Raw genomic sequence first — 57,671 nt, forward strand, 5'->3', positions numbered from 1 at the left:
TTTAAATTCATTCTCAATTTCTTTCTTAATTAAAATACATAATTTACCAACCACCACCACCTCCGCCACCGCCTCCTCCTCCAGATCTTCCCTGTCCATTTGATCCAGAAGCTTTTCCTGGTGCTGTTGAAGATGCACTTATTGCTCTTGAAAATCCTTGTGTGAAATTAGAACCAAAGTGATTTGCTTTAAACATTCTTCCACGATACCAAACCGGCATATAATTTGCTTCACCTTGCTTTCCAATTTTTTTAAATAAGCTTGAAAACTGAGCTGTCCATTGTTTTTCAATTCCAAGAGCAATTGCGTAAGGTAAATATTTTTCATATAATTCAGGCGTTCTTATTGGTGGAGTTCCAATAAGATTTATACGTTCAACTTCAGAAACCATGAGATATTGTTTAAAACCATCAATTGCATCTTGTTTTTTTCTTCCTGCAGCAGTATAAATTTTAAATGGACCGTCAGTGAAAATTTTAAAAAAGAACATAAGCACAATTGTTGGGACTATGTCTTCTACCAAGCTCATCGAATCATAGAAAAATAAAAAAACAATTCCCACTAAGGCTAAGCAGGTCAATACAGATCTCCATGAAATAACAGTAAGCGTTGTAATATATGCATTATGATGCGGAGCTATATTTTTTTGGCATACCTTTAAAGCTTTTGCAATTTTAGGATTATATTCTTTTGATATAATTAATTTTTCTTTTTTACCAAACAATGCTACAAGCAATGACAAGTGATATGTATTTATTTTTGTAGAAACACGCAAATTATCTAAAGATTCTTTACGTTTTAACGTATAAGTTCCGCTTGCAAATAATTTGGGTGCATTATAGGTAATCGTAATAAAATTATGAACCGCTAAATCAATAATATCAGCAGATAGCAATAAAGGATTAAACTTCATGTTAGTCATAAAACCAATACTACTAGGTGTCATGTCTACAGGAGGATAGTAGAGTGGAATGACTAAACCCGGCTTATTTTTATGTTTTAATGTAATAACTGCTAGAAGCAAAAGGTACAACAAAAAAAGTAATAATATCCCTATTACTAACAAGATAATATTATCACTCAGCATCCAATATATTTTTTGATTCCATGACGGCTCTTTAACAAATCCTTTAGGAAATGTAACAACAATCGTTAATCCTTGAAATGGATGTAGTCCATTTATCGTAGAAAAATCAATAGAATTACCTTGGATACGATAATCATAATTTTCACCTTGCTGCCCATCATATCCAGTATATGCTTGAACGCTTATGGTGTCAGCTAAAATATTATAAGGTAAAAATACAGTTGCTTGTGCTTTATCTATTGGCAAGCGCCATCCACAACCAGTCACATTCCAATACAACTCATCATGATTCATAAAAAAACCAAGCTGACGAGCTGTTTTGTAGGTAATAACGTACGTATGCCTACCCATCGGTATTTTTATATTTTTATCTCCAATATATATCTTTACACCATTTAAAATTCGCTCTGTAGTATATGTAGTCAAATAACCATTATGCGTAATTGATTGTATATTAAAATCAACATTATGCTTGATTCCATATGAGTCATAATATTTTGTAGGAAATTCTCGCACCAGCCCATGGACAATTTTTTCATTTTCACTGATACATTCTATACATTCTTGTACGGTTAAAGTTGCATCATCATGAACAATAATATCACTTTTAAATGAAGTAATACGCTCAATAGCATCTACAAATGTACAAGTTACTAGAAACAAAATTAAAGCGCGGCATGATAACATTTAAAATCCTTACTAAAATTTTATATGAGGAGAGTTACGCTCTTCTGTTTGCATAACTTCAAAGTAAGAAAGAGGCTCAAATTTAAAAATACCTGCAATTATATTTGAAGGAAACTGAACTCTTGCAATACTATAATTGCGAACTGCTCCATTGTAATAACGACGAGCTAATTGTAATTCATCTTCAACGCTACTTACATCTTTTTGCAATGCCAAAAAATTTTCATTTGCTTTAAGATTTGGATACTGTTCAGCTAACGCAAATAATTTTGTAAGAGAAGCTGTAAGAGCTCCCTCAGCTTTTTCTTTTTGATCAATTTTCATTGCACCCATACAAGCTGCCCGAGCCGTAACAATATCATTAATAATATTTTTTTCATGTATTGTATACTCTTTAACAACTGCTACTAAATTTGAAATCAAATCATAACGACGCTTAAGTTGTACATCAATCCCACTCCATGCTTCTTCAGCTAATGATTTGCTAGAAGTTAATCGATTAAAACTTGTAACAACCCAAACTAATAAAACAAATGAAACCGCACCCAAACCAATTAAATACACCATGCTTAATCCTTTGATTTATACAAATAGATACTTTTAGTGTACATAATAACAGCTCTCATAGAATATTTGTAAGATTTTTATAAATATAATCCGATTGTACCATACACTTTTAAAACAACTTGAAGATCCAATCATCTCAAGCTATAATTGCGCCATTGCTTTAAAAACTATATTTAAAATGAGAATATATATGATCCCTTTCTTCCTAAATGCTTTTGCTGTATTTTTACTTTGCTGCTCATCAATACTATTTGCTGAAAAATCGCCTGCTTATCTTTCTAATTTTTGGTCTGGTGAAAAAGAACATTCCCGCATGTCGGTCCGACACATCGAATCGGGTGGTATAGGTTATGATAATGGTTATACAAGTCTAGAAGCATTTATTGCTCCAGTACCAAACCCAGTCACCTTAATGCCATTTTTAGATGTACGAGGTCATGGCTTTGATAACGGAGATGTTGCTGCAAACATCGGGGTTGGGCTTAGAAAAATTTCAAAATGCAGAGTATTTGGATTTCATGCTTACTATGATTACCGAAATAATGAAAACAAAAATTATAGCCAAATGGCGTTTGGTGTTGAATCACTTGGAAAACGCTGGGATTTTAGAGTCAATGCTTACCTGCCAACTGAACGAGAAATTAGCCCTGTTGGAGAATTTCAATTGAGTGGATTTTCTGGTAATAACATGATGCTTTCTCAAAGCTATCAATTTGCGATGAAAGGTGCTAATGCCAACTTTGGTCTGCACTTTGGGCGCAATAAGGTATGTGATTTTTATGCATGTGCAGGTACTTATTTTTATGCAGGCAAAATAGGACCTCATATCTGGGGTGGAAAAGCTTCTCTTATGGTCAGATTTAATAAATATGTAACCTTAGAAATCAGCAACTCATACGATAAAATGTTCTTAAATCGATTCCAAGTCGGTATTGGTTTTACTATTCCTTTTGGCAAATGTGCAGATCAACCACTTGTTGATGATTATAGATCTTGCGACTCTGATGATCTTTTATTATCAAGAATGACACAACCTATACAGCGACAAGAAATTATTGTAATAGGACAAACACCCGTAGATACCGTTGCTATTAACCCTGCAACTGGTGTACCTTTTACTTTTGTTTTTGTCGACAACATGAGTAACTCACTTGGCACCTACGAAAGCCCTTACCATTCACTACGACAAGCACAAAATAATTCTCAACCTGGTGATATCATCTATGTGTATCCTGGCGATGGAACAACAAAAGGTATGGATGCAGGTATTACCTTACAAGAAAATCAGAAATTTTGGGGTTCTGGCATAAACCACACGCTACAAACAACGCAGGGAACCTTTACGATCCCTGCTCAAAGTACAACAGCTCCTACCATAACTAATATCGATATTGATACGCTTGGTGATGCGATCACTTTGAGTTCTGTGAACAACGTGAGTGGTTTTACTATTATAAATGCTTATAACAATGCTATCTTGGGTAGCAATGTTGAAAATCTTACAGTTGATCATTGTACGTTTCAAGGCACTGGTCTCTATTGCATAAACAGCACATCTCCAGGACAAGCTCATATAAGCGTAACAAACAACACCATGACAGATAACACCAACGGTAGCATATTTGATTTTGGTGGCCCTTCAAATCTAGTAATATCTGACAATACGATGAGTTCAACCACTTCTATAAGTTCATTTCCTATAGCTCTAGCTGCTGATACAAGTTCTTTAAATGCAACTATTACCAATAATAATATCAGTAATAATGAAATTGGTGCTGTACAGCTTGTGCTTAATGATACAAGTTTAGCTACATTAACAATACGTGGTAATACAATAACAAATAATAATGCAGGGTCAGCAGCTCAATTAGGATCAGCTATTGTTATAAATCCTTTAAGTTCAACTACAGGAAACTGCCATATATCACTGACAGATAATATTTTATCGGATAATCAAGGATCTGCACTTTATTGCCATACCAGCGGTGGATTTAATGATTTTCAGGCAACCATAACAAGTAATACATGTACGAATAATGGTGGAGGTTTAAGCTTTGCAAACAACTGTACTACATTAATGCTAACAGCAACCGACAATATTATTTCAAATAATAGCGATAATGGAATTGCTGTAATCGGAACAACGGTAACGACAGGAAATATCACCATATCTGACAACCAAATTACACAACATACAGGTTCTGGATGTGGAATTACTTTTGCTCACTCAGGCACTGAGTTGAATGCAATAATAACAGGTAATAATATCAGTGATAATAGAGGATCTGGAATCTTACTCTATTCTTCAACTGGTATTGAAAATGTAAGCTTGAATATTGAAAATAATATGGTCAACAACAATCAAAATATAGGATCAAATGCTACTGGTGGTATAGATATTGAACAATACACAAATTTATCTATGTTCTTGACCAACAATAATTTATCAAGTAATAATACAAGTGGATTATATGTAGGTTCTACACTGTCTACTCCATTTGTTGACTTACAAATGAAAGGCAACTCAAGTGATAATGGGTATACCTTATCAAATCCTGGTGATGGAGAGTTTAACTTGGCACCATGCAACGTTGAGATCGTCAATAGTGGTATAATTACGACAAGTGGAACTATAACACCAGTTCAATCGTGTCCTGATGATCAACCATGCACTTAAAAAATTACCACGAAAGGATTACTTGATTATTGAACAAGTAATCCTTTCGTAATAAAAACTACATAACCAAAATTTAAAGTAATAGCCCTTGACGTTAGTCCAGGGCTTTAAAAAATGAAAACGGCCATGTATCAAGTGGCTTGAAAGACCCAAGTTTTTCTGACCTGGGTAATAATTCTATCGAATTATAAAATCTTAATTATTTGATGCGGCACTCATTAATAATGCATAATCCCAAACATATTTAACGCTCGATACGATAACATCAGGATTTTCTAATGGCACACGATGAGAACAGCCAGATGGGGTCCATAATTCTTTAAAAGAACAAGATGATCGGCTCAACTGCTGTTCTTTATGTTTTTTACAAGTATCAATAAATAAATTTTGCGTTGCTTTATCAAAGTCATGCAAGTTGCCACATCCATATGCACTGACATCTTCAAAATTGTCCGCAATAATTACTATAAGAGGAATATTTCCAAAGAAACGACAGCTATTTTTTACTTGATTTAAACTTTCATATACATTTTCAATCTCATTATATAATGTTAAAAAATATGATTGCCTAAAAATATTATGAAGTCGCTCATCAATAAAATCTATTGGATAACTTATTTCATTTTTTAATTTATTTCTTTCTGTTTCTTGTCCAATCTTTGCTAGTATCTGAACGGGAATATAACGTACTAAGGATAATTTATACCTTTGCCATTCCCATGATTCTATCATTTTTTTTGGCATATCGATTAACATGTCTTCATGAACAGATTCAATTAAAACCATGCCCACAACTTGCTCTGGATACGTTGCGCAATATAACTGCGTACAAAGCCCTCCAAAAGAATGACCTACAAGAATATATGGACCTGGAATGTTAGCTGTTTTTAATAATAAATGCAAATCTTTGACAATGTTTGCAGCAGTCCTTGGCGCTAAGCTTCTTGAACTAAAACCTAACCCAGCTCTGTCATAGCTACAGCTATATATTTCATGCTCAATTAATTTTTTTTGAATAATATTCCAATATGAACTCTCGCAGTGAAGACCATGTTCAAAAATAACAGTAGGTCCTTTTCCTTTAAATTTTTCCCCAATAGGCCTATAATGCAATCTTGATGAACCAATATCTACCATGGTAATATTTGGATCATACTGTTCTGCACAAATAAGTAATTGCCAATGCATTGCTATAACTATTATTTTCGCTATACACAACAATTTTAATCTCATATACATTTCCTATGCATGCAATTATTTTTTATCTTTATAAATGGAGTCAAAAAAGTATTTTAGCTAAGCTGGGTGAACCAAATTTACATGTGTACAAAAACCTACGATATCGCTTTGCTCATCTTGGCAAACAGTTGCGGCAAAAGAAAAGCTGTAGAACAATGCTATGTTTCCATACCATTATCCTACAGCTTCATTAAAATACATGCACTATAAAATTTCTAGATAGAAAATTTATCATCCGAAATAAAAATGCTACTAAACTCTTTTGCAACATCTTTGAGCATCGCTATATTTTCTGCTGAAATATCTTTTGTTGTTCTTATCTGTGTATAAATAGTTTCATAAACAGATTCTACATAACTTACAAATTGACGAATGAAAAGTTGAACATCTTTTAATGCAATTCTTTTCAAAAAGCCTTCTTTTAATAAAAACAAGATTAATGATTCATCAATAAATGAATAATGAACAAATTGACCTTGCTTTAAAATTTCAACCGCTAAAGCACCCTGCTTTAAATACATCTGAGAAACTTCATCTAACTCAGTTCCAAACTGAGCAAAACTCAAGAGTTCATGATACTGCGCAAGTTCTAAACGTAATTGACTCGTCATTTTTTTAACAGCTTTTGTTTGCGCTGCTCCACCAACACGAGAAACTGATAATTCTACGTTAACCGCAGGACGAATTCCACTGTTAAAAAGTTGTGTGTCTAAGAAAATTTGCCCATCAGTAATCGAAATTAAGTTTGTTGGAATGTAAGCAGTGATATCATCACTTTGAATCTGAATGATTGGCAATGCAGTCATAGAACCACCACTTAACAATCTACCAGATCGTTCTAACAAACGAGAATGTAAATAGAATACGTCACCAGGATACGCTTCACGACCTGGAGCTCGACGCATTAACAATGACATTTCACGATATGCAATAGCATGATTACTTAAATCATCATAAATAATTAAAACATCTTTACCTTGTTGCATAAAATATTCACCAATAGCTGTTCCTGAATAAGGAACAAGATATTGATTTAATACCGCTTCACTTGAATCTGCGTTAACAACAACGGTATATTCAAGCGCACCTTGTTCTTCAAGTAAACGTACTAAACGAGCAATGTTTCCTTGACGTTGGCCAATAGAAACATATACACAAATAACATCTTTACCTTTTTGATTTAAAATAGCATCAATTGCAACGGCTGTTTTACCAGTACTTCTATTACCAATAATAAGTTCTCGTTGCCCTTTTCCTATAGGAAACAATGCATCAATAACCATAATTCCAGTTGGCATCGATTCTGTAATAGGAGTTCGATCAATAATTGATGGAATTTGTGCTTCTACGGGCATATATGCATCTGGTGTAATATCGCCAAGAGCATCAATTGGCTCTCCTAATGCGTTAACAACACGTCCAAGCATTTGATTTCCTGCAGGAATACTTACAACATGTCCTGCACGAGTTGCAACTTCTTGCTCAACAACAGCAATACTTGTTTTAAATAAAAAGACGATAACAAAATCTTCATTTAAATTTAAAACAATACCTTCGTTGCCGCCTTCAAATTTTATGAGTTCTCCGTACACAGCATTTGTTAAGCCAAAAATAGTACAAATACCATCACCAACTTGCACAACAATACCAATTTCTTCAAGATTGTGTTGAGGCCCTTGTTGAAGAGTTTTTTCAAACAAAGAAATTAAATTTATATCTTTAGATTTCATACTGCCTTTCAAGCAATTAATTCTTGTTTAAGTTTTCGTAACTGTTGCGCAATCGAATATTCCCATAAATAATTTTCTGTTTGAAGCCTAATTCCCGCAATAAGTGCTGGATTAACATGATGCCGAACATGCACATGCTGACCAGAAAGCTGCGTGAAAAAATATTTAATTTCTTCAATTTGGTTTTCTGATAAATCATCTGCTGAAATAACTTTCAAATCAACTATGTTATGTTGCATTTTATACAATGCATAAATATCACGTAATGTGTCTGCTGCTAAATTAATATGTTTATTTTTTAACAGAAGATAAAAAAGCTCTTTTAATGAAGGAAATAGATGAAATTTTTCAAAAAAAAGATCAATAAATCTTTTTTTATCAACTTCATCAATAATTGATAATGATAAATAAGAAAGGAGACTTTGATGCTCTGATAAAAATTGAGCAGCTCTCCACATACTACAAAATTCTTCGTAGGTATGTTGTTTGCCACAAACATTTAAATAGGCCTGAGCATATTTTTTAGCAATATCTGACCGAGAAAAACCAATCATAATTGCTCTTTCATACCATCAATTAAATCTTGGGTATATTTTTTTTGAAACTCAGCTGCCTGATACTTTAGCTGTAACTGCTCAGTTACTTGAGCTAAAATATACGGTAACTGTTCTTTGATTGCAAGTTCATTCATAATCACTTGTGATCGTATTATAAAACGGTCTTGTAATGATTGTTCAATCTTTTTTTGTTCAGCTAATCGTTGAGATCGATCTTGTTGGCATTTTTTTTCCCATGCCAAAAATTTGTCTTGCATCAGCTCAAATTGCTGTTCTTGCGTATCAATTTCTTTTAAAATTACCTGGTAATCAGCTATAACTTCTTGACGATCATGCTTAAGTGATTGAATAAAAATATCATATAGCTCTATCATTTTTACAACTGCAGGTATAATTAAACGCTGAATTGCATAATAAAATACGGTAATAAGAACAAAAAAATTAAGAACTTGAAATATAAAATTTAAAAAGATCATTTACGTACCTGTGATAAATTTTCAACTAAAAAAGTTTCAGTTTGCTCTCTATTGTTTTTTGATATTTCAATGTGATCGACATGATACAATATTGATTGACCCTTAAGTTTATGTAAATGAGTCTCTACTGCATCTGCAGGAACCATATTCATCAACGACTCTTTCATCATAAGCTGCCGTTGACGATACGTTTTTTCTAAAGAAACTTTTACGCCTTGCTCTTGCTCTAAATCTTTATACAGTTTTTTTTCAAACAGCTCTTGTTCATCTAATATTTTATAAGCAGGAGCAAATAAATATCTATATAAAAAAAAGTATGCAATACCAAATTGCCCTATTTGAAAAAAAAGCATGATATTAATATCCATAGAACAAGAATCCTTTAAATCTTAAGCGAACTTAGCTACGTTTATGCTCCAAATGAAGTACCAGCACTCCATAAAAGAATTGCAATAATTAATGCGTAAATAGCTGATGTTTCAACCATCGACATCGCAATAATAAGCATCATACGAACTTTTGTATAGCTTTCTGGATTTTTTCCTACTGCATCACATGCAGCTTTTCCAATCATGCCTTGACCAAGTGCTGGTCCAAAACTGCCCACACCCATTACAATGGCTGCTCCAAGGAATGCTGCTGCTTGAGCATAAGTATTATAATTAGCGTCCATAATGTTCCTCTATGTTACTTAGGTTATAACTTACAAAGTCAATGATAAATCTTTATGTATTGGTAGATCAAGATTACAGTCAAAAGCAAAGAAATCAACAATCTGTTGTGCATATTTTTTACAAAGCTCAGGATTATCTTCAAAATCTTGCGTACAATCCAGAATTAATACTGGCACGTTTGCAATATAATCATCAACGCCTTGCTTATGAATAAGCCAATTTTCATGTTTATCGTGCAGTGAACTTAAATAATTTAAGGGTACTGCAGACTCTTCTGATCGAGCTCGTTTTAAAAGTCGTTTATAACAAACTTCTGGTGGCGTTTGTAAATAGATGAAACCTGAAGGTTTTTTTGTATAATGCGTTACAAACCATGCCCACCAATCTTTATATAACTTCCATTCAAGTGAAGTCATAGTTCCCATCTCAAATGCATTCTTTGCAAAACAGTATCGATCTGAATAAACAGATCGTTCTAAAATTTGTAATGGCGTTGTTGTTGTTTTATCAGCTTGCTCTTGCGCCATAATGCGCGTGATAAATGCATATGATTGAAATGTATAAGCCCAGCGATTACTATCTTTATAAAAAGAATCTAATAAATTTTCACCGCCAACATTTTGCCATTGCTCATGTGGCTCATAGACAACTTGAACATCTAGTAAATCATTAATCAAACGTAAAAACGTTGATTTACCTGCTCCAATATTGCCTTCGACGATAATTGCTTTTGATTCTCTTACCATAAAGTGCCCAAGGTTTATGTATCTTACAAAATATAATAATTTTATAAGCTTTATTCTTCTAATTTTTTATTTATTATACTACTTATAGAAATAAAAAAAATCAAAATTTCAAATTTAATTTCAATTCAATATAATGGCTTGGTTATCATATAAATTCAGCTGTTTTGAGTAATATCAAATTATAGAGTATACTTGAAGCTTGAATATTGACTCAATGAACTTTTTTAAGCAATTCTTACGAAAGATTATAAAAAAAATTATGAAAAAAATATCAGTTATATTGGCTATTGGCTTCATATTTTACAGCCCTTCTATATATCTTACAGCAAATGTAGATACTAACAGTTTTTATTTTAACGACGATGATGACTTTGATTTTGATGATTTTGGAAGCAGCAGCGATCTTAATATCAGCAAAGATGACCTGCTTAAATATATTCCTCCCGTACAAAAACGCTCAATTACAAGCAATACTAACGATTGGGCAAATGCTCTTCTTGCTTTACAACTTTCTGGTAATGAGATTATTTTAAACCAATCATTATACCAACGAACGAATCCAATACGAACTCGAACAATTTTAGATTATCCTTTTGCATTAACCTATGGATTTGATGCGCAAGGTAAAAATATAGCCTCACTTGATTTATATGCTAACATTGCATGGCCTAAAAACTTTACACAATCATCACAATTTCTGAGCAGTTATTTAAATACAGAAAATCAAGATATTCTGGATATATTAGACAACATCACTGAACAATTCATGATAGAAAATGCACTTGATTTTGGAGAAACATTTGCTCTTTTATCACCAGGTAAAGTTGTTGAAATTCGTGCTGGTGGTCTATTACAAACTCATTTTTCTCGTGATAAATGGAATATAAACCTTCAGTTACCAGTTCAATATGTAGCACGCGCTTTTTATCTGACTCCAGCAGAAAAAGATCTTTTAATGAATAGCCCACTTGCTTCATCATTTGAAACTGAAAACAATATTTCAGAATCTCAATTTTATTACGAAAATTTCTTTGTTGATCAGCTGGGTATTGGTGATTTTAAAATTAAAGCAATGTACCAAGTCCAACAATCGCCTCATTTTGATGTCAACATTGGTGGATTCATCATCCTTCCTGTTGCAACTGCTATTCAAAAAGGAGTTATTGGCACATGGCTTGAGCAAAATAATAACCGTGCTTATTTAGATTTGCGAACAATCAATCCTGATGGATCAGTTCCATTAACAGGAAAAAATCAAGATGACATTACGAACTTTTTTATGGGTGCAATTAACAAGCTTAACTCAAATATTTTATACCCTCTTCTTGGAAACAATGGTCACGTTGTAACAGCTTTTAGTTGTAATACTGACTGGTACTTTGCTCAAAACTGGAAATTTTGTGGAGATTATTCATTTGAAATCCCATTACGCGCTCATGAACAACGCTTCTATAAAGCTGTACAATCAAATACTGATTTTGAAAATCAATTTAATACACTTGCAAATAACTATAACACTAGTTTTGATGATTCTGATGCAAATGCCCTTGTGCTTTTTGCGAATCAAAAAATTCAAGATATGTTCTTTCCATTTGTATATAACACACTTGTATGGCCTGGCCTTATTGTTAATAGCACCAATCAGTTTGTTGTAAGCCATGATTATTGGGGCGTTCAATTTGGAAGTAATTTTTGGTACCAGGCAAAAGAACAAATCACTGCTCCAATTGCTCCTAGAAACTACGATATTTCTGTTGTTCCTGCATCAAGTGCAGCTCAAGGAAAAGTCTTTGGTAAATTTAATTATAACTTTGATTGTCAAAACAATTCCTGGTCATTATCAGCATATACTGATATAACTGTATGGAATTCTGGCATTGGAAATGATTACACTATTTGCATCAGCTTAGACTGTAAATTTTAAAAAAATATTTAGGAAATAAAAACATGAAAAAAGTTTCTATTCTTGCTTGCCTTCTTTTTTTACACTCGAGTTACACTCATACAGAAATAAAATTAAATAGCCCTATGCTTCGTATTGCTGACAACTCTGGTAGATTTAATGCTTATATTGTTGATATTTTACTGACTCGATCAGATATTATAGCTCTTATTCATGGTAAAAAAGAATGGAACGGTTCAGTTATTAAATTTGCAATGCATGAAAACAAAAAAATCAGCTTAGATGTTTATTTACGTCGTCCTGAAATTATTTTTGGTGCAACTTTTGTTACAATTTCACCAGACCATGAATCACTCCCATCTTTTATTACTTCTGATCAAAAAAAATTAGTCGATAACTATCTAGCAACCGTAAAAAATAAATCTTTATATGAACGACAAATGAATTCAACACTTGAAGGTGTTTTTACAGGTTCTCATGTCATCAATCCTGTAAGTAAAGAACTTTTGCCTGTCTATATCTCTGATTATGCAATTGAATGTTTTGATAGTCGCCATAGTAAAACACGCATCGGCATCCCAGCACACAATAGTAAAGACTTTGATTTTGCTAAGTTTCATAAACTTCCTATAAAAATTGTAGTTGCACCTCCAGCAAAAGAAAGTGACTCTACAACGACAACAAATCTTGCTGACAAAGCAAATTCATTAAAAGAAGCATACCTTGGTGAATATAGAGAATGCACTATTGTTAATAGCGGTCAATTAGACACTTTATCGTTAAAAGATGCTGCAAATAAAGTTATTGAATATATAGAAGCTAACAATTTAGGCAAAGCTCATAAAGAATTTTTAAAATATTTTTATAATAACCAATATTACTCAATTAAAGATATTGTAAAAATTGAATCAGCTTTACATAAAAATCCAACTCAATCACAAGCTATTATTGATCAAAAAAATATTTTACGAACTATATTAGTTTCTGCTCAAGCTGATTTTTTAGAGATCGTAGAAAAATTTATAGTTAACATAAAAAATATAAAGTCTTTAATGATAGCTTTAATCGAAGAATCATGCACATTGCGAAACAATCCTGATTGCTACCTTTTAAGATGGTGTCATTTTACCAGCGATGAAAGCGAAAAAGATATTTTCCGTCGTGATATTACAAGCGTAAAACATCTTGCTATTTTTTGTCATGATCTTGTAAATTTTTTAGATGATTTAGCTCATAGTTGTCCAAATGCATTACATAACATTTACCAATAATTTATGACTGAAGATGAAATATTTGGTCTGATAGACCGTTTCGTATATCAAAACGCTGAAACAGGTTTTGCTATCTTAATTTTAAAAACAAAAGAAAAGTTGCCGGTGACTGTTACCGGCAACTTTGTTAATATTCACGAAGGCCAAGAACTGTACGTTAAAGGTGCATGGGTTTATAATCAAAAATTTGGCAAACAGTTTCAATCTACTAGTTACTATTCAAAACTTCCCAACAACATTGCAGGTCTTAAAAAATATCTGGGCTCTGGCCTGATTAAAGGTATTGGAAAGAGCTATGCAGATAAAATCGTTAATCACTTTAAAGAAAAAACTTTAATGATTATTGATTCGATGCCTCATAGACTTTCTGAAATTCCAGGAATTGGTAGTAAGCGAGTTGAACAGATTACTCAATCATGGTCAGATCAAAAATATATTGCAGAGATTATGATCTTCTTGCAAGACAAAGGTGTTACGACAACCTACGCAACAAAAATTTATAAAAAATACAAAAATAACTCAATTCCTCTTTTAACTGAAGACCCATACCGCCTCATTTATGATATTTGGGGCATTGGTTTTAAAACAGCAGATATGATAGCGCAAAATCTTGGTTTTGAATTATCATCAGTTAAACGAGTTAAAGCTGGAATTCTTTTTAATCTTCATGAAGCTACAAAACAAGGCCACTTGTATCAAGAGCTTTCTACACTGAAAAATAGCACGTTTCATCTTTTAGATTTACATGCTGATCTCCATGCAGCTCAGATGAAACACGCACTGCATCAACTCCATGATGAAGAAAAAATTAAATTAATTACCTATAATAATGAACATTTTTTAACAACAACTGCTTTTTATTTTTCAGAGAAAAGTCTTGCAACCAAGATTCAAGCAATTGTTGAATATCCATCTCCTCATACTTTCAACATGAACACGTTGTATAAAAAATTACAAGAACATCAACATATTCAACTCAATGAACAACAACAACTTGGGGTACTTGGAACTTTTCAACATAAAATATCAGTAATTACTGGTGGGCCTGGAACAGGTAAAACAACCGTAATAAAAGCGCTTTTAACGTTACTTGAACAAGAGAACATGCGCTATAAATTGGCAGCTCCGACAGGCCGTGCAGCAAAAAAAATGATGGAAGGAACTGGCAGACCTGCGACGACTATTCATCGTCTTTTAGAAGTTGACCCTGCAAATATGCAGTTTAAGCATAATGATCAAAATGCGCTTGAAGTTGATTTTTTAATTATTGATGAAGCGTCGATGATCGATATTTTTTTAGCTCTAGCAATTATTAAAGCAACTCCACTGCCTGCACATATTATTTTTATTGGTGACATTCATCAATTACCATCAGTTGGGCCAGGAAACTTTTTACATGATTTAATTGCAAGCAAGAAAGCTCCAACAACAACGCTCTCACAAATTTTCCGCCAAGCTCAAAACAGCATGATTATCACCAATGCATATAAAATCAATCAAGGGGAAATGCCTTCAACTGATTTACCTGATTGCAAAAAAGATTTTTATTTTATTAAAGAAGATAATCCAGAAAATGTTATGGGCCACATCAAAACAATATTACTTGAAAAGCTTCCTCGCCATCATATTAACAGCTCTCAAGCAATTATTTTATCACCTATGCATAAAGGTGCAGTTGGAACGCAGCAACTTAATCATGACTTGCAACTGCTATTAAATCCTGAACAAAAAGCATCGTTAACCTATGCTGGAACAACATTTAAACTTCATGATAGAGTCATGCAGATAAAAAATAATTATGATAAGAAAGTTTTTAATGGCGATGTTGGCGTTATTGATACAATTGATCCAGAAGAAAAAATAGTTTCAATTTCTTTTGATTACACCAATGCGGTATATTCTTTTGATGAACTTAATGAACTATCACTTGCGTATGCTTTAACAATTCACAAAAGCCAAGGTTCAGAATACGAAGCAGTTATTATACCAATTTTCATGCAACATTTTACACTCTTACAACGCAATCTTATTTATACTGCAATAACACGTGCTAAGAAATTATGTTTCTTTATTGGGCAACCAAAAGCTGTCGCTATGGCAGTTAAAAATAATAAAACAATTGAACGTCTCAGCTTTTTAAATCGTTTTTTAACTGAAGATATAGCATGTCGATAAAAAAAATAATACAGTATGTATGCCTTGCGGTCATAGCAATGCAGTCACCTATACTGGTAAGTAAACAAAATCTATTTACGATTATGATAGACCCTGCTGGAGATGCAAAACATACTGGCCGATTAATTCAAGATACACTTGAACGTGGCATATCATTACAATGCGCAGAAGAACTTAAAAAAGTGATTATGCAAAGAAATAGTAACATTCGTGTGATTTTAACACGAGTTCCTGGAGAGACAATACAACCATTACAAAATGCATCATTTGCTAATAGGTTACAAGTCGATTTTTATATGAGTATATATTTTTATGAAGAACAAAACACCCCTGCCTATATTACACTGTACCACTATCTTGAAAACCCAATAAACGACTATTGGTACAAACCACTCCAACTTTGTTTTTATCAAACAAATCAAGCACATCTCATGCATCTTGCAACAACAAAAAAATGGGGTATTGCGATGCTGGATGTTTTACAAAACAAACAGTCACAAAAATACTTTCAGCCTCTTGGGTTTTTTGGCATTCCATTTCAGCCACTTGTTGGAGTTCAAGCGCCAGCAATTGCAGTTGAAATTGGATTAAAAAACAAACAAGATTGGCGCCATGTTATTGAGCCATTAGTTCAAGCGATAGAAAGAATCATACAATGAAATATTTTACAACTGCTTGCCTTGTTATAGTTTCATGTATTGCTGGAGTTATTCTCTATGCATATCAAAAAGAATGGATCATTATAGTACCTCCATATCAGACAGCTGTTTACCAGCCTGAAGATACTGATGAACATCTCGAGCACCGCACGATTTCATTATTTTTCTTTAAACATCATCAATGGTCTAAAGAAGATATCACAATTATCTGGTCATCAGATGCATCATACAATGTAAAAACTATTTTAAATAGTTGGTTTATGCTCCTGGAAGACGAAAAAATTATCGATAAAGATATCCAAGTCGTATCAGCAATTATATCACCTGCAAAAGAACTTTTTATATCACTCAGCAAAGAACCTTTTAATAAACAAGATGCAACCTATATAAAGCTAATGATTGTACAAGGTTTACTTAAAACACTGTATGAAAATAAAGTGCCCGTACAATCTGTACGTTTTTTAATTCATCACCAGCCGCTTCTTGATGATCATTTAAATTTTTCAATTTCATGGCCGTTATCTGGCTTTTTATAAAAAAAGGTGTTTATGTAGACTTTTACAAGTTACCTAAACACCCCATTACATCACTGTATGTTAATTTGATTGTTTATTGTTAAGTAGATGTTGTAATTCTATAGATGATATGATTCCTTTTTTGCGCAATAAATCGACAATACAGATAATATCTGACTTGTTCTCTGAAATATAAATGAACGTTTTTATATAACAATCTTTTAATATAAGTTCAATTTGTTGATGTATTACATTTTCATCAAGTTCATCTTGATCCTTAATTAAAAGCCTTGCTGCTGTGCGAGCTTGCTCTAAATCACTAAAAGCTCCATTTCGCTCTAATAAATCTAAAAATCCAGCATCCATATCATCAAATATTATTTGTGTAGGAAATCCAAATACTTGCTCACTAACTCCTCCCGCTAAATACATCATAATATCATGCTCTAATTGAAGATCATTTTGAGTTATATCTTTGTAATGTTCTTGCATAGAAACCATTCCATTATAAAAAATTCTTGGTAGAACTGTAACATATGAAACTGATCTTCCTGTATCTTTTTTCATTGCAAGTAATGTATGCCCAGCCTCATGATACATAGTTAATTCATTGTCTCTATATACTAATTTTTTTAAGTTTAAAATCCATTGAAAATCATTTTTTTTGTGAGCCAATGCCTGATACAGATGTTTTAAATCTATAGAATCTGAATTATCTTTCAATGCAATATGCTGAGCATTGTGTATAAAATCTATATAATTGACTAATGAAAAAGGTTGCTCACTATAAAATTCAAGCATTAAATTATATACCATAGAAGCATCTATATGATCTGCAAATTTTATATGCTGAAAAACATTTTCAAGATATTTTTTAGTATCATCATCACTCAAATCAGCTTCATTTTTTAATAAATACATTTGATTTTTGTCATCATTACTTACGTTAAACGCATCAACAAGTCGTTCATCCAGGAAAATTATATGTCCTGATTCTTGTAAATGCTGAATTTTTTGTAAAAAGTAATTTTGCAATAGAATTTGTTCAGACTCCAAAGTAGCTCCATCATTCATGGTATCTGACATAATAAGACAAGGTGTAATCGACTGTGCTTTTTCAAAAACTTTATCTATTCGCTTTTTTCTATTATCAAAAAAAATTCCTTTATCTATTAATTTTGCTGTTTGCACACGAATAATAGAACAATTTATATCATTCTGTAATAATGGATTAAAAAATCGTTGCTCTGCAACTGGAGATGTTTTTTTACTTGTATTTTTATGATAATTTGTAACAGAATGAGAAACTGTATAAACATCTGTTTTCATATTATCGGTTAACTGCAACGTACCTATTACTCCTAAATATGCGCATGCCGAGAATGCTACTTTATTAAAAGCTCCTGCTTGCACTTGGTCACATGGATAACCAAAAAATCTAATTAATAGCAATATTATAAAGCATTGATAAATCTTCATATATTTTTAACCTTCACTGAAACATTTAAATAGGTGTTTTATATAACGAGGTTGTTTCAACCAAATTTTAACTCTAAAGATTTATCCTACATTTTCTACGAAAACTCCGGGAATTTGCTGACCAGTTAACCTCATGCACTATTTTTTAAACTAAAAAAGCGTAAAGTGGCCACCGCCACTCCTATTTTCGGAGAGGAGCGAAGCTATATCGTAGGTTTTTATCAACATGTAAATTTGGTTCACACAGCATAATAGTAACATATCTAATTTTTATATTAAAAAGGTGAATCATTTTTTAAATTACATTCTTAATTTTTAATATAATTTTTTCTACAAAATGTATTCAATTAATCATTGATTTTATATTTTATTTTTTAGTATTGTTAGAAATATAGAAAAAGGAATATATATGTTTCATAATCGATTAACGTACCAACAATTATCAGATTTTTTTCATTTGACCACTTTTATAGGGTTAGTAAACCTTTTATGTAAAGTGCTGCAAATTTATTACGTTCCTGATGCTACAAGGCTGAGCATTATCATTGATAATATAAGCAATGCTACCTTCTTTACGACAACGATTATTATTGTTGGGCTTGCTCTTAAATTTTTTCTCAAAGATTATAAAAGCTTTACAAAAAAACATAAAATTCTTGCCTTAAGTATTATGGCATGCATTGTTACGTTTATTGTATGGATTGTCATAACAAATAAAATCTTGAAATTTTACTTGTTTGCCATCAAAGATATGCATGATAAAAAAGCTGTATATCTTTTTGCTTTTATTATATGCATGCTCATTTTTGATAGTTATTATGCTTATAAAGACCATAGCAAAATAGGCGAGGCTGCTCTTATTAAAAGTATATTTAAAAGTTTTAGACTTTTACTCTATAAATATTTAGTAATAGGTCTTTCGTATGCAGGGCTTTTGCACATGACAGAATTACATAGATTTGCAGAAACAAGTGTCCCTATTATACAATATACAACGCTGTGGTTTGCATCTGTTTTAGGATTACTACTCGTATCAATTTGGACCATATATTTTTTATATTATGTGCTAAAAAATATATTATATCATCAAGACAAATAATAAATTACCTAGATTGAGTGAATCAAATTTTTACAAGAGAGTTTTCCCCTCCCTTTTCTGTGAAAACTCCGCGAATTTGCTTGCCAGTGTGCCTGATGCACTATTTTTTAAACTAAAAAAGCGTAAAGTTGCAGTCGCTGCTATGCTTGCAAAGATAAGCGTAGCGATATCGCAGGCTTGTATTTTAATTTTTAAGTTTGCTTTACACAGCCTAAATAATTAATGTTACTATAAAAAAGGAAAGTTATATGTTTCAAAATTCAATAAAAAATATGAGTAATGAATCTAAAGGAATGCTTGCTTCTATTTTAGGACTGATTTTAATTTTAGGTACCCTTGGAAAATTACAAATACTGCAAAGTATCTTAAACTCAATTATGTTGCTCACTGGTCTTGCTCTTCTCTTTTGGGGGATTAACGTCAGCAACAGTTATAAAAAAATAACAACGTATCTTCATAAGAAAAAATAAACTTTATCAATTTATAAAAAAGGCGCTCTTGATTATGAACAATCAAGAGCGCCTTTTTTATCTCAAAATAATACTATTTCATCGTAATTTGCATAACAGGCTGAGCAACAGAAATTCCATGTGCTTTTAAGTGTATGACAATCGCTAGACGAATATCACTTGCAATTTTCCATTGATTAAGAGTATTTGTAGAACTAATATAGCCTCGCACCATAAAGGTATATCCCTTATCGTTAAAATCATCTAAACGAATTAGTGGTTCAGGTACTTTTAATACATCATGATTTTCATCAAGCACTTGGTGTAAAATATTCTTAACTTGCTCTGGATCGCTATCAAACGGCACAGAAAAAACAATATCATCAAAAGCAATATACCCGCGAGTATAATTCCAATTATAAATAGGTGATTTTAAGATTTGTGAGTTAGGAACTACAATTGTTACTGAATTTTTTCTGCGTAAAATTACAGCACGTGGTCCGATTTTTTTTACAACACCCAAAACATGGTCATCAATTTTAATAAAATCACCTACTTTAACTTGTCGTTGCACTAATATAAAAAAGTAAGCTACAACGTCGGCAAATAGATCTTTAAACGTCCAACCAAAAGTTACTAACCCGATCCCTAAAATATAGCCTACTAAAAAGCCTAAGCCCTCTAATTCAAGCATAATAAAAATAGTTGCGCTCATAATAACATAACGAGAGATTGTCATAACCGTATCTTGCACACCAGGATCTACATACTGAATGTCAAATACTCTTTGTAGCACATACCGTCTAAATAAAAATGCTAAAAAAGCACCAATTATTGGAGAAAATAATAATCGAATACAACCTGCAACTCGAATAAATTCTAATTTAGAGCCTGCAGAACCATAATAAATATGATAATTTAAAAATTTATCTATTTGATCTAAGGCTATTGGGTAACCCCAAATTTGAGCGATTAAAAGAATTGTTAACGCTATAAATAAAAAGAATAAAATAACAACAAATATTGCATACCATGTTTTAGCGTAATCAAATCGTTCTTTTTTGACAAATTCACCAGTATCTTTAAAAAATATCAGTGACGATATTGTTTTAATTGCATTGTGAATCAAATACATGGTTGCAAGTAAAATAAGAGTCATGGTGATATTTAAAATCATGTACCACATTAAATGACCGTAACCTCCAAGATATGGGTCACTTAAAATCAACATAACAATGCAAAATAGTGATAAAATATAATAGTATCTATCAACTAATTTTGAAAACTCTTCAAAATATATATTTGTTTTTGGAATTAAATTTAACAGTTCATCTTTTTCGATTGAAAAAACAACTGAAATAAAAATCACGACATGGTATAACCGAAGCAAAATAATAGGAAACTCTGACTGCTGATACATCATGACGAGCATGAACATTTTTCTAAAAAATAAAATTGTAATAGTCGAAATTGAAAAAAATGAAAATATCCATCGAAATCGATTTTGAAACGATTCGCCCAAAAGTAAATATCCAATAGATTTATTAAAATCTAATAGATAAACCAAAAATGATCGTGATAAATAGGTTAAAAGGACAATAGAAAATGCATAAAACATCAAAACAAAGACGATCGAGTAATGACAAATACTCAATGACATAAAGAGTAAAATCCATATATAAATCAACCCTAAATATTCTTGTATAAATCCACACAGAACAGCGAACATTCTACTCAATAAAAAAATGTTATGCATGTCTGGACTGATCTGCATAAATGAATTATATAAAGCAGGAAGCATAATTAAAAGACACAAATAAATAATATAGAGAAAGATACCAAGTAATATATAGGTAAAAAACTGTGATGTAGAGGTTGTAATAAAATTATAAGCATCATCAAAGAAATTGAAATGAATGATATAATCTTGCACCATTCCGTAAATATTATGAACAAAGGTAATGAGATTTGGAATAATTTCTTTAATCCCATTGAGCGTAACTGCACGGTTTGATCGATGCCAAACGCCAATTAAATCAAGCTCTTGTAGCATAAAATTCGTCAGGATCAGCGATTCTTCTTTCAACTCAATTAACGATGCATACTGCTCACTTAATTTAAGATAGACATCTGCCTGGCGCTCAACAGCTTTTAATGATTTTGTTAGTAAAGTTATACTTTCATTATACTTTCTTTGATTTTCAGCAATATCATTTGATGGATACGACTTTAATCGTTCTTGATATTTTTTTATATTTTGTAATTTTTTATGCTGAGATTTTATTAACATATGCAATTCGCCTGTGCGATCTTGATATGATTTAATCATATTTTGTATAGAATTTTTCGTATCTTTATAATGATTACGTAAGGTTTCTAAATGATCATTATCATGAAATTTAGATTGAGTAATTGCATACAAAGACTGGACTGCATCTTCTAATGCTTGCGCATGAAATATTTTTGCATCTTGCATCAACAATTCAATACGAATTTTTTCAATTTTTTGATCAATAAAAGCTACATTTAAATATGCTAATGAAACAGAAATTGCTTGGAAGTCTTCTTGAATTGTATCAAATGAAACATCCCAATCTTCTACTTGACGAATGTTGGATAATGAAATTTTATAACGATCACTTAATTTTTCAAGCTCTTCTTGCATGTAAGATTTTTGATTTGCTAGATCAGTTCGATCTTTCATTAAATTAATTTTACTTGCTTGAACTTCTGACTTTATTTCATTATTTTTTTGCTGATAAAATAACACATCCTGTTTATCAACTTTCATGCGACGTCGAACTTGCACTAAACTTGCTTCTAGTTTAATTTTTTTCTGCGCAGTAACAAACATCTGGGATGTTATAAATTCAACGCTTCTGACATGCTCTTCAACACGTAAAGCATCTAATTCACGTTCTTGCATCAGCACTTCTTTTTCAAGATTGTATAATGCTACCTGATTTTTGACATCAGCATGATTTGATTTTTTTAATGATTCTATGTAATCATTAATAGCTTTTATTTCTTTATCTTTTGTTGTAATAAAATTTTCAGAACGAGCAACAACCGATTCTTCATTTTCTTTTTTAATTTGTAAACGAGATAAAGCTTCTTGCTCAAGCATAATTTTATGAGTTAAAATCTGTAAATCAGAAAATGCATATAAAGATTTTTCTTCTATCTCATCATTTGGCTCATCAAGAGATTGAAAATATTTATCAAGATATTCAATGTGCTGTTTCATATATTCAGCTATTTGCTGACGAGTTTCACGAACATCAGGAAGAAGTTGATATTTATTATTTAATAAATTAAGTTTTTTTGATAAATATTCATTATTCCCATTGGCAGGAGTTGTCTTTAAATTATCTATCTCTTTTTTTACCAAAATCATCTGCTTTTCGATTGCATCTGATTGTAACTTTGATTTTTCAAGTAATGCTTTATATTCAACTTTTAACGTTTCAAGCATATTTTGTTTTTGGGCTGCATCTTCACCAATAAAAAACTTTAGGCCAGTATTTGGCATAACTGAATCTTTTAAAGCATCAAAACCAACAGGTTGCAAATGAAGTGCAAATCCAGAAACAGAACTCATCAACAAACAGAATAATGCTTTATGCATATATTTTTTCATAACAATCCTTACTCACTACTCTTCAATTTTTTTATGTATAATGAACAACAACTATAACGAGCATACTATGATGCTTCATGCGATGCATGGTATTTATTGTCATAGCGTATCTTGCTACTATAATACAAGAATTATTATGGTAAATAATACATATATTTACCATAAGTTGCGACCTTAATATTTTAAATTTTAACAGACGCTTTATACATGAGCTTGTGCGAATTAAATTTTATAGAGATTGTTCTGGCCTACGTTTTTATATTTGATCACTCGACCAGCAATAATGAAGTGCTTTATAAAGAATTTGATCAATATTATCAATATCAACTCGATAACCTTGCACAACAATTTGATACAGTAATCTGTCTTCAGGAAATATTCCTAAATACAAAAAGAGCTTTAATAGATGTATTTTTTTTTGCTCACTAGTAACTGATTCTAAATTTTGATAAATCTCAAGAATTAAAGTGAAAATATCTTGCATCATAATTTGCCATGGTGCAAAATTTAAACATATTTTTAAAATGTCATGCACAAAATAAAGGTCATAGGTATCAGGATTAAATGGAATAAAATAAACATCAAGAAAATCGCACTGATAGGATGATTCTTTCTTTTTTATATCACAAAAAATTAATGATCCATTACAAAGTTTTGATGCTTCATGTTTTTCCGTAATAAATAAATTTATTTTTCCAAACTGCTCGTGCAAAATCGTAACTTTATTTTTCTTGGGAAACCAGTTTTTTAAAACAATTGCATGACTGATCAAAAAATGCTCCATGATAAAAATATTTGTTGTTATGATTGTACAATTTTAGCATAATCGGTACTATTACAAAAATATAATTTTAAAATTAAAATAATCACACTGTATGGAAGGTAAATTGGTATGAAATTTTTATACGTTATTGCTTGCTGCATGTTATTTTTTTTACCTAATTTGTGCCATGCATCTGAAATTGAAACAAAAAATTCAATCTCAGATTCTGATTGGCTTATTGCTGATAAAGAAGGCAATTCAGAAGAAGTAGAAAAACCTGCCCCAGCAGTCCATGAAGATCAAGAATTTAACCCAGATGCGCACATTATTGCAGAAGTTGATGCAATAGCAAAGTCTATGTGTGATGATGCTCTTGCAATCTGGAGCTCTGTTCTATCTTTATTTACCGATGATGATAATCTATAAAACTTTACAATAGTTAATTTTGTAAAAGCTTTTGTCAAAAATCTCTGGCACCATTTCTATAATTGAAAAGTTTTGAATATAATAAATTTACAAACATCACTATTAATTCATTTCGATAGCAAATAATAGATTTTAATTAGTAAAATAGGTATTCTAAAAGAAACATAATTTTTTAGAGTACCTAGAATTTTTATCAAATAAGGAAAACTTAGACGATGGATCAATCAAAGATACGTAACGTTGCTATTATAGCACACGTTGATCACGGTAAAACAACTATGGTTGACGAAATATTCAAGCAAAGTGATTCTATGCAAGCGCATCATGTTATTGAAGAGCGTTTGATGGATTCAATTGATCTTGAAAAAGAGCGTGGAATTACCATTAAATCAAAAAATGGTTCTTGCATGTACAAAGACTATTTTATTAACATCATCGACACACCTGGTCACGCTGACTTTGGTGGAGAAGTTGAACGCGTGCTTAAAATGGCTGACGGTGTTCTTTTCCTTGTTGATGCTGCAGAAGGCCCAATGCCTCAGTCTTTCTTCGTATTGAAAAAAGCTGTTGCATTAAACTTACCTGTAGTTGTTGTTGTAAACAAAATCGACAAAGAAACAGCTCGTATTGAATGGGTTATTGACCAAGTTTTCGATCTTCTTGTAGGTCTTAATGCTCCTGATGAAATCTTAGATTTCAAAGTTGTATACGCATCAGCAAGAAACGGTTGGGCAACAACTGACTATAACGTTAAAACTGATAACATCAAAGCTATTTTTGAAGCGATTGTAAACTACATCCCTGCACCTAAAGGTGACCCAAACGGTCCTTTCCAAATGCTTGTAAGTTCAATTGATCATTCAGCTTTCATGGGTCGTTTAGCAATTGGTAAAGTTACTTCTGGTTCAATAGCTTTAGCTAACAGCGTAGTTGCTGCATCAGAAAACTTTATGAGTCAGCCTATCCGTGTAACAAAATTATACAGATTTGAACGTAATAAACATATGGAAATCGAAACAGCTTCAGTTGGTGAAATCATCGCTGTTGCAGGTTTTAAAGATATTTTAGTAGGTCAAACTGTTACGAGTGCATCAAACCCAATTCCACTACCTTCATTCAAAATTGATCCACCAACAGTTGCTATTAAATTCTTACCAAACGACTCTCCATTGTCAGGTCAAGAAGGCGATTTCATTACAAGTCGTCAATTGCATGATCGTTTACACCGTGAACCACTTTCAGACATTGCTATGCAAGTTGAAGATGATGGTATCGGATTTAAAGTTTCTGGCCGTGGCGAATTACATCTTTCAATCTTTATTGAAAAATTACGTCGTGAAGGTTATGAATTCCAAGTATCTCGTCCTGAAGTAGTTTTCCAAGTTATTGATGGCAAAAAAATGGAACCGTACGAAACGGTAACTATCGACGTTGCAACTCAATACATTGGTAAAATTATTGAAGCTATGGGTACACGTAAAGGTCAAATGACTGATATGAGAGAAGATGGTCCTATGACTCGTCTTATCTATGAAATCCCAACTCGTGGTATTTTAGGATACCAAGCTGACTTCATGATGGATACTAAAGGTATGGGTATCATGAGTTCTGCTTTTGACAAATACGGTCCATACATTGGTGAAATCAGACTTCGTCAAAATGGTGTGATGATTGCTATGGAAAGTGGCAAAACAACTTCATACGCACTTGAAGGTCTTGAAGACCGTGGTGTATTGATTATGGGTTCTGGCCAAACTGTGTACGAAGGTCAAATCGTTGGTAAACATTCACGCGATAACGACTTAACAGTTAATGCTTGTAAAGGCAAAAAACTAACGAACATGCGTGCATCTGGTTCTGATGATTCAACAGCATTACAACCGCATCTACAAATGACGTTAGAACAATGTCTATCGTTCATTATGGATGATGAGTTGATCGAATTCACTCCAAAATCAATTCGCTTAAGAAAAATGATTTTAAACGAAGGTGAACGTAAACGTAGTGGTAAAAAAAGCTAAACTTTACCGTTTAATTTTTGATCAAATACAAAAGAAGGGAATCTTTACAGATTCCCTTCTTGCTTTTATATAGTAAATATACACATAAAAAATTATGCGCATGAGCCAACTCCATGAGCAGCCTATACTTCATTCTAGATCGAATTTTTTATTCACCGCTAAAATCATATACTTTTTATTTTCTGGCCATTGATTCTGCTAAATCGGCATCACTTGTAGCAGCAAGTTCAGCTAAAATATTTTCATTTGCGCCATTACTCATTAACAAGAATTTTTTCATAGCACTCAATTCCAACTTATCTCTTTTTGTAATATCACTACCATCAATTAATTTATTTAATACGATAATAATTGATGGTATAATTTTATCATTTATATCATCGCGCATAGAATTTACCTTAGAGTTTAATGACTTAAAATCTTGTGGTACTTGAGATCCTTGCATTGTATGACTGATTGCTAAAAGCATCATCGGTAAAACTATAAATTTAAACTGTTTCATAATCACTCTCCTTTTTATTTTATAAATCACAACAAAAAAACTGTAGCAAAAAGATAGTTTAAAAGTCAATAAAATTTCAATTTGAATATAAAAAAGCCGAGAGATTGCTCTACATTCGCATAAAAAATTATTCGCATGTACCATTTTCATGGTCGTCTTTATTGCATTTTCAACAAGATTCTTGCTCATTTGGCCTATCCTGTACAAAAACATTAACTTTATTCTTTGGGTAATCAAACAGTTAATGCTTGTAAAGGCAAAAAACTAACGAACATGCGTGCATCTGGTTCTAATGATTCAACAGCATTGCAACCGCATCTACAAATGACGTTAGAACAATGTCTATCGTTCATTATGGATGATGAGTTGATCGAATTCACTCCAAAATCAATTCGCTTAAGAAAAATGATTCTTAACGAAGGTGAACGTAAACGTAGTGGTAAAAAAAGCTAAACTTTACCGTTTAATTTTTGATCAAATACAAAAGAAGGGAATCTGTAAAGATTCCCTTCTTCATTACTATAGATACAAATATTTATTACGCAGGTTTATCTTGGCATGTTTTATTGTTACCGGTTGAACAATATCCTGATTGACAATCATTATTATTTCCTTTGCAGGGATGCCCGTTTTTTATTTTAGTGCTCCCCTTTTGAACCACAACCCCACTTTGATCAGAATTTTGAGCATACCAACAAACAGCCAAATATGCTCCCGCAATCAGAACAATTGCACTCAAAATAATTTTTAAATTTTTATTCAACATTGTACATTTCCCTTTTTATTTTTTTAGACTCATCTATATCTGACGTTACTACATCAAATATCTAAAAATGAAGTCTTTTTCAATAAACAGAGAAACCTGCAATATTACTATGCTCATTTCATGTTTTACACTAATTCTACCGCGTTATAATTTTAATAATGCTTCTGCTCAATACAAACTATTGGGATAGGTATTGCCTTAAACGTAAAAACAAAGTCAGCCTTTTGCGTGAATGAACGATACAATGTATGCTTACAAAAGATAAAAAATAGATAGAGCTTAAACTCTGCTCTGGTATGATTAATAGTATAAATATATAAAAACAGTTTTACCCTCCGCTTGGATTTTAAATATGAACAAACAATCTGCACGTAATCTTATGCTCATAATAAGTATGATTGCATCAATTGACCACCTGCTTGCAGCTCCAAAAAAGCCAAATAAAAATTCGAATCAAAATCAACCTCCAGTAAAAAAACCTATTAAAATTGATACCGAATTACCTTTGCAAATTTTTTATCCTGGCGATATCAAAACTAAATTTACTGACATAGCAGGTCTTGATATTGCAAAATCTTGCATGCTCGATATTATTTCGTACCTGAAAGATTCTTCAAAATATGATGCTATTGGGGCAAAAATAACCAAAGGTATTTTATTTGACGGAAGCACGGGAAATGGAAAGACGATGCTTGCTCGAGCTTTTGCAGGTGAAGTTAATTGCCCATTTATTAGTATGAATGGAGCATCATTTGTAGAAATGTATGTTGGTGTTGGGCCATCTCGAGTACGAGAACTTTTTTTAATTGCTCGCAAGCTGGCTCCTTGCATTGTTTTTATTGACGAAATTGATGCATTACTTGCAGCACGCGGATCAGATAAAGAGTATAGCAATACGGTCAATGCATTTTTAACAGAAATGGATGGTTTATTTAACGATAACACGACAATAATTATTATTGGTGCTACCAATAGAATTAATGCACTTGATGAAGCTGCAATTCGACCAGGAAGATTTGATCGTAAAATATATATTACCAAGCCAACACTTGAAGCTCGTGTGCAACTTTTAGAAAATCAATTTAAAAAAGTGAAGCATGCACCAGGTTTAGATATTTATTACATTGCGCAAATGACGACTGGTTTTTCATGTGCAGAATTAACAAATCTAGTCAATGAAGCTGCAATTATTGCCGTTAACACCAATTCTTTATGGGTTGAAATGACGCACATTCGACAAGCATTTGATAGAATGAGAAATCATAGAAGTTAAAAAAATCAGCTTTTAAATTCTTATCATCATAAGGACGTTATGCAAATACATAACGTCCTTATTTAAAAAAAGGCATCATGTTCTCTCGTAAAAAATTTTTTATACTTCTTATCATATTTACCCATATAAACTTATTAGCACAAAGATCAAAAAAAGATCATACGATAACGGTATTTGTCCATGAAACATTTCCTATGCGCAGGCTTTTGCACCATACCCCAGCAAAATCACTTCTGTATACAGAGCAAGGGCTTTGCTTGGCAAAAAATCTTCCAAATCATTACCATTTTTATAAAATAGCTCAGGGATGCATAAAACTTAATAGCCATGATTATGGCTGGGATAGATTTTACATCTTTGGGTGGAAATCTGAAAAAATATTAAATAGCTCCAGAAAAAATGCTGCCAAAGATTTAGTTACTGCTCTTGCACAAGTTGTTGATAGTTATTACATCCAACATGGAGTTCACCCTTCTATTCGACTTATTGGCTTTTCACATGGTGGCAATGTTGTTTTACACACAGCAAATTACTTACCTTTAGTGCATAATACAATACCAATAGATGTCCAAGCATGGATTTTTGGGACTCCTATACAGCAAGCTAACCACGATTGCGTTAATCAAGGAAAATTTACACAATGTTATTCATTTTATTCAGAAAAAGATTGGATTCAACGAATTGATCCTCAAGGTCTTTGTAATAAAAAAATAAGAAAAGATCATTTTTGGTCTGATAGAACTTTTGATAAAGATGCATCATGCATTCAAGTGAAATTTACCGTCAATGATAAATCGATCAGTCACATCTATTATCGCAGTGTATTTAAATATTTTCCGATTATTGAACAGATCACTCAATCACAATCAGATGGTTTACAATCAGGTATGATAGCAGTTGATGTAAAAATTTAAAAAACAAGGTTGAGCGGTTGCCCAAAACATACAACATGCTAATCTCATATTGTATTAAAATTGAAAGCAAGGAAGTTTGAACGTTACACATATAAAATAAAATAAAGGTGTTACTATGCAAAAAAAATTATTATTCATTTGCCTATTATTAAGTTCACCATGCATGATGTTTGGACAAAAAGATTATAAAAAAGATAGTTACTACCAAAATCTTACCGATCTTAAAAAACTTAATTATGCAATTGAAGAATCAGATATTCCAACTATTACCACATTACTTACAAAAGTAGATATAAACTCTCAAGATACAAGTGGCAGCACGCCATTACATAATGCTATTGCAGATGGAAATTTAAAAATTATACAATTGCTCGTTAATTCAGGTGCAAATATTAATGCGAAAGATAAAAAAGGATACACGCCTTTATATGAAGTTTTTAATTCACTTATTGAATCAATTGTCATGATTTATTGTGATAGCATTGAAACAGACCAATCAATATTACAAGACATAATAGATGGATATGCTTTAAAATATATTACAATAGCTCAATATTTAGTTACTTCAGGTGCAGATACTACATTACAATACGATACTGATGATAATTGGTATGAAATAATTCCTCAAAATAAATATCTAACACTTTTAGATATTATCACTGAAGTACAATCAGCTTTTACTGAAGAATTAACAAAAAATAATTATGATGCAACAGCGTTAAAAGCATGTATCAAACATTTTGATACATTTAAATCAATTTTACAGCGTCAATAAATAACTAACATAGAACAACCCCGAATAAACATTCGGGGTTGTTCTATACTTCATGAAAGGTAATCATCTCATAATGAAAAAATATTTTGTCATATTACTATCATGTATTTTCAATATCTCTCTATCAGCTTTGCAACAAACAACAGCTGATCATGCTATTACGGTTTTTGTCCATGGCACGTACCCAATTCCTAAAATTTTACGCAATTCTCCTTTTCGTAAATTAATGTATTGCCCACAAGGCCTCTCACTAGCAAAAAAACTGCCTGCAGATTATCATTTCCATACCATTGCACAAGGATGCGTTGATCTTAATCCTTCATTGTATTCACTTGATCAATTTTATGTTTTTGGATGGCCTTCAGAAAAAATTTATGACAGCGTTAGACAACAAGCAGCATCTGACCTTGCCAACGCTCTGAAAACAACTGTTACAAACTACTATGCTCAACATGGAATACAACCAAAAATACGATTAATTGGATTTTCTCATGGAGGAAATGTGGTCTTAAATACTGCAAATTTCTTAACTCAATTAGTACAAGAACAAAAAATCACCACTGAAATTTGGATTTTTGGAACACCGGTACAACAGATTAACCATAATTTGATACAGAGTAAGAATTTTCATAAAGTGTACTCAATTTTTTCTCAAACTGATTGGCTTCAACGAATGGATCCGCAAGGATTATATAACAAAGATATACGACATGAATATTTTTGGTCTGACCGAATGTTTGATAAAGATGCATCGTGCATTCAAATAAATTTCACGGTCAATAACAAATCAATTAGCCATAGTTATTACCGCCATATTTTTAAATATTTTCCTATAATTCAAAAATCTATTGAAAATCAATCTCAAGATTTGCAATCAGGCATAATAAGCGTAGATTTAAAAATCTAAAAATTAAAAGGGAATCTATCACGATTCCCTTTTTTATGATTTCTCAAAAATATTTTACGACTGCAATGAATCTATCAAAGCTTTTTTAGTTACCGTAGAGCCAAGCAATAATTCAACCAACTTTTGCGGATCTTGACTACCACCATGACACAACAAAGCTTGATACAATTTTTGGCCTACTTCATTGTCAGTAATGCCATGTTTTGTTATGTATTCAAAGAGTCCTGCTGCCAAAACTTTTGACCAGACATATCCGTAATAATGTGAACCGTAAGCTATCAGATGTTCAAATCCAGTTTCAAAATGATCTTGTGGGCAGTACTCAACATCAGTTCTTACTTGTCTATAGAGCTTTTCAACAATATCATGAGGTTGAATTTTTTCAGCATCTTTTCCAAATTCAAGTGATATCAATGACAATAAACATTGTCGAGATAACAAACTTGCTCGGCCAAATTTTTCTGCAGCAACTATTTTTTGTACCATTGCATCAGATAACTTTTCTTGAGTGATGTAATGCTGACTAAACTGCTTGATCATAGAAGGATTATCCATCCACATTTCAAACAATTGCGACGGCACCTCTAAAAAGTCACGTGGTCCATGAGAGCCTGCAATATCAACAAAATCAGTAGCCCCAAAAAGTTCTTGTAAAGCATGGCCAAATTCATGGAACAATGTTTTAACATCATGAAACTCAAGCAATGTTTTTTTACCATCTTGAGCTTTATTAAAATTCGTAATAATTGTTGAAAGACCGCTACATGCAAAACTACAATCATCTTGAATTGTAGGAATGACACTCATCTGGCATGCTTGTTCAGATTTTCCAGGGCGAGCATAAAGGTCAAAAACAAGATACCCAAGAATTTCATTTGTTTTTAAAAGCCTTACCTGAAAACAGATAAGATCTTTATGCCATAATCCATGACAAGGAACCTGGTCAAATGATAATGCAAAAAATTGTCCAAATTGTTTAGTTAATTGATTGATAACATTATCAATAGGAAAATATTGCGCAAGAGCAGTTGCATCAATATCAAAATGACTTTTTCTATAGGTAGATCGCACAAAAGCTTCATCAAAAGGTTGTAATTTACCTGTCAAAGATAAAACAACTGATTCAGGTAAATTTTTTGTTAATTGCACAAATTCTTCATCAACAATGGTATTTGTTGATGCTACAATTTCCATAATAAAATCTTGTGCACGTTGAACGCTTCCAACCATTTGCAATGCACACTCATACTCTGCAAAATTTTTATACCCAACTAAGCGAGCATACTCATTACGTTTATAAATAAGTTTTTTAAGCACATCTTCATTTTTTGGATACACTCGTCGATTAAACTCTAAAAATATTTTTTTACGAGTTGCAGCTATGGTACAATTTTCTAAAATCGTAAAAAATGCATCATAGGTTAAAGGGATAGTATAACCGCGTTTTGTTTGATGCAAGTTTGTAAGGTATAAAGCAGGAACTCCAACAAGTTCATCTTTGGTACAAACAATGGATTTAGCATGATTTACTATATAAGAACCAAATTCAGCTTCTAATTTTTTGATGTCTTTTGATAATTTATTTAATCGAGTAAGAATTGCTGAGGATAGATGAGCTCCTTCATGCTCTAATTTATTAATCGATTTTTGTAAAAAAGTTCGAACAGAGATTGTTTTGCTTGGATCATCATGACCGTATTGAGCATAATCTTGAAATGCATGTAACAATATTGGGTTACGCACTAACTTGTCTGCTTGGTACTGTTGAAGTTCTGTAACCGCATGATTTGCACAAGAACGAAGTGAGGGATCACTATCTAGCATAGATACAGTTGAGAGTATCTGTAAATTCATAATAAATTTAAATTTTGCATTATCATACAAACGAATGCTGTTATAAAAATTTCTATGTTGTGGCTCTTGAGACTCTAATGTTTTTAACATAGTATCAATTACTGCAATAGCTTTGTGCTTCATTGCTCCTATTTGTTGTTCATTTTTTGGAAACATCGTAACAATTGATTGCCAATCAAGTCTGCTACATAAGCGCATTTCAGGACTTTTAACATAGTGACACCCTGAAAAAATCAGTAGTAATAATAATCCGTACAAGCGCTTCATTTTTTTATCCTTACTATTAAAACATACATTCTAGCAATTCGATATCATATATATTTTTAAAAATACAGCTTAAAAACTAATAAAAGTCTTTATTTTTGCTTTAAAAATATTAGGCACAGCGTATCATAACTCCATTGATTATCTCAATAATTTTCAAACTCGATTTCTAAAATTTCAAACTGGATTAATATATAAATCTCATCATGTCTTTGCGCAAGAGAACAATATCAATGATTTTATAATTTTTCTTGCAATATTACCCAAAATAAAAATATTATAATAATAAGAAAAAAGAATACAAAGTAATAAGGAAAATCTATATGAAAACCAAAATTATTTTGTATACAAGTTGAATTAAAATCACTAAAAAAGAGGATATAAGGGGCACGCAATGACAATCAAATTAACACTACTCATAAAACTATTATTAACTACATCAATCTGCTATGTCATTGAAAAACAGTTTCATGAGAGCCCCCAAGAAAAAACTCTTCATCAAATTCAAAAAAAGCTATCTGCATAGGTTATGTTGATTTTTAATGTAACTTTAAAATCATTTTCGATTCACCTCCTGAATCGTCATGACAGCGGGAACTATTCGTTTTTTAAAAAAATTAAGCGATTGACCCCCACTGGGGTCTCATTTTCCTGAGTTTTGTAAAAAACGTAGGATGTTGTAACTTTTTTCAAAAACTCAAGGGAACCTCATCTGCAAGCTTTTAAAATATTCTCTATTTTCTTGCATTTATATGTCTCTACAATTTATGATGCAACTATATTATTTTCTTAAAAAAGGAATGTTGTTATGAAAAATATGAAAATTTTATTTCTACTTTTTATAAGCTATTCACAGATGAAAGCATCAGAAGAATCAGCTGAATTTGTAGTTAATGCAGCAGATAGCATACAAACTTCAAAAGCTTTACAAAAAATTGCCGATGCACAACCAAAAAAATCTACTACCTATGGAAGTTCATTTGTAGCTTTCTTTAATCCAAACTCATGGTCAAAGCAAGCTGATCAAAATAATCCAGCGGTACAATATCTAAATAAAATAGAAGCCGCAATTCAAGATTACTATGACAATAGTAAATGGTTTAATAAATCAACAGGAAATACTAAAAAACAAAATGATGCAAAAACTGAAATAGAAAGCCTTGTAGCTGAATATCGTAGAAAGCTTAATGGAAAAGATGAAGATTTTGTAGCATACAAAGCAACATTTGAAGATCTTATACAAAATGCTCAAGATCAATTTAGTCATCTTCAACTAAAAGAAGAAAATGAACCACTATTTAAAGATTTCTCAGATTTGCTTCGTCAATTAAATCCATTTAGCAGCAAGCAAGAATCAACTGAATTGAATAATCCAGCATCAAAGCTGATGGACGAGATGGAAGAAGCGCTTTCAATGTATTATAAAAATACAACCCATCCAATCCAATATTTGTACCAAGCAAAAGACGTGACTGAAGCAAAAAATAAAAACAAAGCAGAAGCTCTAGCTAAATTTAAACAATTAGCAGAACAATACCAAGCACATAAAGATGATAAAGATTTTGCTCCAAGACATGATGAATTTAAAGAATTATTTGCTCGAGCTGAAGATGAATTTAGCAATGAAAATAGTTCTAGTAAAAAGCAAAATTCACCAGAACCAGATTCAATGTACTCTCAACTATCTAAATATATGAATAGTTTTTTTGCTCCTCATGAAAAAAAAGAAGAAGAAAAATCTTTTGGGCCTTCAAATGAAGATGAATCAAAAGCTCAGGATGCTCAAGCATTATTAACAAAAATGGAACAAAATATTAAAGATCTCCAAGATAAAAAGCCTCAACTTGATAACCCTAAAAATGGGTTCAATCAATTTAAAAAAGAAAAAATGACCAATGAAGTTTTAAGTATTAAAGAAGAACTTATTGCAAATGTGCAACAATACATAAAGAATAATGGTTTATTATTGGAATCTCAAAAAAACCTATTGGGTGGCTATAAAATAGAGCAAATTATTACAAGCAAAGATAAAAACAAAGTAATTGCTAATGATAGTCAACTACGGACAGTATTAAATAATGCTTATAAATTATTTGGTGATGATATAAAGATAAAATTACCTTTAACAAAAATTGATGGCTCCCAATCAAGCTTTGAAGGTACTTTCGATGCAATATCAGAAAGAGTAAAAGAAGACACTCAAGAAGAAACAAACTAAACATTAATCTTTTTCTAAAAAATAAGCCGCTATATTTTCATAGCGGCTTATTTTTATTTATTCTCGATACAACTGATCAGATCTTATCTCTCATAAAATAGAGCTTTTTTATCCATACTTTTTTGATAAATATACCTTTTTGTTTTCTATGTTTCACATTATAATATTTACAATATTACTATTCGTTTCAAACCAAAAAGGATTCCTCTGTGAAAACTATCAAAAATCTTCTTATGATTGCGTGTTTAGCATCTGTGCACATGTCATACACAGCACAAGATTCTAACAACGATTACGGTATTATCTTAACCGACAAAGAAACTCAATTAATCAAAACAAATAGAGTTCTTGAAAAATTAAGCTCAATTTTAAAGTCTGTAGAAAAAGCTAAAGATTGGTCAGCTCGTAACGAAGCGACAACTCCAAGTAAATCACAAGCTATCCAAATCGCAGCTCCGTTATTTGTTCAAGCTTTAGAAGAAATCATTGCTCAATACGCTACATGTTACGATGCTACTGTAACTGCAGCTTTTGGTTTATCAACTATGCAAGAATTTCATATCGTAGATAACAAAGCTTCAGATATAAAAATTATCAGCAATGCTCAATTCATGAACTTGTTAGAAAAAGCTATTAAGTTTTTTGAAAAAGAAACAGTTTCAGCACCTTTTGTAGAGTATTCAGCTAAGTTTTTAGTGGAAGTATCTCCATCAAAAAAACTTACTTTACATGAAGTTAAAGATGCTATTGTAAGAGCAATTGCGTAATTTCTAACATAAATTTTATGTTTTTAGGGGCGTACAACTTGAATGTTGTACGCCGCTTTTTTTATAATGCTAGCTAAACTGGGTAAACCAAATTTTAAAATTAAAATAAAAGCCTTCGATATCGCTGCGCTCATCTCCGGAAACAGTGGTGGCGGCGGCCACTATACGCTTTTTTAATTCAAAAAAAGAGTGCATCAGGCCCATGGGCATCCAGATCTCCAAAGTTTTTATAAAAAACATAGGGTTATGAAAAAGACCTGATCTACTATTTTTTATAATTTAGATTTAAGTAATTGCCACTGCTGACGCAAGGCAATTGCCGTTTCAAAATCTAATTTTTGAGCTGCTTGCTGCATTGCAATTTCAAGCTCAACAATCTGATACTGCATTTCTTGTGCCGTTAACTTAATCTCTTTTTTAGCCTGTTTTTGTAAATACTTTGATGACTTAGCAATATCTGCAGATAATGACGAAATCGAAGTTGTTACATCACGAATAACTGTTGTCGGTATAATTCCATGTTCTTGGTTATATGTATCTTGAATTTCGCGTCGACGCGCTGTCTCTTTGATTGCAAAATCCATCGATGGCGTAACTTTATCTGCGTATAGGCGAACAATACTTTCGGTGTTTCGCGCTGCTCGACCTATAATCTGAATCAATGATCGACGATCTCGCAAGAAGCCTTCTATGTCAGCATCCATAACAGCAACAAAAGCTACTTCTGGTAAATCTAAACCTTCCCGTAATAAATTAACACCCACAAGGCAGTCAAAAATGCCAAGTCGAAGTTTTTGTAGCAAATCAGTTCTCTGCGGAGTTTTTAAATCACAATGCAAATAACAAACTTTAATCTGCTTTTCTTCAAGAAAAAATGCTAACTCTTCAGCCATTTTTTTGGTTAACACCGTAACAAGTGTTCGAAAACCTTTGGCGCTTGTTGCATTAATTTGCTCAACCAAGTTTTGTATCTGATTGGTTCGTGAATGCAAATCTATAATTGGATCAAGCAAACCAGTTGGACGAATAATTTGTTCAACAATTTGAGCACTATGCTCAGCTTCATATTTACCAGGGGTTGCAGAAACATAGATAACATTTTTTAAAAAACGTTCAGATTCTTCAAACTTTAAAGGCCTATTATCATACGCCGATGGTAAACGAAAGCCAAAATCAATTAATGATTTTTTACGAGCTTTATCACCCTTGTACATTGCGCCCATTTGGGGTATAGCAATATGAGATTCATCAATAACTAATAAAAATCCATCTTCATTAAAGAAATCAAATAAACAGTACGGTGCTTGACCAGATACTCGACCATCAAAATGGGTTGAATAATTTTCAATACCCGGACATGTACCTGTCTGCTCAAGCATCTCGATATCATAAGCAACACGCTGCTGTATGCGGTCGGCATACTGTTGATTTTCTAAGGTTGCAACATACTCTTGTAATTCTTGTTTGATTGACGTAATTGCTGTTCGTTTTTTAGCTTCTGTGGTAACAAAGTTTTTTGCAGGAAAAATAACTTCTTGGTCGACAAGATTCAAAACATTATTATTAATTTTATCAATCCAAGAAATAGATTCTATTTCATCACCAAAAAGCTCAATTCGTAACTTTTTTTTCTTTTGATACGGAACATGAATCTCGATGCTATTGCCATACACCTGAAATGTCCCACTTCGTTTATCAACTTCGTTCCGAGTGTAAAGGATTGATAACAATTTATTGATAAGCTCTTTGCGACCTATTTTAACACCCACCGATAAAGATATTGCCATTTCTTTAAAATCTTGAGGATTACCTAAAGAATAAATACAAGAAATTGATGCAATAATAATAACATCTTTTCTTTGCATAATACTTGCTGCAGCTTCAACACGAAGACGTTCTATCTCGTCATTAATTTTTGTTTCTTTAGCTATATAAATGTCTTGCGCAGGGAGATATGACTCTGGTTGATAATAATCATAATAACTGACAAAATAACAAACTTTATTTTCTGGAAAAAACAGAGAAAATTCTTCATACAATTGCCCTGCAAGCGTTTTATTTGGTGATAAAACAATCACAGGTTTATCTTGCGCGGCAATCACGTTTGCAATGGTAAAAGTTTTACCTGACCCGGTTACTCCAAGTAATGTTGATGGTTTACCAAGTCCTTGTTGTAATTTTTCAATAGCTGCTGGTTGATCGCCTGATGGTTGAAATGGAAGATGCAATTTAAAAACACTCATACAAAAATCCTATTTTAAATTTCGCTTTATACATGCTGTAACTAGATGTCATCATATTTTTTCACATCATAGCTTATATCAATTTTTATAGAGCAAAGTTATGAAAATCCAATGTAAAAGCTTCCTACAAAACTTTAATTATATACCTTTATAAAATTTATCATGAAGTTTTCTTCTCAAATAAAATGTGTATAGATCTATGAACACCAGCTAAGATTCTTTGTAATTTCTCGCGCTCTTTTTTTTCTTCTTCTGGATTAAACATTCCATACATACGTAGATCAGCTGTGGTATACTTTTTACGATAAGTCAAAATTGGCTTATAAAAATTCAAATCCCAATCATCAGAAGAATTACGCTGCATTTTTTCAGGAACAAGAACATCTCTATACGAATAAATAGCTACACCTGTCCAATCAACAACTTTAAAATCTAAAGGGTCTTGTGAATAAGAATCAGTTGTATGATCCGCGCATGAATCATTAGTTGCAATGCTTCTGACGGTATAACCAGCATCTAAATTTGATACTTTTTTATGAAGAGCTACAACAGGAACTTTAACATGTATTTTATTTTCATGCATGCTAACGACATACATATGCAAAAATACAAGGCTACAAAAAATTATTTTTTTCATTTTCCATCCTTACCTAAAAGTTATTAATTCCTTACCAGAAATAATAACGATTATTCTTTTACTATATTTCATATCGTTATCACTTTGCTTTTTATCTGATAACATAGGTAACTATTTTATTTTTTACGACGTCTTTGACGACGAGTTTTTTGAGTAGGCTTAGAATCTTTAACTGACTGATCCCATCGCACAGACTTACTGGAATTGCTATGCGCTGAAATATCAGAATTATTTCGACATTCTATTGCTCTTGCCAATCTTTGAACAAGTTTCTTTTTTTCATATTCTAAATTTTTATCTATAGCAATTAACTCATTATTTAATTTTGCAATAGTACTGGAATAGCGATATTCAGATGACAAAAATATAAGCTTATCTACAACATCTAAACTCATACCTTCATGAAAAGTAAATTTATTAACAAAAGAAGGAATAACTGAAGAACATAAAGCACTTGCTGGTACACTTTCTTTTGATCTATCAGATAGATCTATTTCTTGATGTACCATCAAACCTTCATCAATAAAATAATTTTGCAAATCAGCCAATAATTTTGAAGTCATATCATTGTTATCAGAATCATCTTCAAATGCATCTGATTGATCATCAAGCTTAAAAGGTGGTAGGAGTTGATTACATTCTGGATATAATGTATTACGATTTCTTCTATCAGTTCTATCTTGCAGCAACTTCCAATACAACTGACCTGCTTGTTGATTATTTTTATTAAATGGATTGAGATATAAAAGAATATTTTTTTTACGCAGTATATATTTTTGACGATCTTCATCTAATGCTTTTTGTAATTTGCCATTTTTACAATCTAAAAGTTTTTCTTGTTGCAATATCATTGCTACTGATGCATAGGCAAATTCTTCTTTATTTCCCACCGCATGATGTAATGCGCTCACGGCAGATACTTGTTTACCAGAAGTTACAACTTCAACTAAATATTCTAAATCTTGTGTAGAAAATCGATCATACAAAAGCTCTTGAAATAGTTTTCCAGTTTTATCAAAATTTTTGGCCGTACAAGCATGCTGCTGTAAGTTTTCAATAAGATTTTCTGGAGGACAAACTGCAAACGTATAATCTAAGAGTAAAGGCCGTTGCAATTCCATTGAACACATCAAAGCAGGCGAACAAATCAAAATATAAAATAGTATTTTTTTCATATAACAATAACTTTATTTACGATAACCACTGTAACTATTATATGATGCATGATTTTTATATACATCTTGTTGCATAATATCAAGTTGGTTATGAGATTTTTTAGTAGATTTATGATTATCATCAAGTATGATTTCGTGATAATTTTTACGCTTGCAACTATACGCCGATGTTACCATAACTGCTTCTCTGTTACTTGTAACATGCATAGTATCTTTATGTTCAGTATCTTTTTTAAAACTTGGAACAGTCAATTTTTTTCTGTCTGCTATTTCTTCTAATGTTATTCCCAAACCTGAAGAGCCACGTAAACTTAACTGCGATGAACTTGTTTGCTTGCTACCTAATAACTCAAAAGACATGCTTTCATCAAAATACAATCCAAGCTCATGAGCTGATGAATCAGAATCATAATTCACATTTTCAAAAGATACCGATGATAGCTCTGCTGCAAAGCTTATGTTTGATGAAAAAATAACTATCAACAAAAGAATCATTTTACAAACCACCATATGCACAACCTTATAATAATCTATTTGAAATATTGAGAAAACATGAGACTGCTTGCAACAAATTTAAAATAAGCATACTAATCTAGAATACAGCTCTGCTTATGTTTAAAAACAGCGCAGCGGCTATTCTAAAAATTTACCCTACGTTTTCTACAAAAACTCAGGGAATTTGCTGGCCGGTGGGCCTCATGCACTATTTATTTACATAAAAAAAGCGTAACGTGGCCGCCGCCACCACTGTTTCCGGAGATGAGCGAAGCGATATCGTAGGTTTTTGTGCACATGTAAATTTGGTTTACATAGCATAGGGTAACCTGCTTGCAAACCCCAAGACTTTTTATAAAAAACGCAGGACTAAGTTTCATAATACAAATTTAGTTTACATAGTCAAAATAAGCGATTTTTTAATAATGCGATATATATAATTATAACAGAATAAGAACAAATAGAAAATGACACACAGATAATTTGCACATCAAAAAGCGCCTAGAAAAGTTAATTCCTAGGCGCTTATACATGACATGTGCTATAAATTTTATCTTACAACAAAACTAATCATTTTATGCTGTATATAAATAATTTTAACAATTTCTTTATCTTCAAACCACTTAGCTTGCTGATCGCGTGCAGCTTGCTCAATATCAACCTGATTCATCTGTAAGTCAACATGCAAAGTGCCTCGCATTTTGCCATTAATCTGGATCGCTATAGTAGCATTTTCAACTTCAATAAGACTTTCATCCGCGACAGGCCACACACAATTTTCAAGCTTTACCTGCAATAATGATTCTAATAATTCAGAACCCATGTGCGGTGCAACTGTGGAAAACAGTACTAAAATCTGTTCCATGGAAGATCGACTCAAACGCATATTTTGCTTAGTTGCATCATTCAACCATTCCATGAATGCTGCAATCATCGTATTTGGCTTAAATAAATCTAAACGATTCTGTACCGTTTTAATTAACTGATGTAAACGCTTAGTAACATCTTTATCTTCTAATGTAGCATTATCAAGCATTGTTGTAGGATTTGTCAGGTACGTATACAATCTGTGCACAAATCTATTAATACCTTCAATACCAGCATCTTGCCACTCACAATCTAATTCAGGTGGTCCCATAAATAAAATGTACATACGCAAGACATCTGATCCGTACTTTGCAATAATATCATCTGGATTAACAACATTACCTTTTGATTTTGACATTTTTTCTACTGCGCCAGAAATCTCTGATCGCTTACACACCATCCCTTGATTAAACAAATTGGTGAATGGTTCATCAAAATTAATAAACCCTGCTTGATGTAAAAACTTAACATAAAAGCGTGCATACAATAAATGCAAGATCGCATGCTCAACACCACCAACATACAAGTCAACCGGCATCCAATAGGCCATGTCTTTATCATCAAAGGGTTTATCAGATACGTTTGGATTTGGATATCGTAAGAAATACCAACATGACCCTGCCCATTGAGGCATCGTATTTGTTTCACGCTTTGCAGGACCATGACACGTTGGGCATGTCGTGTTTACAAATGAATCAATACCAGCTAATGGAGACTCCCCTGTACCAGTTGGTTCGTACGATTCAACATCAGGCAGAAGTACCGGCAACTGATCTTGCGGAACTGCAACCACGCCACATGAACCACAATGAATCAATGGAATTGGCTCACCCCAATAACGTTGACGAGAGAAAACCCAATCACGTAAACGGTAGGTAGTTTTTTCTTCTGCTAAACCTTTTTCAACAAGATAATCGATCATTGCTTGGCGAGAATCTGCAGCATTTTTGCCTGCAAACTGTGATGGGTGTAACAAAATTCCATGTTTTGCATCGGTAAAACAAACTTGCTGTGATAATACGTGTTCTTCCAGGTCTGGATTACCAAACGGTACCATGCCAACTTTTAACGGAATGTTATATTTTTTTGCAAATGCAAAATCACGCTCATCATGAGCTGAACATTTTACAATGCCGGTGCCATAATTTGCAAGAGCAAAACTTGCAATCCAAATTGGTAAATCACCATTTCCAAGTGGATCGACCGTATAACGGCCAGTAAATATACCTTCAACTTCTTTATCATCTTTTCTATCAGCAGAACGTTTTGCAACCATAGCAGCTGCTTGTTGTAAAATTTCTTCTTTGTTTGCAAGCCCATCAAGCAATGTTGGTAATAATTGGTGATCTGGAGCAATAACAACAAATGTGTCGGCATAACAAGCTTCAAAATGAGCTGAAAAAGTTTGAATTGTCAGGTTGGTATCTTTAACCGGTGATGTAAAAATTAAACCTTTGCTTTTTCCAATCCAGTTGCGTTGCATTAATTTAACTTTTTCTGGCCAATCAAGTGTATCAAGGCCGTCAAGAAGCTGTTCTGCATAATCAGTAATTTTTAAAATCCATTGACGAACTTTGCGTTGTTCAACTTTTGTACCACAACGGTCACAACCATCATGAACAACTTCTTCATTTGCAAGACCTGTTAAACATGACGGGCACCAGTTAATCGCAGTCATCGCTTCGTACGCAAGACCACGATTAAACATTTCTACAAAAATCCATTGCGTCCATTTGTAATAGTCAGGATCAGTGGTATTAACTTCTTTTGACCAATCATACACCGCACCAATTTGTTTTAACTGATCTTTGAAAATTGCGACATTTTTTGCAGTGTTAATCGCAGGGTGCTTACCTTCTTTGATTGCAGCGTTTTCTGCAGGTAAACCAAAAGCATCCCATCCCATTGGATGTAAAACATTATAACCTTGTAAGAGTTTGACTCGAGCATACACATCAGATAGAACATATCCTCTCCAGTGCCCTACGTGTAAACCAGATGCTGAAGGATACGGGAACATATCTAAACAGTAATATTTTTTTCCATTACCTGTGTCTTTAGCTTTTCCATATGGATTTTGCTCCCATATATTTTGCCACTTGTGCTCAACGGCTTTAAAGTCGTAGCTCATAATCAACCTCTCATGATAAAAACTAATCTTAGTCATAAAAATATACCATAAGATCACTATTTTACTAAAAATTTATACAGCATAGGTCGTAAAAAAAGGCCTATGACGAGCATAAACCTTTACAATGATTACATAACAAGAACTCTATATATTATTTTTTTGCAGCATAATACGCTAATCCGCCAGTTATAAGACCCATCGCAAGAGGCCTTAGATCAACTAGAAGAGCTGCACCAACTTCTTCTGAACCATTGTCATGATGTTGTTTTGCAAAGGAATTTATCAATACTATAGGGGTTTTAAATGTGCATACTTTTTTGTTTGTAAATCGAGCAATATCATAAAAACCATTATCGCAATCTGATAATTTTTGTTGTGCATATTTTTCATATATATATGCGCAAGCACCCATACTTTGTACTCCGAGCAGATCAAACTTTTCTCCATTTTCTTCTTGAGTAAAATGTACTAATGGATTTACATTACACCCACTTAAAACCTGATACCCAAGGTTTCCAACAACATACCCTATAACCGCATGCGTTACAGGACTCTGAATTATAGTTTCTGACAAAGTTGATGCTTGAATATTGATACTGGATAATGCAATCAAAAAAATTGCTAACAAATTTTTCTTCATGATAAAATTTTTTATTTAAAAAATATACATAGGTAATCTCATTAACAAAATACCAACTACAATAAAAAAATCAAAAAAAATCCCACCTTTTGCAAGATGGGATTTAAAAATTCAAATTTTAAACTTGAGTTTTATAGAACGTTGATTACCAACGACGGCTGCTGCCAGCTCCGCCAGTGTTACCACCGCGAGAGAAACCACCTGTGTTACCAGCTGGACGTTCTGTGCGTGGACGAGCTTCGTTAACTGTCAATTTACGACCGTTAAATTCAGCGCCGTTCAAAGCTGTCATAGCTGCTTCAGCTGTTGATTTGCTCAACATTTCTACAAAAGCGAAACCTTTAGATCTGCCTGTATCTCTATCTGTAATGATATTTACAGAAGCAACGTCTCCGAACTCTTCAAATCTTGCTCTTAAATCGCCTTCTGATGTGTCAAAGCTCAAGTTGCCAACGTACATTTTCATACTGTTCTTCCTCATCCATTATTAAAATAACATCTTAAGTTTTTTAAGATTTAATTACTTTAATAACTAAAATTAATTAATATATCTCCATCATCATATCAAAAAGATTTTATGATAGCAATCTATCTTCAATGCTTTTTTACAATTTTCTTAAAATAAATTAAGACAATAAAATATATTTATCGTAAAACCAGCTAAGGCAAACAATTCCCAAAAAAAACCTGTTCTCAAAGATATTTTTTACAAACACAACTTGATCAGTCACATCATAAAACGTATGCTTCTAAAAAAATAAATTTTTATTTTCCAAGGAAATATAATGAACGCTGCTCCTCATCAACCAGTACTTTTAACCGAATCAATTTTAGTTGTTAAGCAAGATACTTTATTTAAAGAGTTTCCAGCATGGCATGGCATCTCTCTTGATGCACTTCACCCACTTCTTACTGCAATCGTACAACATCAAGAGTCTTTGCCTCGACACCTTGCTGAAAAAGATGCTTCATACAAACAAATTATTTCATACATGATATTTACCTTTGATAGCAAAATATTTGTTATGCAAAGAAAAAATAAATTAAACGAACAGAATCTTGCAAACAAGTTATCAGTTGGTATTGGTGGACACATGACTCAAGAAGATATTCAAGGCGAAACTTTATTCGATTGGATTAGTCGTGAATTTGAGGAAGAAGTTTCTTATGAAGGCAACCTTGCAATGCATACGCTTGGTTTTTTAAACGATGACAGCAATGAAGTTGGTAAAAAACATATTGGACTTGTTGTGCTTTTAAAAGGTGATAACGGCAACATTACCATTAAAGGCGATGAGCATAAAAGCGGTCAATTAATGTCGATGGAAGAATGTTTTGATACATTTGAGCAATTTGAAAGTTGGAGTCAATTAATTTTAAAGGCGCTTGTTGAATAAATAAGCTGGTAATCAATACCAGGTAAATAAAAAAGGATGTATTTTGTACATCCTTTTTTTATGACTAACTTTAAAAGTCTTAAAAACGAGCTTGTTTTACTGACCACCAACAACCATTAAATTCTAATCTATCTAACCCAGTAATTGCTGCTTGAGCTTCAATATCATTTGGCATATCAACAATTGCATACCCTTGAGATTTTCCGCCACTTTTGATGATTTTAACAGAAACAACTTGTCCAAAACGCTCAAATTTTCTAATTAATGCTGATTCCATAGTATCAGCTGTTAAATTTCCAACATATATTTTCATATTTTATTCCTTAGGGTATATACAAGAACATCAAGAATCATTGCTATTCGCAGTTTCAATTTGATATTATTAACATTGATAAATATAGCAAAATTTTCTAAAAAAGGAGATAAAAAATGAAATATCTACGACAAATCGGTATGCTTATGCTGATGTTTATTCTTGGCGCTGCAGGTTATATGGCTGCACAGCGTTATTGTGCTCATCAAGAAGATGTTAAAGTTCAACTTTTAGATAATATGTTTGGTGGCGATCGCTCAGATAGTGATCACAATCATCGCCGTCGTAACGCAAGTTATAACGAAGGTTATCAAGACGGTTTACATGATGGCCAAAAAAATTGTCACCGTGATAGATCATAATCACAAATTGCAATAGATAAAAAATGGAGTGCTATATGCACTCCATTTTTTATACGTAATTCTTACTTTTGTTTTTCATCAATATTTTTAAATAATTCTTTCATTGATGCCAATGAGCCCATTAACGCTGATGATTCGTACGGCACTACAATTAATTTATTATTCTGCCCTTCCATCATCTGTGGTAATGTCTGCATGTACTTCATTGCGATTAAATATTGTGCTGGATCAGTATTTGGCATAGCTGATTGCAACATTTCAAAAGCTTTTGCTTCTGCTGCTGCAACTTTTAATCGAGCTTGTGCTTGTCCTTCTGCCTCAATAATAGCTGCATCTGCTTGACCTTTTGCACGCAACACTTGTGACTGCTGTACCCCTTCAGCATCAAGAATCATAGCAAATTTACTACCTTCAGCTTCTAAGATCGTTGCACGACGAGAGCGTTCAGCACGCATTTGTTTTTCCATAGCTGCACGAATATCATGCGGTGGATTAACTTCTTGTAATTCAACTCGATTTATCTTAACACCCCATTTATCAGTTGCTTCATCTAAAATAAGACGAAGGCGTTCGTTGATAACATCTCGTGAAGTTAATGATGTATCAAGATCCATTGACCCAATAACGTTTCTCAATGTTGTTTGTGTTAATTTTTCAATCGCTTCTGGTAAATTTGAAACTTCGTACATTGCAGCTTTTACATCAGTAATTTGATAATACAATAATGCGTTAATTTCCATGGTCACGTTATCTTTGGTAATAACATTTTGTTTAGGAAAATCGTACAATGCTTCACGCAAATCAATTCGGTATAATGTTTTAGATATTCTCACATAATCATGATTATGATCAACAAATACAAACGTCCAAATAGCACTACGTTTTTGATCTATAAAAGGAACAATTGCATGCAACCCTGGTCCTAAAATTCTATGAAATCGGCCAAGCCTTTCAATAACAATCGTTTCTGCTTGATGAACTAAAATAACACTTGATAACAAAAAGCTTATCAAAAATAGTATTGGTACTAAGAAAAATGCGTACATCATTACCATGTTGTCAATCATAGGATGACCTTTCTTTTTTATATAATTAAACTAATCTCTCTACTCGTAAATGACAACCTTGCACACCACGAATAATAACGAATTGACCATCTACAAAAGATTCATTTCGTAGATTCTTAACGACCCACACCTGACCGTATATTTTTGCAAGCCATACATCGTGATGCTCACTAGCTTTATAAATCATCACCTTTTGACCAATTAAAGCATCATTATTTGACCGATGAGACGGTGATAACAGTTGGCTATTATTTCTATGCATATAATAATACGCACAACAAAGAGCGATCGTTGTGGTAACTAAAAAAACTGCCAACTGGTAAAAAATATTTGATGTATAAAAAGTTGTAAGATAAGAACAGAAAGAACCACACGAAAAAGCTAAAAAATAGAATAATCCTGGATGCCCCATTTCTAGAAAAAGAAATAAGAAACAAAGGCTAAACCATACTAATTGATGAGTATCGATCATATGATTTCCTTTCTTAGATAAAAAGAGATGAACTAACTGTCTTTATGTACCATACCAAAAAAATAGTTAATTTACCATGTGCAAAACAGGTCACGCATGTGTCATAAAAAAATTCTCTTTTCTTACATATAGCAAGAAAAGAGAATGTATAATCTATACCTATATACCACGCTCAAGCAACTGCTCAAGAACTGACAGAATTACCTTGAATGTTTTTTTGTGTTTCATCTGTTACTGGTAATAATTTAATATTTGATAATGCTAAAATCTGAAAATTTCCTTGTGGATCGATTCTTACACCAATCTCACCTTGAGCACCAGTCTTTATCATATAGCGAACATGAGTCTTTTTTTCATCACTGACATCAGGATACTCAAGCCACATAGAAAGATAATACGGGCCATGAAAACCTGCAGGAACTTGGCCACTTACTCGACCTTCATCTTTCATATAAATTGGCAAAAATGAGCCTTTTACACACTGTAAGCATAATTTTTCATCTTGTTGTAAAAACATTTCTCCAGCTTGCAGCGTCAAAATAGATCGAGGAGTAATTAATCCAAGGCAATCACTATTTGAGTAATACAATTTAAATGAACAGTTGACCGTTTGATTTTCAATAAGCCTTAACGATAAACGGTTGGTAAAATTTATAAAGTTTCCTTCTTCTGCATAACCTGCACAAAGCATGCCACTAAATAAAATGCCGTACGTAAACAATAATTTTTTTATATTCATTATCTCCCTTTTATTTGATGACATAGTATCAAACTAAAAATATTATTTACAATATTTAGTTTATTTAAGTTTGCACTGGGCAGAAAAATAATAGATTGTATACTAAATAATGAACCTAAAGTAGATATCCTCGTTATCTTATGAAAGAAAAATATGAACAAAAAATTAGGCTGTTTTATATCTCTTTTTTATTATTAACCAACTCTTTACTACTCTCAAATCCTATGCAAATTAATCGCGGTTTTTTATTTTCTATTGAAGGCACTGAAGGTTGTGGAAAATCAACTCTCATTACGAAACTTGCTCAAAAATTATCCGATGTTCAATTAAACGTGGTAACAACACGAGAACCAGGAGCGACTGAACTTGGTAAAAGTTTGCGAACGCTATTAATGAATAAAACAGCCCCAACTTGTACACTTGCAGAATTTTTATTATTTGCAGCAGATCGTGCTCAACATTTCCACGAAATTATTATGCCTTCTTTAAACAAAAATCAGATTGTTATTTGTGACCGCATGGCAGACTCATCGCTGGTGTATCAAGGCTATGTAAAAGGGCTTGATCAATCAAAAATGGCATTTATTAATCAATGGGCAATGCAAGATCAGCAACCAGATATCGTTTTTTATTTACAGATAGATTCTGAAAGTGCGTTGGCAAGAGTTACCCAAAGAAACAAGCACCACAACGAAGAATCAGTTGCTTTTGAAAAAGAAATTTTAGAAAAAAAACAACAATTGATTGATGGTTTTGATACAATACTACAAGGCCGCTCAAACGTTTTTGTTATAGATGCTACTGCACCTGCTGATGAAATCGCAGAGCAAGCATTTCAAGTAGTTATGTGTTACCTTGAAAACAACAATGAATAGACCTGCACATCATCCAACTCATTTATGGATAAGTGACCCGCAAACTCTTCAAGCTGAAGTCATAAGCCTTATACAAAGCAAGCTGTGCGCGCATCAAGCTTGTCAGCAATGTGTAACATGCAGGCAAATTAAAGACAAAGAACATCCGTGGGTTATTTGGCTTACGCCTGAACGTTCATATTCACTCGATCAAATTGATGAAATTCTACATACTGCATCATTTAAACTCGATCAAGGTGAGTATCGCTTTTTTATATTACAACAAGCAGAACGACTTACTGATCATTGCTCTAATCGACTATTAAAAACAGTTGAAGAACCATTTGAAGGGTATAATTTCTTCTTTTTAACAGACCGCCCAGAGATGCTGCCATTAACCATTCAGTCTCGCTGTGTTGTTAAAAAATTTCAGTCTCAAGTTGATGATACATACAAGAATTTATTGCATTCATTCTTCACGTTACAATTTAATGACCCGATCAATTTTATTAAACAAGTTGATTCTCTTGACATTAAAGAACAAGAATCTAGAAAATTAACTGACGATCTTTATAACTATTGGGCAACTGAATTAAAAAGAGATCTACATAACCAAGATATTCAAGAACACAAAGCCCAAGGAATGGTCAACGTTTTGCAATGGGCTATAAAAAATCCTGCTATGACAGGCGGATCAAAAATATTTTGGAAAAATTTATATCTTTCTGCTGATTATGCGACAAAAACTAAAAAAGCTCTGGACTAGTTTTTTATTTTTCTTAGAACTGCAACTCTTAATTTCTGTGGTGATGCTTCCTATTTTAATTGCATGGGGACTTTCTATATCAGTTATGACGATTGTAGGAAATCTTGTTTTTGCACAATTTTTAACTGTATTTATTTTTGTATCAGCTGTTATATTTACCTGTGATATTTTTGGTATTCCCAATTCATTGGCTACCGGATTACTTGAATGGGTAACCAATATTTGGGACTATTTTTTATCTTTTGGATCAGTCAACTGGCTTGTTGGGTACCCAAACTATTTATTTCCACTTTCTGTTCTTGCAGCAATTGTAGCTTGTATGCTCTATAGCAAAAAAAAATACACACAAAACCAACGTATATTTTTTTTGACATGCTTATATCTATGCATACCTCTTGCCAAAGTCACTTTAAAAAAGAAATATAGTCACTCAGTTATCATGCAAGGAAATCAAAACTTCTATCTTATTGAAAAAAATGGAGTTATCTATGCATTTGATTGCGGGGCTTTAGGAGCTCGTCCTTCAAGTCAATCATGGATAGAATATACACTTGCATCTCATATGATCAAAACTTTTGGAGCAACTCATATCGATATGCTGTTTTTGTGTAAATCTAATTCCAGAACCACTGCAGCTGCACAAGCGCTTCAAGAACATATCCCTGTCAGGCGTACAGTTTTAATTTCATAATTACAGTTATTTTAAAAATCATTGTATTCAAATATTTGACCTTGATAACTTATTCTTACAAAGAAATAAAAAATATTGTTACACAAAAAGGAAAAACTTATGAAAAAACTATATGCAGCAACTCTATCAATGCTTTTTATCAGTTGTGCAACCGTACAAACAGGAGAGTCTGATGTGCCTGCAAAATCAATGTCTCCTCAAGCAGCAAAATTTGCAAGCATGGACAAACAAGAAAAAAAAGCAATGATGCAAAAAATGAGTCCTGATGAACGAGCAGCTTTTAAATCTCAGTTAACTCCAGAACAACAAAAAAAGCTTACAGAACAGCAACAAAAACAAAAGCAAATGCCACGAAGAATGGCTCGTAGACAAGCTCGTAGATCAGGTAATCAAGGCTAAAATTATATTTTGATCATAGTAAGGTGATGTTTAACACAATGAAACATCACCTTTTTTTAACGTCAAAATTCAGTCAGCAATCATTAATCATTCAAATAAAACAACTGAACAAAATAACAAAACTGTTGATTTTAAAGCAAATAATCTGATAAGTTATTCATATAGAAATTACTTATCGTAAGTAATACTACAAAAAAAGGAACTGTTATGAAAAAATTACAATTATTAGCATTATCAATGCTTCTTTCAACATCAATGGTTATGATGTCTAAAAATACAACAAGAGTACAAAATGCAGATGGATCAATCACAACGACAACCTGTAAAGGTAATTCTTGTACCATTCGCGAAAACTCTAGAAATCATAAAAAGTGCACAAGTAATAGCTGTCTACGCCATCAACCACATGTTGTGATAGAAGAAGTTATTCCTACAACTGTTGTGGTAGAAGAAATAGCTCCTGTAAGAACAACACGAACTTCAACAGTACGTAGTTCAAATTTCCCTGGCACTCGCTCTAAAAAAGTAACTGAATACAGAACAACGCGCCCTGCACTACTAACAAACTCAGATGATGTTGTTACGACAACAGAAACAACGACAGTTATTCAGGATTAAATTATTAAACTCTTGTACTCATAAAAAAAGGAATTATTATGAAAAATTTAAAATTTTTAGCGTTATCATTACTTCTTTCAACTTCTGCATGCATGATGAACGCAAGCGTTGTAGAAGAAACTACGACAACGACAACGACGTCAGACATGGTCACAGTTGAGCCAGTTGCTGCGCCAGCTGTTGTGACTGAAACAACTGAAAAAAAGTGTGATGGTTCTCATTGCTCACACAAAACTACAACAAAAAAATGTCAGGGTTCAAGTTGTTCAAGAAGATCTATGTTAACTGAAGAAGACGAAGGTACAACAAGAAGAACACGACGAAATAGTGGAATGACATCTGAGCAACGAGCTGAACGCAGGTCAACATGGCAAAATATGACACCACAAGATCGTGTAGAAAGATCTTCATGGAAATCAACACGTCAAGTAAAACCAAATGGTAATGTGGTTACAACTGAAACATCTGTTGTAAGCTAAATTGATAATGTTTAGATACTAAACATAAAAAAAGAGGTGCACTGTTTTTACAATGCACCTCTTTTCACGTCAAAAAAATCACAAAAGTCATAAATTTAATCAAAAAATTATTGATTAAAGCAATATAAATACTGTATTATTATTTCATATAGACAATAAAAACCAAATCAAAAAGAAATAATATGTTTAAAATTAATTATACATCATTTCATAAATATATATTTTTTCTTGTATTAGTTCCTATAAATACAGATTTCTTTTCATACTTAGATGCTTGCGCAGCACATACGTTACTGCGAGCAAGTTCAAAACATATTCCAAATTTAATTTCTCAAACAGATGCTCATGCAAAAGAAAAAGTGTACCCTTCCCTTTTCTATATGACCCCAGATTCTCAGGTAGCAAAACCAACAATAGTTCAACCTTTTTTAAAAAAAATAGAATATAAAAAAGATGCTTCTTACATAGAAAATAGTGCATCTAAATTTGATACAAAGATGCAAGTTTTGCAGACAAAATTTAAGAATGAAACTGAACTTTTTACTGTAAAGCTATCAGAAATTTTAACAACTCTTGAAGAAACATTTAATGAATTGACCTTGAAAATTTTAGAGCAAAAAACAGATGAACCGAGGGCAAGGACAACAAAAGATTTGCATCCTCAACAACTCACTCGAGAGCAAGCCCTTATTGAAATTAAAAATGTTGTAGAAAAAATCTTTGACCCCAATGATCAACGCCCTTTGTCTGTGTATCTACAAGAAGCAAATTCATTCAGTCAATATCTTGATACGCAAACAGATAAACAAATTATTGAGGGTCTTACATTCTTACAAGAGCATCAGCACAGAAAAAGTCTGCTATGGGATACTCTTTTTTGGATGCAAGCAATACAAGAAAGAAAGCTGAATGAAATTCCAGCAAAGCTCAATCTTAAAAATTTTCCTAAAGAAATCGTAATTGCTGAGTTAACAAAAAAATCTAATTTAGAATAATTTTACAAGTAAGCAAAAAGGCCTCTTGAAATCAAGAGGCCTTTTTGTATTTTTTACTCTTCCCAATCAAGCGAACCAGCTGCCTGGTATTCAGTCACACGAGTTTCAAAGAAATTCTTTTCTTTGCTTAAATCTGTTGCTTGCGACATCCAAGGAAATGGATTTTCTACATGATAAATACTTTGCAATCCAATACGCTCTAAACGACGATCGGCAATATGTTGCACATAATCAACAAATTGCTGGCTTGTTATTCCAAGTAAACCATCTGGACAAGCACTGATTGCATACGCAATTTCAAGCTCAACTGCTTGTTTAATTAATGAAACAATCTCTTGCTGGAAAGCTACTGTCCAAATTTCAGGATTTTCTGTACGAATTGTGTTAATCAAATCACAACCAAATGCTAAATGAATACTTTCATCACGCATAATATATTCAAACTGCTCACCAATGCCTACCATTTTATTATGACGGCGCAATGACAACATCATTGCAAAACCAGCATAAAAGAATATTCCTTCCATGATCACGTAATACCCTACAAGATCATGGACAAATTGTTGTGTTGTCTTGGCATCAACAATATCAAAGTTAGGGTCAAAAATAGATTTTGTTAAATTAACAACGAAATCATCTTTTGCCTTAATAACATCAACGCTTTCATACATGTTGTAAATCATATCTGGATCAAGGCCAAGTGTATCGCAACAATAAATAAACGTATCGGTATGCACAGCTTCTTCAAATGCCTGTCGTAATAAATATTGACGACACTCAGGATTTGTTACATGACGATACACTGCAAGCACAAGGTTGTTTGCCGTTAATGACTCGGCAGTTGAAAAAAAACCAAGGTTTAAAAGAACTAAATGGCGCTCTTGAGGAGTCAGCGCTGTTGCAGATTTCCATTGTTCAACATCTCGTTGCATTGAAACTTCTTCAGGAGTCCAATTATTAGCAATTCCACCTTGATAATATTTTCTTGCCCATAAATATCTCATTGGTAAAATTTTATTAGGATCTGTTTTTGAATCTCGAATTATTCCCATACTATTCCTTTTTTACTGGCATGAATCACAGCTTGGATCTATCAAGCGACATGATTTTTTTGCTACTTCTTCTATTTCTTGATTTTCATCTGTTGGTGCATTATCTTGCGACGCTGATACAACTGGTGCAGTTGTACTATCTTTGTACTCACGCATTTGAGTAAATCCATATTTTTGCGCATCAAGTGTTGATTTTTCTACCTGACTAACCGCAAGTGTTCGTAAATAGTAAAAAGTTTTCAAACCAAGCTTCCAACCTGCCATGTAGACATCATGTAGTTTTTTACCTGAAACTCCTTGCATAAAAACGTTATGAGATTGAGACTGATCAATCCATTTTCCACGAGCAGCTGTCATTTTAACCATCCACTCTGGATCAATTTCAAAAGCTGTTTTATACAACGAACGAATATCAGCAGGAATTTCTTCAATCTGTTGAATACTTCCATCATAATATTTAATACGATCTCGCATCTGCTCATTCCACAGATTTAACTTCTTAAGATCATCAACAAGATAACTATTTAAAACTGCAAACTCTCCACTTGAGTTTGCTTTTGCATATAAATTTTTATAAATCGGTTCAATACACGGAAACGAGCCTGAAATATTTGAAATTGTTGCTGTCGGTGCAATCGCCATGGTATTAGAATTCCTCATGCCATATTTTTGCACAGCCTGACGAACTACAGACCAATCTTTTGTCTCTTTACCAAGCAAAGGAATCTGCATGCCACGTTCTTTTGATAATAAAGCAATCGTATCGATAGGGAATATATTTCGATCCCACTTAGAGCCTTTAAACGAAGCATACTGACCACGCTCTTGCGCTAACTGTGATGAAGCTAAAATTGCATAGTATGAAACCATTTCAATAAGTTGGTCTGAGTAATCCATAGCTTCCTGAGAATCGAAAGGAACACGAAGCTGAAATAATGCATCTTGTAATCCCATCACCCCAAGCCCTACTGGACGGTGGCGTTGGTTTGCAACTTGCCCTTCAATAGTAGGATAAAAATTAATATCAATAACGTTATCAAGCATACGCATTGCTATTTTTACTGCATCGGCTAACGCAACTTCATTGATTTCTCCATTTTTAATAAACTTCGCTAAGTTTAATGAACCAATATTGCAAACCGCAGTTTCTTCACGACTGGTATTCAATGTTATTTCGGTACATAAATTTGATGAATGAATAACACCAACATGATCTTGTGGCGATCGAACATTACATGCATCTTTAAATGTTGGCCATGGATGACCAGTTTCAAAAAGCCTTGTCAGTAATTTACGCCATAACTGTTTTGCTGGCATTTTTTTAAATAGCTTAATTTTACCTTCTTCAGCCATTTGCTCATACATAACATACTGCTCTTCAAATTTCTTACCATAAATTTCATGAAGGTCTGGTGTTTCTTCTGGTGAGAACAATGTCCATTGGGCATCTTCTTCAATTCGCTTCATAAACAGGTCAGGAATCCATGCTGCTGTATTCATGTCATGTGTACGACGACGTTCGTCACCGGTATTACGACGTAAATCTAAGAAATCTTCAAAATCATAATGCCATGATTCAAGATAAGCGCACACTGCACCACGACGGCTACCACTACGATTAATAGCAGCTGTTGTGCTGTTTGCAACATTTAAAAATGGAATAACACCCTGTGAACAGGTGTTAATCGAAGTAACCATTGCCCCTGTTCCACGCAAAGCAGTCCAGTCATTTGCAACTCCGCCAGACCATTTGGACATTTGAGCGTTATCACCAATGCATTTGAATATATGATGTAAGTCATCATCAACAAAGGTAATGTAGCAAGAGCTTAATTGTGCTTTATTTTGTCCTGCATGCAAAAGAGTTGGTGTTGATGAAACAAAGAGCATCTTTGATAAAAGATCATAAAATTCTACGGCTTTTTTATTTTTATCTTGTTCATTCATAGCAAGACCCATAGCAATACGCATCCAAAAAGCCTGAGGAAGCTCAAAGCGAACATCGTCAAATTTTTGTAAATATCCTGCATATATAGTTTTTAAACCTAAATACCCAAATAAGTCATCGCGGTCAGTTTGCAATGCCTGAGCAAGATACGCAAGGTCATAACTTAAAAGAGCTGCATCAAACAACCCAACATCAATTCCTCGATGAATTCCTTGCATGAATGCTGACTGATAAACAGATTGGTAGGTTGC

General features: G+C 32.7%; 56 protein-coding genes and 1 pseudogene (2 of these 57 only partly in view). 27 read left to right on the plus strand and 30 right to left on the minus strand.

Going from position 1 to position 57,671, the window contains the following annotated elements:
* The 3 genes in view from C0J27_RS02345 to C0J27_RS02355 are tightly spaced (at most 32 nt apart) and all read right to left on the minus strand, a layout consistent with a single transcriptional unit that may run on beyond the window.
* Positions 1-11 carry the beginning of a hypothetical protein gene (locus tag C0J27_RS02345; RefSeq protein ID WP_115585590.1) on the minus strand. Its footprint begins 880 nt before the window's first position, so only the first 11 of its 891 coding nucleotides appear in the window; its start codon is at positions 9-11; its stop codon lies off the left edge, out of view.
* A 32-nt stretch (positions 12-43) separates the two neighbouring features.
* Positions 44-1,774, minus strand: a complete 1,731-nt coding sequence (locus tag C0J27_RS02350) for a DUF2207 domain-containing protein (protein WP_115585591.1) — start codon at positions 1,772-1,774, stop codon at positions 44-46.
* A gap of 12 nt (positions 1,775-1,786) precedes the next feature.
* Positions 1,787-2,341 carry a LemA family protein gene (locus C0J27_RS02355; RefSeq protein WP_115585592.1) on the minus strand — a complete coding sequence of 185 codons (555 nt, stop codon included), beginning with the start codon at positions 2,339-2,341 and terminating at the stop codon, positions 1,787-1,789.
* A gap of 190 nt (positions 2,342-2,531) precedes the next feature.
* Between C0J27_RS02355 and C0J27_RS02360 the strand changes: the two genes are divergently transcribed.
* Complete coding sequence (locus tag C0J27_RS02360) at positions 2,532-5,018, plus strand: right-handed parallel beta-helix repeat-containing protein (RefSeq protein WP_252120584.1); 2,487 nt, start codon at positions 2,532-2,534, stop codon at positions 5,016-5,018.
* A 195-nt stretch (positions 5,019-5,213) separates the two neighbouring features.
* Here C0J27_RS02360 and C0J27_RS02365 read toward each other — a convergent pair whose 3' ends face one another.
* The 7 genes from C0J27_RS02365 to C0J27_RS02395 all read right to left on the minus strand — a co-directional run bounded on the left by C0J27_RS02365 (position 5,214) and on the right by C0J27_RS02395 (position 10,440).
* Positions 5,214-6,251: an alpha/beta fold hydrolase gene (locus C0J27_RS02365; RefSeq protein WP_162801738.1), complete on the minus strand. Its 1,038-nt coding sequence runs from the start codon at positions 6,249-6,251 to the stop codon at positions 5,214-5,216.
* 221 nt (positions 6,252-6,472) lie between these two features.
* Positions 6,473-7,987 carry a F0F1 ATP synthase subunit alpha gene (atpA, locus tag C0J27_RS02370; protein ID WP_115586206.1) on the minus strand — a complete coding sequence of 505 codons (1,515 nt, stop codon included), beginning with the start codon at positions 7,985-7,987 and terminating at the stop codon, positions 6,473-6,475.
* Positions 7,988-7,995: 8 nt separating this feature from the next.
* Positions 7,996-8,541: an ATP synthase F1 subunit delta gene (atpH, locus tag C0J27_RS02375; RefSeq protein WP_115585595.1), complete on the minus strand. Its 546-nt coding sequence runs from the start codon at positions 8,539-8,541 to the stop codon at positions 7,996-7,998.
* Entirely contained in the window at positions 8,538-9,020 is a 483-nt protein-coding gene (locus C0J27_RS02380; protein ID WP_115585596.1) for a hypothetical protein, read from the minus strand. The genes atpH and C0J27_RS02380 overlap by 4 nt, the downstream gene beginning before the upstream one ends.
* Positions 9,017-9,388: a hypothetical protein gene (locus tag C0J27_RS02385; protein WP_115585597.1), complete on the minus strand. Its 372-nt coding sequence runs from the start codon at positions 9,386-9,388 to the stop codon at positions 9,017-9,019. Before C0J27_RS02385 ends, C0J27_RS02380 begins: the two co-directional genes overlap by 4 nt.
* Positions 9,389-9,429: 41 nt before the next feature.
* On the minus strand, positions 9,430-9,693 hold the full coding sequence (locus C0J27_RS02390) for an ATP synthase F0 subunit C (protein WP_115585598.1): 264 nt from the start codon (positions 9,691-9,693) through the stop codon (positions 9,430-9,432).
* 30 nt (positions 9,694-9,723) lie between these two features.
* Positions 9,724-10,440 (minus strand): deoxynucleoside kinase, encoded by a 717-nt coding sequence (locus tag C0J27_RS02395; RefSeq protein WP_115585599.1) that lies wholly within the window; start codon positions 10,438-10,440, stop codon positions 9,724-9,726.
* Between the two features lie 259 nt (positions 10,441-10,699).
* Here C0J27_RS02395 and C0J27_RS02400 point away from each other — a divergent pair, with 259 nt between their 5' ends.
* Genes C0J27_RS02400 through C0J27_RS02420 form a run of 5 tightly spaced genes read left to right on the plus strand, consistent with a single transcriptional unit; the run spans position 10,700 to position 16,984 of the window.
* Entirely contained in the window at positions 10,700-12,364 is a 1,665-nt protein-coding gene (locus C0J27_RS02400; protein ID WP_115585600.1) for a hypothetical protein, read from the plus strand.
* Between the two features lie 23 nt (positions 12,365-12,387).
* A complete protein-coding gene (locus C0J27_RS02405) occupies positions 12,388-13,614 on the plus strand; it encodes a class I tRNA ligase family protein (protein ID WP_115585601.1) in 1,227 nt (408 codons plus the stop codon).
* 3 nt (positions 13,615-13,617) lie between these two features.
* The gene (recD2, locus tag C0J27_RS02410) at positions 13,618-15,789 is read left to right on the plus strand and encodes an SF1B family DNA helicase RecD2 (protein ID WP_115585602.1); all 2,172 of its coding nucleotides are present in this window, start codon (positions 13,618-13,620) and stop codon (positions 15,787-15,789) included.
* A complete protein-coding gene (locus tag C0J27_RS02415; RefSeq protein ID WP_115585603.1) occupies positions 15,780-16,448 on the plus strand; it encodes an N-acetylmuramoyl-L-alanine amidase in 669 nt (222 codons plus the stop codon). Before recD2 ends, C0J27_RS02415 begins: the two co-directional genes overlap by 10 nt.
* Positions 16,445-16,984 carry a hypothetical protein gene (locus C0J27_RS02420; RefSeq protein ID WP_115585604.1) on the plus strand — a complete coding sequence of 180 codons (540 nt, stop codon included), beginning with the start codon at positions 16,445-16,447 and terminating at the stop codon, positions 16,982-16,984. The genes C0J27_RS02415 and C0J27_RS02420 overlap by 4 nt, the downstream gene beginning before the upstream one ends.
* A gap of 60 nt (positions 16,985-17,044) precedes the next feature.
* Here the strand turns inward: C0J27_RS02420 and C0J27_RS02425 are convergent, their stop codons facing one another.
* The gene (locus C0J27_RS02425; protein WP_115585605.1) at positions 17,045-18,442 is read right to left on the minus strand and encodes an FtsH/Yme1/Tma family ATP-dependent metallopeptidase; all 1,398 of its coding nucleotides are present in this window, start codon (positions 18,440-18,442) and stop codon (positions 17,045-17,047) included.
* A gap of 409 nt (positions 18,443-18,851) precedes the next feature.
* Here C0J27_RS02425 and C0J27_RS02430 point away from each other — a divergent pair, with 409 nt between their 5' ends.
* Together C0J27_RS02430 and C0J27_RS02435 are read left to right on the plus strand one after the other, a co-directional pair.
* Positions 18,852-19,541, plus strand: coding sequence for a hypothetical protein (locus C0J27_RS02430; RefSeq protein WP_115585606.1), 690 nt, complete (start codon positions 18,852-18,854; stop codon positions 19,539-19,541).
* Positions 19,542-19,789: 248 nt separating this feature from the next.
* Positions 19,790-20,011 carry a hypothetical protein gene (locus C0J27_RS02435; RefSeq protein WP_115585607.1) on the plus strand — a complete coding sequence of 74 codons (222 nt, stop codon included), beginning with the start codon at positions 19,790-19,792 and terminating at the stop codon, positions 20,009-20,011.
* Positions 20,012-20,084: 73 nt separating this feature from the next.
* Here C0J27_RS02435 and C0J27_RS02440 read toward each other — a convergent pair whose 3' ends face one another.
* The 3 genes from C0J27_RS02440 to C0J27_RS02445 all read right to left on the minus strand — a co-directional run bounded on the left by C0J27_RS02440 (position 20,085) and on the right by C0J27_RS02445 (position 24,414).
* On the minus strand, positions 20,085-23,630 hold the full coding sequence (locus C0J27_RS02440; RefSeq protein WP_115585608.1) for a mechanosensitive ion channel domain-containing protein: 3,546 nt from the start codon (positions 23,628-23,630) through the stop codon (positions 20,085-20,087).
* A gap of 31 nt (positions 23,631-23,661) precedes the next feature.
* Positions 23,662-23,793 carry a hypothetical protein gene (locus C0J27_RS05765; RefSeq protein ID WP_286206274.1) on the minus strand — a complete coding sequence of 44 codons (132 nt, stop codon included), beginning with the start codon at positions 23,791-23,793 and terminating at the stop codon, positions 23,662-23,664.
* A gap of 93 nt (positions 23,794-23,886) precedes the next feature.
* Entirely contained in the window at positions 23,887-24,414 is a 528-nt protein-coding gene (locus C0J27_RS02445; protein WP_115585609.1) for a hypothetical protein, read from the minus strand.
* 108 nt (positions 24,415-24,522) lie between these two features.
* Here C0J27_RS02445 and C0J27_RS02450 point away from each other — a divergent pair, with 108 nt between their 5' ends.
* Together C0J27_RS02450 and typA are read left to right on the plus strand one after the other, a co-directional pair.
* On the plus strand, positions 24,523-24,819 hold the full coding sequence (locus tag C0J27_RS02450; RefSeq protein WP_115585610.1) for a hypothetical protein: 297 nt from the start codon (positions 24,523-24,525) through the stop codon (positions 24,817-24,819).
* Between the two features lie 215 nt (positions 24,820-25,034).
* Positions 25,035-26,840, plus strand: coding sequence for a translational GTPase TypA (gene typA, locus C0J27_RS02455; protein ID WP_115585611.1), 1,806 nt, complete (start codon positions 25,035-25,037; stop codon positions 26,838-26,840).
* A gap of 175 nt (positions 26,841-27,015) precedes the next feature.
* Here the strand turns inward: typA and C0J27_RS02460 are convergent, their stop codons facing one another.
* Positions 27,016-27,342 (minus strand): hypothetical protein, encoded by a 327-nt coding sequence (locus tag C0J27_RS02460; protein ID WP_115585612.1) that lies wholly within the window; start codon positions 27,340-27,342, stop codon positions 27,016-27,018.
* 240 nt (positions 27,343-27,582) lie between these two features.
* Between C0J27_RS02460 and C0J27_RS02465 the strand changes: the two are divergent.
* Positions 27,583-27,795, plus strand: a pseudogene (locus tag C0J27_RS02465) (translational GTPase TypA); the annotation flags it as partial.
* Positions 27,796-27,880: 85 nt separating this feature from the next.
* Here C0J27_RS02465 and C0J27_RS02470 read toward each other — a convergent pair.
* Complete coding sequence (locus tag C0J27_RS02470; RefSeq protein ID WP_115585614.1) at positions 27,881-28,108, minus strand: hypothetical protein; 228 nt, start codon at positions 28,106-28,108, stop codon at positions 27,881-27,883.
* Between the two features lie 352 nt (positions 28,109-28,460).
* Between C0J27_RS02470 and C0J27_RS02475 the strand changes: the two genes are divergently transcribed.
* The 4 genes from C0J27_RS02475 (at position 28,461) to C0J27_RS02490 (ending at position 31,977) form a co-directional block, all read left to right on the plus strand.
* Positions 28,461-29,381, plus strand: coding sequence for an AAA family ATPase (locus C0J27_RS02475; protein ID WP_115585615.1), 921 nt, complete (start codon positions 28,461-28,463; stop codon positions 29,379-29,381).
* Positions 29,382-29,458: 77 nt separating this feature from the next.
* Positions 29,459-30,295: a hypothetical protein gene (locus C0J27_RS02480; protein ID WP_115585616.1), complete on the plus strand. Its 837-nt coding sequence runs from the start codon at positions 29,459-29,461 to the stop codon at positions 30,293-30,295.
* A 115-nt stretch (positions 30,296-30,410) separates the two neighbouring features.
* Positions 30,411-31,070, plus strand: coding sequence for an ankyrin repeat domain-containing protein (locus C0J27_RS02485; RefSeq protein WP_115585617.1), 660 nt, complete (start codon positions 30,411-30,413; stop codon positions 31,068-31,070).
* Between the two features lie 73 nt (positions 31,071-31,143).
* Positions 31,144-31,977 (plus strand): hypothetical protein, encoded by an 834-nt coding sequence (locus C0J27_RS02490; RefSeq protein ID WP_115585618.1) that lies wholly within the window; start codon positions 31,144-31,146, stop codon positions 31,975-31,977.
* Positions 31,978-32,031: 54 nt separating this feature from the next.
* On the opposite strand, the gene C0J27_RS02495 is transcribed toward C0J27_RS02490, so the two are convergent.
* Positions 32,032-34,098 (minus strand): M3 family metallopeptidase, encoded by a 2,067-nt coding sequence (locus C0J27_RS02495; RefSeq protein WP_115585619.1) that lies wholly within the window; start codon positions 34,096-34,098, stop codon positions 32,032-32,034.
* A gap of 391 nt (positions 34,099-34,489) precedes the next feature.
* Here C0J27_RS02495 and C0J27_RS05770 point away from each other — a divergent pair, with 391 nt between their 5' ends.
* From C0J27_RS05770 to C0J27_RS02505, 3 genes are all read left to right on the plus strand, one after another.
* A complete protein-coding gene (locus C0J27_RS05770) occupies positions 34,490-34,621 on the plus strand; it encodes a hypothetical protein (protein ID WP_286206275.1) in 132 nt (43 codons plus the stop codon).
* Between the two features lie 282 nt (positions 34,622-34,903).
* Entirely contained in the window at positions 34,904-36,313 is a 1,410-nt protein-coding gene (locus C0J27_RS02500) for a hypothetical protein (protein WP_115585620.1), read from the plus strand.
* Positions 36,314-36,522: 209 nt separating this feature from the next.
* Positions 36,523-37,080 carry a hypothetical protein gene (locus C0J27_RS02505; protein ID WP_115585621.1) on the plus strand — a complete coding sequence of 186 codons (558 nt, stop codon included), beginning with the start codon at positions 36,523-36,525 and terminating at the stop codon, positions 37,078-37,080.
* Between the two features lie 272 nt (positions 37,081-37,352).
* On the opposite strand, the gene uvrB is transcribed toward C0J27_RS02505, so the two are convergent.
* The 7 genes from uvrB to rbp form a co-directional block, all read right to left on the minus strand.
* A complete protein-coding gene (gene uvrB / locus C0J27_RS02510) occupies positions 37,353-39,323 on the minus strand; it encodes an excinuclease ABC subunit UvrB (protein WP_115585622.1) in 1,971 nt (656 codons plus the stop codon).
* A 160-nt stretch (positions 39,324-39,483) separates the two neighbouring features.
* On the minus strand, positions 39,484-39,960 hold the full coding sequence (locus C0J27_RS02515; RefSeq protein ID WP_115585623.1) for a hypothetical protein: 477 nt from the start codon (positions 39,958-39,960) through the stop codon (positions 39,484-39,486).
* 116 nt (positions 39,961-40,076) lie between these two features.
* Positions 40,077-41,135: a hypothetical protein gene (locus tag C0J27_RS02520; RefSeq protein ID WP_115585624.1), complete on the minus strand. Its 1,059-nt coding sequence runs from the start codon at positions 41,133-41,135 to the stop codon at positions 40,077-40,079.
* Between the two features lie 12 nt (positions 41,136-41,147).
* A complete protein-coding gene (locus C0J27_RS02525) occupies positions 41,148-41,645 on the minus strand; it encodes a hypothetical protein (RefSeq protein WP_115585625.1) in 498 nt (165 codons plus the stop codon).
* 535 nt (positions 41,646-42,180) lie between these two features.
* Positions 42,181-44,628, minus strand: coding sequence for a leucine--tRNA ligase (leuS, locus tag C0J27_RS02530; protein WP_252120585.1), 2,448 nt, complete (start codon positions 44,626-44,628; stop codon positions 42,181-42,183).
* A gap of 151 nt (positions 44,629-44,779) precedes the next feature.
* Positions 44,780-45,268 (minus strand): hypothetical protein, encoded by a 489-nt coding sequence (locus C0J27_RS02535; RefSeq protein WP_115585626.1) that lies wholly within the window; start codon positions 45,266-45,268, stop codon positions 44,780-44,782.
* A gap of 145 nt (positions 45,269-45,413) precedes the next feature.
* Positions 45,414-45,734 carry an RNA-binding regulator gene (gene rbp / locus C0J27_RS02540; RefSeq protein WP_115585627.1) on the minus strand — a complete coding sequence of 107 codons (321 nt, stop codon included), beginning with the start codon at positions 45,732-45,734 and terminating at the stop codon, positions 45,414-45,416.
* A 319-nt stretch (positions 45,735-46,053) separates the two neighbouring features.
* On the opposite strand from rbp, the gene C0J27_RS02545 reads away from it, so the two are divergent.
* A complete protein-coding gene (locus tag C0J27_RS02545) occupies positions 46,054-46,665 on the plus strand; it encodes an NUDIX domain-containing protein (RefSeq protein WP_115585628.1) in 612 nt (203 codons plus the stop codon).
* A 79-nt stretch (positions 46,666-46,744) separates the two neighbouring features.
* Here C0J27_RS02545 and C0J27_RS02550 read toward each other — a convergent pair whose 3' ends face one another.
* On the minus strand, positions 46,745-46,978 hold the full coding sequence (locus C0J27_RS02550) for an RNA recognition motif domain-containing protein (RefSeq protein ID WP_115585629.1): 234 nt from the start codon (positions 46,976-46,978) through the stop codon (positions 46,745-46,747).
* Positions 46,979-47,094: 116 nt separating this feature from the next.
* On the opposite strand from C0J27_RS02550, the gene C0J27_RS02555 reads away from it, so the two are divergent.
* Positions 47,095-47,340: a hypothetical protein gene (locus tag C0J27_RS02555; RefSeq protein ID WP_115585630.1), complete on the plus strand. Its 246-nt coding sequence runs from the start codon at positions 47,095-47,097 to the stop codon at positions 47,338-47,340.
* Between the two features lie 62 nt (positions 47,341-47,402).
* Here the strand turns inward: C0J27_RS02555 and C0J27_RS02560 are convergent, their stop codons facing one another.
* The 3 genes from C0J27_RS02560 to C0J27_RS02570 all read right to left on the minus strand — a co-directional run bounded on the left by C0J27_RS02560 (position 47,403) and on the right by C0J27_RS02570 (position 49,618).
* A complete protein-coding gene (locus tag C0J27_RS02560; protein WP_252120586.1) occupies positions 47,403-48,407 on the minus strand; it encodes an SPFH domain-containing protein in 1,005 nt (334 codons plus the stop codon).
* A 25-nt stretch (positions 48,408-48,432) separates the two neighbouring features.
* Entirely contained in the window at positions 48,433-48,879 is a 447-nt protein-coding gene (locus C0J27_RS02565) for an NfeD family protein (RefSeq protein ID WP_115585631.1), read from the minus strand.
* Between the two features lie 184 nt (positions 48,880-49,063).
* Complete coding sequence (locus C0J27_RS02570; protein ID WP_115585632.1) at positions 49,064-49,618, minus strand: hypothetical protein; 555 nt, start codon at positions 49,616-49,618, stop codon at positions 49,064-49,066.
* 140 nt (positions 49,619-49,758) lie between these two features.
* Here C0J27_RS02570 and tmk point away from each other — a divergent pair, with 140 nt between their 5' ends.
* The 7 genes from tmk to C0J27_RS02605 all read left to right on the plus strand — a co-directional run bounded on the left by tmk (position 49,759) and on the right by C0J27_RS02605 (position 54,420).
* Positions 49,759-50,493, plus strand: coding sequence for a dTMP kinase (gene tmk / locus C0J27_RS02575; protein WP_115585633.1), 735 nt, complete (start codon positions 49,759-49,761; stop codon positions 50,491-50,493).
* The gene (locus tag C0J27_RS02580; protein WP_162801740.1) at positions 50,474-51,238 is read left to right on the plus strand and encodes a DNA polymerase III delta subunit-related protein; all 765 of its coding nucleotides are present in this window, start codon (positions 50,474-50,476) and stop codon (positions 51,236-51,238) included. The genes tmk and C0J27_RS02580 overlap by 20 nt, the downstream gene beginning before the upstream one ends.
* Positions 51,207-51,929, plus strand: a complete 723-nt coding sequence (locus tag C0J27_RS02585) for a hypothetical protein (RefSeq protein ID WP_115585635.1) — start codon at positions 51,207-51,209, stop codon at positions 51,927-51,929. Before C0J27_RS02580 ends, C0J27_RS02585 begins: the two co-directional genes overlap by 32 nt.
* A gap of 99 nt (positions 51,930-52,028) precedes the next feature.
* Entirely contained in the window at positions 52,029-52,328 is a 300-nt protein-coding gene (locus C0J27_RS02590) for a hypothetical protein (RefSeq protein WP_115585636.1), read from the plus strand.
* 207 nt (positions 52,329-52,535) lie between these two features.
* Positions 52,536-52,946, plus strand: coding sequence for a hypothetical protein (locus tag C0J27_RS02595; RefSeq protein WP_115585637.1), 411 nt, complete (start codon positions 52,536-52,538; stop codon positions 52,944-52,946).
* A gap of 38 nt (positions 52,947-52,984) precedes the next feature.
* Positions 52,985-53,425, plus strand: a complete 441-nt coding sequence (locus tag C0J27_RS02600) for a hypothetical protein (protein WP_115585638.1) — start codon at positions 52,985-52,987, stop codon at positions 53,423-53,425.
* Between the two features lie 182 nt (positions 53,426-53,607).
* Entirely contained in the window at positions 53,608-54,420 is an 813-nt protein-coding gene (locus C0J27_RS02605; RefSeq protein ID WP_115585639.1) for a hypothetical protein, read from the plus strand.
* A 53-nt stretch (positions 54,421-54,473) separates the two neighbouring features.
* Here C0J27_RS02605 and C0J27_RS02610 read toward each other — a convergent pair whose 3' ends face one another.
* Both C0J27_RS02610 and C0J27_RS02615 read right to left on the minus strand, forming a co-directional pair.
* Positions 54,474-55,472 (minus strand): ribonucleotide-diphosphate reductase subunit beta, encoded by a 999-nt coding sequence (locus C0J27_RS02610; protein ID WP_115585640.1) that lies wholly within the window; start codon positions 55,470-55,472, stop codon positions 54,474-54,476.
* Positions 55,473-55,484: 12 nt separating this feature from the next.
* Positions 55,485-57,671 carry the 3' portion of a ribonucleoside-diphosphate reductase subunit alpha gene (locus C0J27_RS02615; protein WP_115585641.1) on the minus strand. Its footprint extends 324 nt past the window's final position, so the window shows 2,187 of its 2,511 coding nt (coding positions 325-2,511); its start codon lies off the right edge, out of view — the gene reads right to left on this strand; the stop codon is at positions 55,485-55,487.

Source organism: Candidatus Chromulinivorax destructor, assembly GCF_003366055.1.
GTDB classification, from domain to species: Bacteria; Babelota; Babeliae; order Babelales; family Chromulinivoraceae; genus Chromulinivorax; species Chromulinivorax destructor.

Coding starts and splice junctions, on each gene's coding strand:
- C0J27_RS02350 (WP_115585591.1), bottom strand. CDS start 1,774: ATGTTATCATGCCGCGCTTTAATTTTGTTTCTAGTAACTTGTACATTT.
- C0J27_RS02355 (WP_115585592.1), bottom strand. CDS start 2,341: ATGGTGTATTTAATTGGTTTGGGTGCGGTTTCATTTGTTTTATTAGTT.
- C0J27_RS02360 (WP_252120584.1), top strand. CDS start 2,532: ATGATCCCTTTCTTCCTAAATGCTTTTGCTGTATTTTTACTTTGCTGC.
- C0J27_RS02365 (WP_162801738.1), bottom strand. CDS start 6,251: ATGAGATTAAAATTGTTGTGTATAGCGAAAATAATAGTTATAGCAATG.
- atpA (WP_115586206.1), bottom strand. CDS start 7,987: ATGAAATCTAAAGATATAAATTTAATTTCTTTGTTTGAAAAAACTCTT.
- atpH (WP_115585595.1), bottom strand. CDS start 8,541: ATGATTGGTTTTTCTCGGTCAGATATTGCTAAAAAATATGCTCAGGCC.
- C0J27_RS02380 (WP_115585596.1), bottom strand. CDS start 9,020: ATGATCTTTTTAAATTTTATATTTCAAGTTCTTAATTTTTTTGTTCTT.
- C0J27_RS02385 (WP_115585597.1), bottom strand. CDS start 9,388: ATGGATATTAATATCATGCTTTTTTTTCAAATAGGGCAATTTGGTATT.
- C0J27_RS02390 (WP_115585598.1), bottom strand. CDS start 9,693: ATGGACGCTAATTATAATACTTATGCTCAAGCAGCAGCATTCCTTGGA.
- C0J27_RS02395 (WP_115585599.1), bottom strand. CDS start 10,440: ATGGTAAGAGAATCAAAAGCAATTATCGTCGAAGGCAATATTGGAGCA.
- C0J27_RS02400 (WP_115585600.1), top strand. CDS start 10,700: ATGAAAAAAATATCAGTTATATTGGCTATTGGCTTCATATTTTACAGC.
- C0J27_RS02405 (WP_115585601.1), top strand. CDS start 12,388: ATGAAAAAAGTTTCTATTCTTGCTTGCCTTCTTTTTTTACACTCGAGT.
- recD2 (WP_115585602.1), top strand. CDS start 13,618: ATGACTGAAGATGAAATATTTGGTCTGATAGACCGTTTCGTATATCAA.
- C0J27_RS02415 (WP_115585603.1), top strand. CDS start 15,780: ATGTCGATAAAAAAAATAATACAGTATGTATGCCTTGCGGTCATAGCA.
- C0J27_RS02420 (WP_115585604.1), top strand. CDS start 16,445: ATGAAATATTTTACAACTGCTTGCCTTGTTATAGTTTCATGTATTGCT.
- C0J27_RS02425 (WP_115585605.1), bottom strand. CDS start 18,442: ATGAAGATTTATCAATGCTTTATAATATTGCTATTAATTAGATTTTTT.
- C0J27_RS02430 (WP_115585606.1), top strand. CDS start 18,852: ATGTTTCATAATCGATTAACGTACCAACAATTATCAGATTTTTTTCAT.
- C0J27_RS02435 (WP_115585607.1), top strand. CDS start 19,790: ATGTTTCAAAATTCAATAAAAAATATGAGTAATGAATCTAAAGGAATG.
- C0J27_RS02440 (WP_115585608.1), bottom strand. CDS start 23,630: ATGAAAAAATATATGCATAAAGCATTATTCTGTTTGTTGATGAGTTCT.
- C0J27_RS05765 (WP_286206274.1), bottom strand. CDS start 23,793: ATGGTAAATATATGTATTATTTACCATAATAATTCTTGTATTATAGTA.
- C0J27_RS02445 (WP_115585609.1), bottom strand. CDS start 24,414: ATGGAGCATTTTTTGATCAGTCATGCAATTGTTTTAAAAAACTGGTTT.
- C0J27_RS02450 (WP_115585610.1), top strand. CDS start 24,523: ATGAAATTTTTATACGTTATTGCTTGCTGCATGTTATTTTTTTTACCT.
- typA (WP_115585611.1), top strand. CDS start 25,035: ATGGATCAATCAAAGATACGTAACGTTGCTATTATAGCACACGTTGAT.
- C0J27_RS02460 (WP_115585612.1), bottom strand. CDS start 27,342: ATGAAACAGTTTAAATTTATAGTTTTACCGATGATGCTTTTAGCAATC.
- C0J27_RS02470 (WP_115585614.1), bottom strand. CDS start 28,108: ATGTTGAATAAAAATTTAAAAATTATTTTGAGTGCAATTGTTCTGATT.
- C0J27_RS02475 (WP_115585615.1), top strand. CDS start 28,461: ATGAACAAACAATCTGCACGTAATCTTATGCTCATAATAAGTATGATT.
- C0J27_RS02480 (WP_115585616.1), top strand. CDS start 29,459: ATGTTCTCTCGTAAAAAATTTTTTATACTTCTTATCATATTTACCCAT.
- C0J27_RS02485 (WP_115585617.1), top strand. CDS start 30,411: ATGCAAAAAAAATTATTATTCATTTGCCTATTATTAAGTTCACCATGC.
- C0J27_RS02490 (WP_115585618.1), top strand. CDS start 31,144: ATGAAAAAATATTTTGTCATATTACTATCATGTATTTTCAATATCTCT.
- C0J27_RS02495 (WP_115585619.1), bottom strand. CDS start 34,098: ATGAAGCGCTTGTACGGATTATTATTACTACTGATTTTTTCAGGGTGT.
- C0J27_RS05770 (WP_286206275.1), top strand. CDS start 34,490: ATGACAATCAAATTAACACTACTCATAAAACTATTATTAACTACATCA.
- C0J27_RS02500 (WP_115585620.1), top strand. CDS start 34,904: ATGAAAAATATGAAAATTTTATTTCTACTTTTTATAAGCTATTCACAG.
- uvrB (WP_115585622.1), bottom strand. CDS start 39,323: ATGAGTGTTTTTAAATTGCATCTTCCATTTCAACCATCAGGCGATCAA.
- C0J27_RS02515 (WP_115585623.1), bottom strand. CDS start 39,960: ATGAAAAAAATAATTTTTTGTAGCCTTGTATTTTTGCATATGTATGTC.
- C0J27_RS02520 (WP_115585624.1), bottom strand. CDS start 41,135: ATGAAAAAAATACTATTTTATATTTTGATTTGTTCGCCTGCTTTGATG.
- C0J27_RS02525 (WP_115585625.1), bottom strand. CDS start 41,645: ATGGTGGTTTGTAAAATGATTCTTTTGTTGATAGTTATTTTTTCATCA.
- leuS (WP_252120585.1), bottom strand. CDS start 44,628: ATGAGCTACGACTTTAAAGCCGTTGAGCACAAGTGGCAAAATATATGG.
- C0J27_RS02535 (WP_115585626.1), bottom strand. CDS start 45,268: ATGAAGAAAAATTTGTTAGCAATTTTTTTGATTGCATTATCCAGTATC.
- rbp (WP_115585627.1), bottom strand. CDS start 45,734: ATGAAAATGTACGTTGGCAACTTGAGCTTTGACACATCAGAAGGCGAT.
- C0J27_RS02545 (WP_115585628.1), top strand. CDS start 46,054: ATGAACGCTGCTCCTCATCAACCAGTACTTTTAACCGAATCAATTTTA.
- C0J27_RS02550 (WP_115585629.1), bottom strand. CDS start 46,978: ATGAAAATATATGTTGGAAATTTAACAGCTGATACTATGGAATCAGCA.
- C0J27_RS02555 (WP_115585630.1), top strand. CDS start 47,095: ATGAAATATCTACGACAAATCGGTATGCTTATGCTGATGTTTATTCTT.
- C0J27_RS02560 (WP_252120586.1), bottom strand. CDS start 48,407: ATGATTGACAACATGGTAATGATGTACGCATTTTTCTTAGTACCAATA.
- C0J27_RS02565 (WP_115585631.1), bottom strand. CDS start 48,879: ATGATCGATACTCATCAATTAGTATGGTTTAGCCTTTGTTTCTTATTT.
- C0J27_RS02570 (WP_115585632.1), bottom strand. CDS start 49,618: ATGAATATAAAAAAATTATTGTTTACGTACGGCATTTTATTTAGTGGC.
- tmk (WP_115585633.1), top strand. CDS start 49,759: ATGAAAGAAAAATATGAACAAAAAATTAGGCTGTTTTATATCTCTTTT.
- C0J27_RS02585 (WP_115585635.1), top strand. CDS start 51,207: ATGCGACAAAAACTAAAAAAGCTCTGGACTAGTTTTTTATTTTTCTTA.
- C0J27_RS02590 (WP_115585636.1), top strand. CDS start 52,029: ATGAAAAAACTATATGCAGCAACTCTATCAATGCTTTTTATCAGTTGT.
- C0J27_RS02595 (WP_115585637.1), top strand. CDS start 52,536: ATGAAAAAATTACAATTATTAGCATTATCAATGCTTCTTTCAACATCA.
- C0J27_RS02600 (WP_115585638.1), top strand. CDS start 52,985: ATGAAAAATTTAAAATTTTTAGCGTTATCATTACTTCTTTCAACTTCT.
- C0J27_RS02605 (WP_115585639.1), top strand. CDS start 53,608: ATGTTTAAAATTAATTATACATCATTTCATAAATATATATTTTTTCTT.
- C0J27_RS02610 (WP_115585640.1), bottom strand. CDS start 55,472: ATGGGAATAATTCGAGATTCAAAAACAGATCCTAATAAAATTTTACCA.